The sequence below is a fragment of the Acidimicrobiia bacterium genome (genome assembly GCA_041676705.1).
GTDB lineage: Bacteria > Actinomycetota > Acidimicrobiia > Acidimicrobiales > SKKL01 > Actinomarinicola.
Genome location: JBAYRL010000005.1, coordinates 57392 through 115062 on the forward strand (window position 1 = coordinate 57392; position 57671 = coordinate 115062).

50 protein-coding genes, 4 tRNA genes, 1 pseudogene and 1 riboswitch (2 of these 56 running past the window's edge) are annotated in these 57671 nt (G+C 57.8%); of the genes and pseudogenes, 31 read left to right on the top strand and 24 right to left on the bottom strand.

Going from position 1 to position 57671, the window contains the following annotated elements; translation table 11 throughout:
• The 18 genes from WC184_09035 to WC184_09120 form a co-directional block, all read left to right on the top strand.
• On the top strand, window positions 1-31 hold the final stretch of the coding sequence (locus WC184_09035; protein MFA7478024.1) for a TadE/TadG family type IV pilus assembly protein. 422 nt of this gene lie to the left of the window's left edge; 31 of the gene's 453 nt are visible here — the last part of the coding sequence; its start codon lies off the left edge, out of view; its stop codon occupies window positions 29-31.
• Complete coding sequence (locus WC184_09040) at window positions 28-1677, top strand: pilus assembly protein TadG-related protein (GenBank protein MFA7478025.1); 1650 nt, start codon at window positions 28-30, stop codon at window positions 1675-1677. The genes WC184_09035 and WC184_09040 overlap by 4 nt, the downstream gene beginning before the upstream one ends.
• Window positions 1678-1832: 155 nt before the next feature.
• Window positions 1833-2522 (top strand): Flp pilus assembly protein CpaB, encoded by a 690-nt coding sequence (gene cpaB, locus WC184_09045; protein MFA7478026.1) that lies wholly within the window; start codon window positions 1833-1835, stop codon window positions 2520-2522.
• Complete coding sequence (locus WC184_09050; GenBank protein ID MFA7478027.1) at window positions 2523-3809, top strand: hypothetical protein; 1287 nt, start codon at window positions 2523-2525, stop codon at window positions 3807-3809.
• Window positions 3800-5125 (top strand): CpaF family protein, encoded by a 1326-nt coding sequence (locus WC184_09055; protein MFA7478028.1) that lies wholly within the window; start codon window positions 3800-3802, stop codon window positions 5123-5125. The genes WC184_09050 and WC184_09055 overlap by 10 nt, the downstream gene beginning before the upstream one ends.
• A gap of 8 nt (window positions 5126-5133) precedes the next feature.
• Window positions 5134-6045 (top strand): type II secretion system F family protein, encoded by a 912-nt coding sequence (locus tag WC184_09060; protein ID MFA7478029.1) that lies wholly within the window; start codon window positions 5134-5136, stop codon window positions 6043-6045.
• Complete coding sequence (locus WC184_09065) at window positions 6042-6944, top strand: type II secretion system F family protein (protein MFA7478030.1); 903 nt, start codon at window positions 6042-6044, stop codon at window positions 6942-6944. The genes WC184_09060 and WC184_09065 overlap by 4 nt, the downstream gene beginning before the upstream one ends.
• Complete coding sequence (locus WC184_09070; GenBank protein ID MFA7478031.1) at window positions 6941-7621, top strand: response regulator transcription factor; 681 nt, start codon at window positions 6941-6943, stop codon at window positions 7619-7621. The genes WC184_09065 and WC184_09070 overlap by 4 nt, the downstream gene beginning before the upstream one ends.
• Before the next feature lie 241 nt (window positions 7622-7862).
• A complete protein-coding gene (locus WC184_09075) occupies window positions 7863-9257 on the top strand; it encodes a cystathionine beta-synthase (GenBank protein MFA7478032.1) in 1395 nt (464 codons plus the stop codon).
• Window positions 9258-9344: 87 nt separating this feature from the next.
• Window positions 9345-10562: a cystathionine gamma-synthase gene (locus WC184_09080; protein ID MFA7478033.1), complete on the top strand. Its 1218-nt coding sequence runs from the start codon at window positions 9345-9347 to the stop codon at window positions 10560-10562.
• Window positions 10563-10690: 128 nt separating this feature from the next.
• Window positions 10691-11863, top strand: coding sequence for a phosphate ABC transporter substrate-binding protein PstS (gene pstS / locus WC184_09085; protein ID MFA7478034.1), 1173 nt, complete (start codon window positions 10691-10693; stop codon window positions 11861-11863).
• A gap of 5 nt (window positions 11864-11868) precedes the next feature.
• Complete coding sequence (gene pstC / locus WC184_09090; protein MFA7478035.1) at window positions 11869-12792, top strand: phosphate ABC transporter permease subunit PstC; 924 nt, start codon at window positions 11869-11871, stop codon at window positions 12790-12792.
• Window positions 12792-13802, top strand: coding sequence for a phosphate ABC transporter permease PstA (pstA, locus tag WC184_09095; GenBank protein ID MFA7478036.1), 1011 nt, complete (start codon window positions 12792-12794; stop codon window positions 13800-13802). The genes pstC and pstA overlap by 1 nt, the downstream gene beginning before the upstream one ends.
• Window positions 13803-13852: 50 nt before the next feature.
• Window positions 13853-14692 carry a phosphate ABC transporter ATP-binding protein PstB gene (gene pstB / locus WC184_09100; GenBank protein ID MFA7478037.1) on the top strand — a complete coding sequence of 280 codons (840 nt, stop codon included), beginning with the start codon at window positions 13853-13855 and terminating at the stop codon, window positions 14690-14692.
• A complete protein-coding gene (gene phoU / locus WC184_09105) occupies window positions 14689-16218 on the top strand; it encodes a phosphate signaling complex protein PhoU (protein ID MFA7478038.1) in 1530 nt (509 codons plus the stop codon). Before pstB ends, phoU begins: the two co-directional genes overlap by 4 nt.
• Window positions 16190-17002, top strand: coding sequence for a response regulator transcription factor (locus tag WC184_09110; protein MFA7478039.1), 813 nt, complete (start codon window positions 16190-16192; stop codon window positions 17000-17002). The genes phoU and WC184_09110 overlap by 29 nt, the downstream gene beginning before the upstream one ends.
• Before the next feature lie 229 nt (window positions 17003-17231).
• Entirely contained in the window at window positions 17232-17669 is a 438-nt protein-coding gene (dtd, locus tag WC184_09115) for a D-aminoacyl-tRNA deacylase (protein ID MFA7478040.1), read from the top strand.
• A 29-nt stretch (window positions 17670-17698) separates the two neighbouring features.
• Complete coding sequence (locus tag WC184_09120; protein ID MFA7478041.1) at window positions 17699-18352, top strand: class I SAM-dependent methyltransferase; 654 nt, start codon at window positions 17699-17701, stop codon at window positions 18350-18352.
• A 40-nt stretch (window positions 18353-18392) separates the two neighbouring features.
• Here WC184_09120 and WC184_09125 read toward each other — a convergent pair whose 3' ends face one another.
• The 3 genes from WC184_09125 to WC184_09135 all read right to left on the bottom strand — a co-directional run bounded on the left by WC184_09125 (window position 18393) and on the right by WC184_09135 (window position 19718).
• Window positions 18393-18758 (bottom strand): multidrug efflux SMR transporter, encoded by a 366-nt coding sequence (locus WC184_09125; GenBank protein ID MFA7478042.1) that lies wholly within the window; start codon window positions 18756-18758, stop codon window positions 18393-18395.
• 2 nt (window positions 18759-18760) lie between these two features.
• Window positions 18761-19075: an SMR family transporter gene (locus tag WC184_09130; protein MFA7478043.1), complete on the bottom strand. Its 315-nt coding sequence runs from the start codon at window positions 19073-19075 to the stop codon at window positions 18761-18763.
• 12 nt (window positions 19076-19087) lie between these two features.
• Window positions 19088-19154, bottom strand: a riboswitch (guanidine-III (ykkC-III) riboswitch).
• Between the two features lie 99 nt (window positions 19155-19253).
• A complete protein-coding gene (locus WC184_09135; GenBank protein ID MFA7478044.1) occupies window positions 19254-19718 on the bottom strand; it encodes a GNAT family N-acetyltransferase in 465 nt (154 codons plus the stop codon).
• 200 nt (window positions 19719-19918) lie between these two features.
• Between WC184_09135 and WC184_09140 the strand changes: the two genes are divergently transcribed.
• Together WC184_09140 and WC184_09145 are read left to right on the top strand one after the other, a co-directional pair.
• Window positions 19919-20164 carry a nucleotidyltransferase domain-containing protein gene (locus WC184_09140; protein ID MFA7478045.1) on the top strand — a complete coding sequence of 82 codons (246 nt, stop codon included), beginning with the start codon at window positions 19919-19921 and terminating at the stop codon, window positions 20162-20164.
• An 82-nt stretch (window positions 20165-20246) separates the two neighbouring features.
• The gene (locus tag WC184_09145) at window positions 20247-20750 is read left to right on the top strand and encodes an excisionase family DNA-binding protein (protein ID MFA7478046.1); all 504 of its coding nucleotides are present in this window, start codon (window positions 20247-20249) and stop codon (window positions 20748-20750) included.
• Window positions 20751-20929: 179 nt separating this feature from the next.
• Here WC184_09145 and WC184_09150 read toward each other — a convergent pair whose 3' ends face one another.
• The 8 genes from WC184_09150 to WC184_09185 form a co-directional block, all read right to left on the bottom strand.
• A complete protein-coding gene (locus WC184_09150) occupies window positions 20930-21925 on the bottom strand; it encodes a DUF4238 domain-containing protein (protein MFA7478047.1) in 996 nt (331 codons plus the stop codon).
• Window positions 21926-22629: 704 nt separating this feature from the next.
• Window positions 22630-25239, bottom strand: a complete 2610-nt coding sequence (locus tag WC184_09155; GenBank protein ID MFA7478048.1) for an AAA family ATPase — start codon at window positions 25237-25239, stop codon at window positions 22630-22632.
• Window positions 25240-25288: 49 nt separating this feature from the next.
• Window positions 25289-27346, bottom strand: coding sequence for a protease Lon-related BREX system protein BrxL (gene brxL / locus WC184_09160; protein MFA7478049.1), 2058 nt, complete (start codon window positions 27344-27346; stop codon window positions 25289-25291).
• Window positions 27343-29676 (bottom strand): BREX-1 system phosphatase PglZ type B, encoded by a 2334-nt coding sequence (gene pglZ, locus WC184_09165; protein MFA7478050.1) that lies wholly within the window; start codon window positions 29674-29676, stop codon window positions 27343-27345. The genes brxL and pglZ overlap by 4 nt, the downstream gene beginning before the upstream one ends.
• Window positions 29673-32861: an SAM-dependent DNA methyltransferase gene (locus WC184_09170; protein ID MFA7478051.1), complete on the bottom strand. Its 3189-nt coding sequence runs from the start codon at window positions 32859-32861 to the stop codon at window positions 29673-29675. The genes pglZ and WC184_09170 overlap by 4 nt, the downstream gene beginning before the upstream one ends.
• A gap of 1 nt (window position 32862) precedes the next feature.
• Complete coding sequence (gene brxC, locus WC184_09175) at window positions 32863-36321, bottom strand: BREX system P-loop protein BrxC (protein MFA7478052.1); 3459 nt, start codon at window positions 36319-36321, stop codon at window positions 32863-32865.
• A complete protein-coding gene (locus WC184_09180; protein MFA7478053.1) occupies window positions 36318-36875 on the bottom strand; it encodes a BREX protein BrxB domain-containing protein in 558 nt (185 codons plus the stop codon). Before WC184_09180 ends, brxC begins: the two co-directional genes overlap by 4 nt.
• Window positions 36872-37678 carry a hypothetical protein gene (locus WC184_09185; GenBank protein ID MFA7478054.1) on the bottom strand — a complete coding sequence of 269 codons (807 nt, stop codon included), beginning with the start codon at window positions 37676-37678 and terminating at the stop codon, window positions 36872-36874. Before WC184_09185 ends, WC184_09180 begins: the two co-directional genes overlap by 4 nt.
• A gap of 581 nt (window positions 37679-38259) precedes the next feature.
• Between WC184_09185 and WC184_09190 the strand changes: the two genes are divergently transcribed.
• A complete protein-coding gene (locus WC184_09190; GenBank protein ID MFA7478055.1) occupies window positions 38260-39030 on the top strand; it encodes an ATP-binding protein in 771 nt (256 codons plus the stop codon).
• A 107-nt stretch (window positions 39031-39137) separates the two neighbouring features.
• On the top strand, window positions 39138-40316 hold the full coding sequence (locus tag WC184_09195; GenBank protein MFA7478056.1) for a hypothetical protein: 1179 nt from the start codon (window positions 39138-39140) through the stop codon (window positions 40314-40316).
• 127 nt (window positions 40317-40443) lie between these two features.
• Here WC184_09195 and WC184_09200 read toward each other — a convergent pair whose 3' ends face one another.
• Window positions 40444-40707: a hypothetical protein gene (locus WC184_09200; GenBank protein ID MFA7478057.1), complete on the bottom strand. Its 264-nt coding sequence runs from the start codon at window positions 40705-40707 to the stop codon at window positions 40444-40446.
• Here WC184_09200 and WC184_09205 point away from each other — a divergent pair.
• A pseudogene (locus WC184_09205) lies at window positions 40703-41338 on the top strand (hypothetical protein). The gene WC184_09200 and the pseudogene WC184_09205 overlap by 5 nt on opposite strands.
• A gap of 31 nt (window positions 41339-41369) precedes the next feature.
• On the top strand, window positions 41370-42374 hold the full coding sequence (locus WC184_09210; protein MFA7478058.1) for a hypothetical protein: 1005 nt from the start codon (window positions 41370-41372) through the stop codon (window positions 42372-42374).
• A gap of 11 nt (window positions 42375-42385) precedes the next feature.
• On the opposite strand, the gene WC184_09215 is transcribed toward WC184_09210, so the two are convergent.
• The 3 genes from WC184_09215 to WC184_09225 form a co-directional block, all read right to left on the bottom strand.
• Complete coding sequence (locus WC184_09215) at window positions 42386-42835, bottom strand: hypothetical protein (protein ID MFA7478059.1); 450 nt, start codon at window positions 42833-42835, stop codon at window positions 42386-42388.
• A 24-nt stretch (window positions 42836-42859) separates the two neighbouring features.
• Window positions 42860-43024: a hypothetical protein gene (locus WC184_09220; GenBank protein ID MFA7478060.1), complete on the bottom strand. Its 165-nt coding sequence runs from the start codon at window positions 43022-43024 to the stop codon at window positions 42860-42862.
• A 34-nt stretch (window positions 43025-43058) separates the two neighbouring features.
• Window positions 43059-43134 (bottom strand) — tRNA-Ala (locus WC184_09225).
• A 118-nt stretch (window positions 43135-43252) separates the two neighbouring features.
• On the opposite strand from WC184_09225, the gene WC184_09230 reads away from it, so the two are divergent.
• Together WC184_09230 and WC184_09235 are read left to right on the top strand one after the other, a co-directional pair.
• Complete coding sequence (locus tag WC184_09230; GenBank protein MFA7478061.1) at window positions 43253-43741, top strand: universal stress protein; 489 nt, start codon at window positions 43253-43255, stop codon at window positions 43739-43741.
• A 10-nt stretch (window positions 43742-43751) separates the two neighbouring features.
• Window positions 43752-46022 (top strand): prolyl oligopeptidase family serine peptidase, encoded by a 2271-nt coding sequence (locus WC184_09235; GenBank protein ID MFA7478062.1) that lies wholly within the window; start codon window positions 43752-43754, stop codon window positions 46020-46022.
• Window positions 46023-46107: 85 nt separating this feature from the next.
• Here the strand turns inward: WC184_09235 and WC184_09240 are convergent, their stop codons facing one another.
• Window positions 46108-47334, bottom strand: a complete 1227-nt coding sequence (locus WC184_09240; protein MFA7478063.1) for a citrate synthase — start codon at window positions 47332-47334, stop codon at window positions 46108-46110.
• 112 nt (window positions 47335-47446) lie between these two features.
• On the opposite strand from WC184_09240, the gene WC184_09245 reads away from it, so the two are divergent.
• Window positions 47447-48718, top strand: coding sequence for a citrate synthase (locus WC184_09245; GenBank protein ID MFA7478064.1), 1272 nt, complete (start codon window positions 47447-47449; stop codon window positions 48716-48718).
• Window positions 48719-48813: 95 nt separating this feature from the next.
• On the opposite strand, the gene WC184_09250 is transcribed toward WC184_09245, so the two are convergent.
• Both WC184_09250 and mgtE read right to left on the bottom strand, forming a co-directional pair.
• A complete protein-coding gene (locus tag WC184_09250; GenBank protein MFA7478065.1) occupies window positions 48814-50409 on the bottom strand; it encodes a peptide chain release factor 3 in 1596 nt (531 codons plus the stop codon).
• Window positions 50410-50417: 8 nt separating this feature from the next.
• Complete coding sequence (gene mgtE / locus WC184_09255) at window positions 50418-51749, bottom strand: magnesium transporter (GenBank protein ID MFA7478066.1); 1332 nt, start codon at window positions 51747-51749, stop codon at window positions 50418-50420.
• 377 nt (window positions 51750-52126) lie between these two features.
• Between mgtE and WC184_09260 the strand changes: the two genes are divergently transcribed.
• Window positions 52127-52315, top strand: a complete 189-nt coding sequence (locus tag WC184_09260; GenBank protein ID MFA7478067.1) for a hypothetical protein — start codon at window positions 52127-52129, stop codon at window positions 52313-52315.
• Window positions 52316-52396: 81 nt separating this feature from the next.
• On the opposite strand, the gene WC184_09265 is transcribed toward WC184_09260, so the two are convergent.
• The 6 genes from WC184_09265 to WC184_09290 all read right to left on the bottom strand — a co-directional run bounded on the left by WC184_09265 (window position 52397) and on the right by WC184_09290 (window position 54639).
• Window positions 52397-52469: transfer RNA gene (locus WC184_09265), tRNA-Phe, on the bottom strand.
• Window positions 52470-52504: 35 nt separating this feature from the next.
• Window positions 52505-52582 (bottom strand) — tRNA-Asp (locus WC184_09270).
• A 38-nt stretch (window positions 52583-52620) separates the two neighbouring features.
• A tRNA-Glu gene (locus WC184_09275) sits at window positions 52621-52693 on the bottom strand.
• A gap of 130 nt (window positions 52694-52823) precedes the next feature.
• Window positions 52824-53315 carry a DUF2017 family protein gene (locus WC184_09280; GenBank protein ID MFA7478068.1) on the bottom strand — a complete coding sequence of 164 codons (492 nt, stop codon included), beginning with the start codon at window positions 53313-53315 and terminating at the stop codon, window positions 52824-52826.
• Between the two features lie 17 nt (window positions 53316-53332).
• Entirely contained in the window at window positions 53333-53620 is a 288-nt protein-coding gene (gene clpS / locus WC184_09285) for an ATP-dependent Clp protease adapter ClpS (GenBank protein MFA7478069.1), read from the bottom strand.
• A gap of 14 nt (window positions 53621-53634) precedes the next feature.
• The gene (locus WC184_09290) at window positions 53635-54639 is read right to left on the bottom strand and encodes a COX15/CtaA family protein (protein MFA7478070.1); all 1005 of its coding nucleotides are present in this window, start codon (window positions 54637-54639) and stop codon (window positions 53635-53637) included.
• A gap of 84 nt (window positions 54640-54723) precedes the next feature.
• Between WC184_09290 and WC184_09295 the strand changes: the two genes are divergently transcribed.
• From WC184_09295 to WC184_09305, 3 genes are all read left to right on the top strand, one after another.
• Window positions 54724-55620: a heme o synthase gene (locus WC184_09295; protein ID MFA7478071.1), complete on the top strand. Its 897-nt coding sequence runs from the start codon at window positions 54724-54726 to the stop codon at window positions 55618-55620.
• 174 nt (window positions 55621-55794) lie between these two features.
• On the top strand, window positions 55795-57393 hold the full coding sequence (locus WC184_09300) for a cbb3-type cytochrome c oxidase subunit I (GenBank protein ID MFA7478072.1): 1599 nt from the start codon (window positions 55795-55797) through the stop codon (window positions 57391-57393).
• 2 nt (window positions 57394-57395) lie between these two features.
• A protein-coding gene (locus tag WC184_09305) for a cytochrome c oxidase subunit 3 (GenBank protein MFA7478073.1) crosses the window boundary here: on the top strand, window positions 57396-57671 show its 5' end (the start). It continues 342 nt past the right edge of the window; the window shows 276 of its 618 coding nt (coding positions 1-276); the start codon lies at window positions 57396-57398; its stop codon lies beyond the right edge, outside the window.

Sequence of the window (57671 nt, forward strand, 5' to 3'; positions counted from 1 at the left end):
TGTTGTAACGGTAGGTGGGAGCTTCGAATGACCAAAGGGCGCGGGCTTAGGCGTTCTAAAAATTTGGATCGGGGTATAGCGGTTATCCTCACCGTGTTAAGCATTAATGCCTTGTTAGCGGCCACGGCACTAAGCGTTGATGTGGGCCGATTATGGGTAACTGAACGTGAACTGCAACGCGCCAGCGATATCGCTGCCCTCGACGCCGCCCGCTGGTTAAATGCCTTCACTGATTCAGCCGAAGAATATGAACAAGATGTAGTGGGTGCTGCGATACGTTCGGCGAAACGTAATGGTTACCCAATTAGCGCAGACGATGTTGAACTCGGGCACCTTGTTGGCGATGTTTGGTCCACGGCGCTAGCGGGTACCGATACCTGGCCGCCCACGGCGGTTGCCGTAACGGTGGGTGCTAATGAACGCTGGTTATTTATGCCCGGTGGTACCTACCGGCAGCGTTCCGCCGTCGCCGATCTACCAGTAAGCGCATCGGTCATGGTCGGTTCTGATCTGGTGCAGGTATCACTTCACAATTCTCAAATCTTCAGTTCCGTAGTTAGCGGTTTATTGGGAATAACCGCGCCAACCGCGGTTGCTGAGGTGGCTTTGATCAGTTGGGAAACGTTGCTCGGCACCAACGTTACGTTGAGCGAACTAGCGGCCAAGGCTTCTGCCTTTGGTATCAACGATTATGTCTCAACCGAGCTCGCCATAAGCGAGCATCTTCAAGTTCTCGCTGATGTTTTAGCTGACAAATCGTTAGTCGAAGCCTCGGCGGTAGTAGGCACACTGGCACGCTTATCGCCGGTGAACTTACCCCTCAACGAAGTCAAGATTTCTGACCTTTTCACCGCCGACGCCACCGTTGACTCCGCGGCACTTGAAACCGAGTTGGGTGTTCTCGAGCTTATTCACCATCTGGCCTTGATAGGGGCGGCCAACGGACATGCAATAAGCACCTCAAATAATATCGACATTGGACCGGTGGCCACGGTGACGGCAGAAGCCGTGGTTGTAGAGCCGCCTCAGCTTGGTATTGGTCCTGCGGGGACAGTGGCCCGAACGGCGCAGGTTTCAGTTGATTTAGCAATCACTGTTCCAATGGTTGATCAGATTCTGGGTGCCGTAGGCAGCATAATCCCACCACTTTTGCGGGGCCTGCTAGATCCCTTACTCGCCAGTATCGGCACACTTCAGATTTCCCTTTCGCTGCAAGGGGCAGAATCGAAGGCCGAAATTATGGATGTCGCATGTTCTCGTGCCGGTGTCGACTTTGTAGATATCGTCACCACCTCCAGTGTTACCTCTGCCACTGTGTCACTTGGCAGTCAACGGATCCCGCTACGGCTTGCACAGACACCTCAACCAACTCGTCACTATCCGCCTTTTGGGTGGGAGAACCGAACCCAGGTGTTAGGAAGTGAGCTAAATCTGACTGATTCGGTTGGTTCCTTGATTCCAGCCTTGGTCGCCTCGGAAGCCAACAACCTTCTGGGCGCTGTGGTGGGGCTGTTGGGCCCGGTGCTTGATGGCATCACCGCGGTGCTAGTAGGAGTTCTTGAGCCATTGCAGGAACAAGTAGTTGAACCAACCTTGGCCGCTTTGGGGGTAAATATTGGCAATGCGTCGGTGGCGGTGACTGGCGCAACCTGCACCGGTGTACGACTCGTACGGTGACAGCTCTTAAACACGAACCCGCCCAATTCTGGTGGGTGGCAATGCTTTGACGGGGGTCGAGACTCTTGAAACCTAGATCGCAATTATCAAAAGCACTCAAAACTGCTGCCAACTCATTAAGTCGGCCCGGTTTCCCGGTCGTAGTAGGGCTGGGTTTGCTTGTGGTAGGTGTAGCTCTTCTCTGGACCGAGTCGGAAGACACTTCGGCTGACTCGGCGAAACCCTCAACTCAAATGGTGTTGGTGGCCACCGAGACCATAGAACCTGGTCAGCGGGGTGAAGAAATAATGGCCGACGGGCTGGTTCGCCTCGAAGACTGGCCGGGGACTATCCCAAGCGGTGCCTTAGGTTCAGAAGCACAACTAGTGGGCAACGTTGTGACCGAACGCATAGATAGCGGTTCGGCAATCCGTAGCACACAACTCCGCGTAGCTACCGCCCGTGAGGCAGCGGCGGTAATTGTGCCTGAAGGAAGCGAAGGCGTCGCCATTACCTTGCCATTCACCGCCGGTGGTGCCGGTTATGTTGGAGCTGGTGACCTGGTCAATCTCTATGCCGTTGTAGAGCGTGATGGTGATACCCAGCTCGTAGTGGTCGACACCTCGGTCTTAGTGCTTGATGTGAGCCGCGAAGTGGCGCCGTATGTATCCGGCGGGCCAAGAAATGAAGGCTCGGCGTTAACTTTTCTACTTGCCCTCCGTCCAGCGATTGCTGAACAAGTAGTGCTGTTGGGGGCAGCCGGTTCGTTCCAGTTATCGCTGGCTGATTCCGATATGCCGAGGCCCCAACAGCTCCAGTCGATGGAGGCCTTGTTCCAGGCATATCGAATGAATGGAGCTGAGTAGATGTCGCTTTCTCTGCATGAATCTCGAGTGCTGTATTTCAATATTTGTGGCGAAGAGAATCTGATGCTCACCGAGATCCTCCTAGAACAAGGTGGTTTTGTAGCCAACGCTTTCGACGCCACTTCTTTGGCGCGTGAGCTCGAAAAACCCGAAGGTTGGGACTTGCTCTATGCCCATGTTCCACCGAAGGATGATCGAGCACTGAGAGCTTTAGCCGTGCTACACGAGTCGATTCCAGCGCTGCCTATTGTCATCGAAATGGACCTGGAGGGACCGCCCGAGTTCGACACGAAAGCCAACCTAGCTGCCCTTATTCGCTGTGGTGCCTCAGAGTTGGTGGTGAAGCCAGCGAATCGTGTGGATGTTGAAGGTGCCGTCAGCCGTGCCACTAAGCTGGCTCGACTTCGCCGAGAATGGGCGGCCAATGTACATCACGGTGGAATAAGCGCCCGAGGGGAACTGCACGTCGTGACCGCCACCGGAGGAGGTAGCGGCAGAACGCTAATGGCCACCAGCATTGCCGCCACCTTGGCTAGCCCCGAGCGTCGAGTATGCCTTATCGACTTGGATCAGCCGTTTGGTGGTGTCGCCTTAGCCTTACAAATCACCCCTCGTTTCACCATTCACGATACGTTTTCAACGAATCCTGATGAACTAGTGGGACATCTCGAAGCGTTATGCGAAGAATATGAGCCCGGCTTTTTCGTATTGTCAGCTGGGTCTGAATCCGACGCTTACCCGTCCACTATTGACGTCAAAAACCTGATTAGCGCGGCCAGAAGTGTATTTGACCATGTGGTGGTTGATGCGCCGCCGACCCCGAATCCGATTACCAGTTCCATAATTGGTGAGGTTTCGTCGTTGTGGTGCGTGGAGACGCCTGATCTTCGAAGTCTTCGGGCGTTGCGCTTATTGCTTGAAGGCGTTGATTCGGCTGGCGTTGACACGGATCGGGTGAAAATTGCTTTAAATAAATATTCCGCTGGACTTGGCATCACAGTTGAGGATCTGACCGCAACCGTGGGACGCGAACCAACTCTGGTTATTCCATACGATCGACACGTTGCCCAGGCTTTGAACGCTGGTGTTCCGGTGGTCAATGAAACAAATTCCGCTTCCGCTGGCCGTGTGCTGCGCGATCAAATCGCGCGAGTTCTGTTGGCTTCCAACAGTGATACCGCGCCGATTCCACCTGAGCAGCCAAAGGCACGGCTCATGTTGCTATGCAGTTCGGCCATGGTTTTGATAGCGATATTGGTGTTGTTCAGGGGTCTGGGATGGATCTAAAACGCCAGCTTGCTCAAGCGTTTTCAAACGAAGATGCGCCAGCAGCCGACCTAGTTCAACGCCCCAGGGATGAGGCCGCTTGGGAGAGCAGCAAACAGCGCATGCGAGAATTCGTGCTGAGCGAAGTCGCCCCAAATCTGAGTCACCTTAACGATGAGCAAAAACGGGTTGAGGTGACTCAAGCCGTTGCACTGGCCCTAGATCGTCAAGAAGTTGCTGTGTCCCCCAGACAGCAGGCGAGCTTCATGAACGAAGTGCTCTCTGACATCTTGGGTTACGGACCACTCGATGTTCTTTTGGCTGATGATGAGGTCACCGAGATCATGTGCAACGCGCATGACGAAATTTGGTTTGAGCGCAACGGCGTGCTTGAAGAGAGCCAGCTGCATTTTGCAAATGAAACCCACTTCCGCCGGGTCATCGACAGACTGGTGCGAGAGGTTGATCGCCGTATCGATGAAAGTTCGCCGATGGTTGATGCTCGAATGAAAGAAGGGGGTCGTCTGAACGCGGTGATTCCACCGGTAGCGGTTCATTCGGCGGCCTTGACCATCAGGAAAGCGCCGCGAAACCCGCTTGAAGTCAGCGATCTTTTAGGTTCGAGCAACTGGACCACCAACCTGGTGTTGTTCTTTGAAGCATGTGTTGCCAGCCGGGTAAGCATTCTTGTTTCTGGAGGTACTGGCTCGGGTAAAACCACGGTGTTGGGCCTGCTTACTAGGTTTATTCCTACCAATGAGCGTCTTATAACAATTGAAGATGCGGTTGAGCTGGTATGCCATCAACCGAACTGGGTGGCGCTAGAAGCAAGGCCGCCGAATGCTGAGAACGCCGGTTTAATCACGATTCGTGACTTAGTGCGAAATGCGCTTCGCATGCGCCCAAACCGGATCATCGTGGGTGAGGTCCGCGGTGGCGAAGCCCTAGACATGCTCCAAGCAATGAACACGGGCCATGAAGGTTCCATGACGACACTGCACGCCAACTCGGCGCGTGATGCGTTAAACCGCTTGGAAACGTTGTCGTTGTTGGCTGGGGTGGATTTACCCCTGAAAGCTGTGAAAGAACAGATCGGTTCCGCGATTGATTTAATTGTGCACTTGGAGCGCTTGCCCAATGGGCGTCGAGTGGTTCAGTCGGTGACCGAAGTGCAAGGCGTTGAGGGAGATTCCTATACCTTGGCCGATATTTTTGTAGCTGAGCGTGGACCAAACGCAAACGCGTTTTTGCGCGCCTCGGGTGTGCGTCCTTTATTGGCGCAACGACTTGAGGCCGAAGGCCACCCGGTTCCAACTAGCATTTTTCGCGAAAGCTGACCGCGACTATGGCATGGTTATTGGTTCTAGCTGGGGTGGCGACGTTGGTGAGTGGCTTTTTGCAGTTTCGCCGACATGCTGTTCGTTCCGTGGCTGAGCGTATCTCTATGCCTTATAGCGATGATGGGTACGCCAATGGCAGCGTCTCGCGGGGAACGTTTCATGGTGCCGTGGCTCAACTGTCGCCCCGTGGCCGTGGTGCTGAATCACACGAACCGAAATTGAACACTGGTCACGTTGCTTCGATTGCGGTAGTCGCCGGGGTGGTGGCGCTAACTGTTTTCGTGGTTGTCGGCCAGGTAATTTTGGCAATTGTGGCTGGCTTGGCAGTGGTACTACTGCAAAATGTTATGACGCAAGCGGCACGGCGGCGCGTGCTGAAAATGGCCCACGAACAGGCCCCGGCGGCGTTATCCACCTTGGCGTCATCGCTTGAAGCGGGCGCAAGTTTGGAACACAGTCTTGCTGTTCTTTCTCGTGAAATTGGTGGACCATTGGGTGCCGAGTTTGAACGTTTAGTGGTAGAGGTGGAGTTAGGGGCCGATGTGCAGACTGCCATTGTGCAGATGGCTGAACGTCTGGGCAGCGACGATCTGCGGTGGTGGGCCTATGCGGTTGGTTTGCAGCGTCGGGTCGGTGGGCGACTGGCGCCCATTACCAGGAATTTGGCGGACATCATTCGGGAACGGGCCGAACTGCGACAAGAGATTCAAGTGCTTACCGCTGAGGGACGACTTTCGGCTGGCATCCTGGGAGGCTTACCAGTCGCCATCTTCGTGGTGCTCCAGGTAATGAACCCGAGCTATCTGCAACCGTTCTACCAGGGGTGGGGCGTTGTTTGGCTGGCCTTAACGGCGGCGTCGGTGGTCTTAGGTGTGTTCATAGTGTTGCGTATGGTGCAAGGGACGGTAGAGGGATGACACTACATGCCGTAGTTGCGGTGCTTGTGATCTTCGCTGGTGTGTTCCTTGTTGCTACCGCAAAACACGGGCCTGGTCCCAGTGTGGCAACCCGGTTACAACTAAACGACGAGGTTGTGGATACTCAGGCCAATTGGTTCGGCAAACAAATTCGTCGCAGGTTCCGCACGGTCACTCTCCTGCTGCGACCGTGGCTGGCTCGACTGGCGTGGCATGGCTACAGCGAGAAAACATCGCGTCTGATTTCACAGGCGGGCTTGTCGAGGTTCTTGCTGGTGGAAGATATTTTGCTGGCTCAGCTTGTGGGTGCCGCAATCATGACCAGTTTTGGGTTATTGGTGATTTTGGTCGCACTCCCATCGAAGTTAGGCCTGGCGGCGCTGGTGGTTTGTGGTGTTTTTGGTTTTCTGGCACCCCGAGTTCTGCTTGAACGAGTCGCTACGCGTCGCGTTGAAAAAATTCGGGATCACTTTCCCGATTTCTTAGATTTGGTAACGCTCTCGGTTTCGGCCGGGTTGGGTTTTGACACCGCATTACTAGAAGTTTCGGCACAGATGTCTGGTCCTTTGGCTGAAGAAGGAAACCATTTACTGACCGCCATTTCGTTGGGTCAGCCTCGCGAAGAGGCCCTCGCTGAATTCGCAGAGCGATTGTTGGTGCCCGAAATTTCCGACTTTGTTTTGGCGGTCAACCACGCTTCGCAAATGGGAGCGGTCATGGCTCCGGTACTGTCGCAACAAACCAAGAGTGCCCGGTTAAAACATCGACAAATGGCAAGGGAAAGAATCAATCGTCTGCCAGTGAAAATCTTGTTACCAACAGTTCTCTTCATCCTTCCCGCTACTTTGGCCATAGTCTTAGGACCCGCGGTAAGCGACATTATGGGGATGTTTTCGTGACGGCGGGGTCGCGGTATGAAGTGTTAATCGTTGAAGATGACCAGTTCGCAGCGGATCTTGCGGCCCGATGGTTGGCACCAGCTGGTTTTGCTATCACCATTGAAAACTCGGGTCGCTCGGCCGAGTCGCGCCTTAGCGGAGATCACCATTTTGACCTGGTAATTCTCGATCTTGGGCTGCCCGATTTAGATGGTTCAGAGCTTCTTAGGCGGGTACGTGCCACTGGCTCAAGCATGGGGATCATTGTTGTAACTGGTCGTGGTGACGAACCAGATCGGATTCGGGGTTTGAGAGAAGGGGCAGATGACTACATTGTGAAACCTTTCTCGCCAGGCGAGCTGCTGGCACGGGCTGAAGCGGTTTTACGTCGTACCTCAGCCGAACGCCGCGGCATGTTGGTTCTTGGTGATTTGGTGGTTGATCTTGATGCCCGAGCTGTACGTGTGCAGGACAAGACCGTTGAGCTCACTCGAACCGAATTTGATCTCTTGGCCGAGTTGGCCCAAAACGTGGGCAAGGTCTGCACCAGGGCGGCCTTATTATCAGCGGTGTGGCGAGTAACCCCTTCCCCCACGGCTTACGCGTTGCTTAACGAGTATGTGAGCCGGCTTAGAAAGCTGTGCGGGCGTGAAAGAATTTCTACGGTGCGAGGCGTTGGTTATCGCCTTGATGCTTAACCGTTGTGTACGGCGTTAGGTCCCAACGGTTGGCCAGGGTCGAAAGTCCTAAAACTTGCTCGGGCTCTATCGTTACGGCGCGCCCCCAATTAGGATACCCGACTAACCTAGTCAGCTTTTCAGGCTAGTCTTTCATAAACGGCTAGCAGTCGGTCTAACGTTCAAGGTGGCAGCGTTAGGACCGGCTTCAACAGGCAGAACGCACCACTTTAGGTAAGTAAACTTTAGGCAAGGGAACCGCATGCAATACGCCAATACTGTCGTCGACTTGATTGGGAATACGCCGCTTGTGCGTTTACATCAGGTCGTAGGTGATGTGGTGCCCACCGTATTAGCCAAAGTTGAGTACCTGAACCCTGGTGGTTCCGTGAAAGACCGCATTGCGGTGCGAATGATAGACGCCGCCGAACGTGATGGCTTGTTGAAACCAGGCGGAACGATTGTTGAACCCACCAGCGGCAACACTGGAATTGGTTTGGCGATCGTGGCTCAACAACGTGGCTATCACTGTATTTTTGTGTGTCCTGACAAAGTTTCCCTCGACAAAATAGAGGTGCTGCGTGCCTACGGCGCTGAGGTGATTGTGTGCCCGACGGCTGTCGAGCCAGAGCACCCTAATTCCTATTATTCAGTCTCTGACCGTTTGGTTCGTGAGGTGCCAGGTGCTTGGAAACCGAACCAATATTCGAACCAGAACAATCCGGCTTCTCACTATGAAACCACTGGTCCCGAAATTTGGGAACAAACCGAAGGTCGGATCACTCATTTCGTGGCTGGCATGGGTACCGGTGGAACGATCAGCGGTACCGGTAAGTACTTGAAAGAAGTCAGCAAAGGCCGGGTGCAGATTATCGGAGCCGATCCGGTCGGCTCTGTTTATTCCGGCGGCACTGGCCGTCCGTATCTGGTGGAAGGTGTTGGCGAAGATTTCTGGCCAGAAACCTATGATGCCCAAATTCCCGATCAGATTATTGCGGTCAGCGACAAGGATTCGTTCAACACCACTCGCCGCTTAGCTCAAGAAGAAGGCCTCTTGGTGGGTGGTTCTTGTGGCATGGCGGTGTTCGCCGCGGCGCAAGTTGCCGCTACGGCACCGCCCGATGCGGTCATCGTGGTGCTACTCCCCGATGGTGGCCGTGGCTACATTTCAAAGATTTTCAACGACGCTTGGATGGCCGACTATGGCTTCTTAGATGTGAGCGCTGGTCAACCCAAAGTAGGTGAGGTTTTTAGAGCCAAGACCGGTGAGCGGCCACAATTAGTGCATGTTCATCCTGATGAAACGGTGGAATCGGCGATTGCAATTCTTCGTGAATATGGAGTGTCGCAGCTGCCGGTAGTGCGGGCCGAACCACCGGTGATGGCAGCTGAGATAGCTGGCACCATTGAGGAACGTGACTTGCTTGATCGGTTGGTTTCGGGTGAAGCATCGCTTAGCGATGAAATCGAAGAACACATGACCCCACCGTTGCCATTGGTCGGTGCTGGTGCGCCAATTACCGACTTGCTAGCCGAGCTTAAGGTGGCTGATGCCGCCCTAATCCTGGTAGATGGTATGCCCCAAGGGGTCCTTTCTCGCCAAGACGTGCTGGGTTATTTAGCCACTGCCCGCAATTTCGACTCGCGTAATTTATAGCCCGAATAGTCGGGCGGTTTTGGCACAACTTCGACACCTCATCTGTAGTGCCGCCTACCCATCGATCTGAATTTCTAAGGAATCTAAATGAACCCCACCTGGGACTTTGAAACTCTCGCTATTCACGCTGGTCAAGAACCTAATCCGGTTACCGGGGATGTCACGGTGCCCATTCACCAAACCTCTACTTACATCCAAGACGGGGTAGGTGGAATGCGGTCAGGATACGAGTATTCACGCTCGGGTAACCCCACCAGAACCGCACTTGAAGAGTGTTTGGCGGCCCTCGAATCAAGCCCCATCACTCGGCCGGACGGTACCGGTGATGGTTCCGATGACGGTGCTCACAGTGAGAGTAGGCAAGCAACGGTGGCGTTAGCATTTGCCTCGGGTTTAGCAGCTGAAGACACACTTATTCGGGCCGTTGCTAAGCCCGGCGACCACGTGATTTTGGGCAACGATGCTTACGGCGGCACCTACCGGCTGGTGGCCCAAGTGCTTAACCGCTGGGGAATCACTCACAGTGTGGTCTCGCTGCAAGACTTGGCCGCGGTGGAGGCGGCTATCACCCGTGAAACCACGTTGATCTGGTGCGAAACGCCGTCTAACCCGTTGTTGAACATTACCGACATCCAAAAAGTGGCGGCGCTCGCCCACAGTCACAACGTGCGCTTGGTGGTAGACAACACCTTTGCCTCGCCTTATTTGCAACAGCCGCTTGGCCTTGGTGCCGATTTAGTGGTTCATTCCACTACCAAATATTTGGGTGGACATTCCGACGTGGTGGGCGGAGCGCTAATTACTCGCCATGCTGAGCTGGCTGAGAAGCTTCGCTATCACCAAAACGCGATGGGTGCGATTTCAGGGCCATTCGACTCGTGGCTAGTTCTACGCGGTGCGAAAACCTTGGGTGTTCGCATGGACCGCCACTGTGATAACGCCGCAGCGGTAGCCAACATGCTGTCCGAACATAAGGCGGTTGAACAGGTATTTTACCCCGGCTTGGTTGACCACGAGGGATATGAATTAGCTCAGAGCCAAATGCGTAGAGCCGGTGGCATGGTTAGCTTTCGGGTGAAAGGTGGGGAATCTGCGGCCCTCAAGGTGTGCGAATCTACCAAGTTGTTCACCCTCGCTGAGTCGCTGGGAGGTGTGGAAAGCCTGATTGAACATCCGGCAAAGATGACCCACGCTTCGGCGGCCGGTTCCGACCTCGAAGTACCCAACGATTTGGTGCGGCTCTCGGTGGGAATCGAGCACGTGAACGACCTGCTTGACGACTTAGAACAAGCGCTCAACGCATAGTTGACCAAAGCTTAACTAGAAGTTAACCGAGAGTTACGCCTGGTGTTCACCTTCGGCTCTTAAGTTTCTGCATAACGATCTAGCGGAGTGGCCGCTGATCATGAGGCCTAGGAGGGCTTCATAACTTTATGCAAGAAATTCGTGCGCGACATCGTTCGCAAACTGTAAGAGTTGGCCTTGGTGCAGTACTCGCGCTGCTTCTAGTTGTCTCGGTGGCTTGTGGAAACAGTACTTCGCCGCAAGGAAAGCAGCCCACAACAACCTCGCTTGGCAATGGCACAACCGCTGATTCCAATACCGGTGAAGTTCAAAGTACCGGGTTCAATCTCGCCGATTTCGCTGGGCTAAATGCCAACATCAAAGGCTCTGGTTCGTCGTTTCAACAAAACTACAATCTCGCCACCATCGATCTTCTACACACGGTTTTGCCGGAGTTGAAAATTACTTATGCCGGTGGTGGCTCGGGGCAAGGTAAGTCCGATTTAGCGGACGGCGTTGTAGATTTCGCCGGAACCGACTCGCTGGTTAAGCCCGAAGATGCGGCCAAATACAACGGCCAGGTGCTCTATTTTCCAACGGTTGTGGCCCCCATAACGGTTTCCTACGAGCTTGATGGAGTGCACGAACTTCGGCTCGACGGGCCTGCTTTGGCACAGATTTTTAGCGCCAAGATTACTAGCTGGAATGACGAAGCTATCGCCGTTCTGAACCCGCAAACGGAACTGCCAGCCATACCAATTACGGTATGTCGCCGCGCTGATGCGTCGGGAACGACTACAAACTTCACCAAGTTCCTAGACGCAGCGGGTGGCGCTGATTGGCCCTACGGTTCCAGTGACACCGTGGACTGGCCAAGTGGCACGCAAGGCGCACAAGGCAACGGTGGTGTGGCCGCTTGCATTGCCAAGAAATCTGGGTCCATTGGTTATGTTGATTTCTCTGATGCGAAGGCGCAGGGGCTCGCCGGAGCGCTAATTCAAAACTCAGCTGGTGAATATGTGGAAGCTTCGCTCTCAGGTGCATCGGCCGCGGTGGAGGGCGCCGTTATCGGCGATGACCTCACTTTCGATCCGATCAACGCTCCGGGCAGCGACGCCTATCCCATAACTTCCCCCACCTGGATTATCGTGCTTGACACGCAGCGCGACTCGACCAAAGCCGAGGCATTACGGGCCTTGCTCAGCTTCATTCTCACCGATGGTCAAGACGTCACCTTCACCCAAAGCCTGAACTATGCGCCGCTGCCCGCGGAACTAGCGACCAGAGCATTGGCCCAGATTGACCAGATCAAGGTTGGTTGACCTTGATGAAGGTTGTTTCGCCGAATTCCCTTACCGGAACTCGGCTGGGTCGCGCCCGTGAACTGGCTTTCTCCGCTGTGACCCTGGTGGCTGGGCTTAGCATTCTCGCCTTATTGGCGGGTGTAGTGGCAGCCACGGTCTCGTATGCGTGGCCCGCCATCGAGTCACAAGGTCTAGGGTTTCTCACCAGTACAACTTGGTCATCACAGCAAGAAACCTACGGTGCCTTAGCACTAATTTACGGAACCGTGGTCACCTCGCTTATAGCGCTAGTGGCTGCGGTGCCGGTGGCCCTTGGAGTGTCGCTCTTTGTTACCGAGGTGTGCTCGGCACGTTTTCGGGCACCAATTGTTGCGATCATCGACCTCTTAGCCGCAATTCCTTCGGTGGTGTTCGGTTTGGTTGGAGCGTTGGTATTTGGTGAAGCGTTCCAGGTGGTGTTTCGAGTCTTTGCCGGGCCCACTGCTAACGGCTCTAGCTTGCTCACCGCTGGCATCATCCTTTCTTTCATGATCATGCCAATCATTGCTTCTATCACAAGAGAAGTAATCGCCACGGTGCCAGGTCAATACCGCGAGGCTGCTTACGCTCTTGGAGCCACCCGTTGGGAAGTGATTACCTCAGCCATATTGCCTGTCGGCATCAATGGTATAACCGGAGCGGTAATGCTTGGTTTGGGACGGGCTTTGGGCGAAACGATAGCGGTGGCCTTGGTGGTGGGTAGCGCCATCCAAATAACTGCTGACGTCACTCAACCAGGCTCGACCATGGCATCGATTATTGCTAACCGATTTAACGGTGAAGGCATTGGAATTGAACGAAATGCCCTAATGGGTCTCGGTGTACTGCTTTTTATAATCACTTTGATTGTGAATATGGCGGCGCGGGTAATTGTGGCCCGAACCAAGCGCGGAATGATTCCCGCATAATGGCCGGGCGAATCGAAATAGAGTCGGCACCGGCGAAGTTTCCTCCCGTGATTGATGCAGCCAAGCGCAGCGATGTTCGCCTGGTAACACTGTCACTTCGCCGTAGGGCCAAAGACCACCTCGGAACGGTGGCTTTGTGGCTGGCACTTTTGGCCGCGCTCGTGCCTCTAGGTGCGACCATCGGCGTGCTAATCGTAAAAGGGGCTTCGTTGGTGAACTGGGGTTTTATCACCGGCGACATTCCAAGTGTCACCGGCCAAACGGTGACCTCGTGTTCTGAAATCACACCAGAGTTTCGAGCCAAATACGGTCTCAGCTGTGTGTCCCCTAGCCCCGGTATGGGGCCCGCCATTGTGGGTACGTTGCTTTCCACGGGAATCGCTGCGCTACTTGCAATTCCCATTGGCATTCTTGGGGCGGTCTATCTCAACGAGATCGGCGGACGAGGGCGCATAGCCGTTGTCATCAGATTTTTTGCCGATGTCATGATTGGGGTGCCCTCGATTGTGATGGGCATGTTTGTCTTCACCGTTTGGGTCGTGCGATTTGGCACCGAAGGGCGATCGGCTTTCGCTGCTTCTTTGGCCTTAGCGTGTCTGATGCTGCCGATTGTGTTGCGTAGTTCGGAAGAGATGCTTCGTCTCGTCCCCAATGAGCTTCGCCATGCCAACTTGGCTCTTGGCGGGCGACGTTCACAAGGCGTCTTTGGGGTAGTACTACCGGCTGCGTTGCCAGGTTTAGTTTCGGCGTCACTTTTGGCTATTGCTCGTGCTGCTGGCGAAACCGCCCCAGTCATTTTTACGATCGGGGTCACCCAGTCGCTCAATGCGAGTGCCTTTGGCGAGAACACCACCTTGGCACAACAAATATTCAGCGGTGCGAAATCGGGGCTGCCGTTGGCGAACGAACTGGCTTGGGGCGCGGCCTTCACGTTAGTGGCGTTGGTATTTGGCCTCAGCTTGTCGGCGCGCGTTGTAACGGCACGTTTTAATCGAAATCTGAAAGGTTGACCTTTTTGCAAACCACATATTCGGCTCTCGCCAACAAAACATCTCTGGCCATGTCGTCTGTTTCTGCTCCGACTTCGGCCCTCAACCAGACACCTGCTTCACCAACACTTCCGGTTGCACCGGTTATCAGCATGAAGAATTTGGCTATCAGCTACGGTGACAAGCTGGCGGTTAGCGATGTGAACCTAAACATTGCCTCTAACCGGATTACCGCCATGATCGGACCATCAGGGTGCGGTAAAAGTAGTGTTCTACGTAGCATCAACCGTATGAACGACCTCATTGAAGGCAGCCGAGTCAGCGGAACTGTCGCATATCGCGGGGTTGATATCTATGATCCTGTGGTGGAGCCAGTTGAGGTTCGTCGACGAATTGGCATGGTGTTTCAGCGCCCCACCCCATTTCCGAAATCTATTTATCAAAACGTAGCTTACGGCCTAAAAATCGCTGGAATACGAGACGCCCGTGACGAGCGGGTAGAGCATGCCTTACGTCAGGCGGCGTTGTGGGATGAGGTGTCGAACCGGCTAAACGAATCTGCTCTGGGGCTCTCAGGTGGACAGCAGCAGCGGCTCTGCATTGCACGAGCGCTTGCGGTTGAACCCGACGTCTTGTTGATGGATGAACCGTGTTCGGCGTTGGACCCCATTGCAACAGCCAAAATTGAAGACTTGATGGCCGAGCTTTCAGCGCGACTTACGATTGTGATCGTTACACATAATCTTGCTCAAGCTGCCCGTGCCAGCCACGACACCGCGTTTTTAACAACCGAGGTTGATGAACAAGGAAACCGGAGTGGAACGCTGGTCGAAGCGGGAGCCACCGAACGGCTCTTTGCGCATCCACTTGATGAACGAACCGAGCAATACATTACGGGGAGGTTCGGATGAGCGACACACATTTAAGGCATGCATTTGACGAGGAACTAGGCGCCATACATCAGGCAATTGTTGGCTTAGGCAGCGGAGTCGTTGTGGCCATACAGACTGCGACTACGGCGCTTTTGGCCAACGACTTAGCTGCGGCGCGGCGCCTTATTGAAGGTGACGATGTATTCGACGAAGCCACGGCCGATATTGAAGCGCAATGTTATCGTTTGCTGTCATTGCGAGGCCCGATGGCGGGTGATCTGCGGGCGGTCATAGTGGCATTAGCGCTGGCCACCGAACTCGAGCGGTGTGGCGATCTGGCTTCGAACATTGCCAAAACAGCGCGACGTTTGTTTGATGCCCAGATTCCGCCCAAGCTGCGCGGCATGATTGACCGCATTAGCCAGCTGGCGACCTCACAGTTGCGCTTTGCTCTGGATGCCTATATTTCCCAGAACGAGTCAAAGGCGGCGGCGCTCGATGACCTTGACGATGAGATTGATGCCCTGCACCGAGACTTCTTGGAAACAATTTTCGATCTGCAGGCAAACGACGAGGTGGATCACCGTGTCGGGGTGCAATTGGCGCTTTTGGGTCGATTTTATGAACGTATTGGTGACCATGCCGTAAACGTCGGTAACCGAGTGTTGTTTCAGGTGAATGGGTGGACACCAGGTTCAACAATGCCTCGTAGCGATGGACATATACCGGTGCGGTGGCCAGAGGGGGCCGATGCGGCGGTGACGGTGGAGCGTGGTGTGGTGATGTCAGAAGCGGCCGAGCGGCGCCGGGTAGAGTCATTGCGACGCGATTTTGTAGCCAACATTGGCCATGAATTAAGGACGCCAGTCGGGGCGTTGATTGTGCTAGCCGAAACGCTACAGATAGAGGTTGAGCAGCTAGCACTTGGTGCCACCGCGGCGACGATCGATCGTTTGGCAGAGCGGGTCACCCATGAAGCTACAAGGTTGGGGCACACCGTGGATGACCTATTGGAGTTGAGCCGGATAGAGGCAGGTGAACCTTTGGTGTCGCTACCAGTGGCAGCGGCCCGGCTGGTTGATGATGCGGTAGCGCGATCTTGGTCGGCGGCCGAGTTGGCGCGAGTGAAAATTGTGGTGAACGTTCCGGCGGTGGAGCTGGTGGTTGGCGGTGATCGGCGTCAATTGGTATCGGCGCTTACTAACTTGATCGACAACGCTATTAAATATTCAGAAGCAGGTGGAACGGTAGAAATTCGGGTGCAGGCTAATGGGCCGAACATCGATTTTGTGGTGTGTGACCATGGCATTGGTATCCCAAAGGCTGATCAGGTACGTATTTTCGAGCGCTTCCACCGGGTTGATCGGGCACGGCGACGTGATACGGGCGGCACAGGGCTGGGGTTAGCGATTGTGCGGCATGTGGCGCTAAACCATTCGGGCACCATTGAGGTTGACTCGAGGGAGGGTGAAGGAGCTACGTTCACTTTGTCGATTCCCAGACGAGCTAAAGAGATAATGGCCAGCATGGGTGTGGATGACAACGACGGTGCAAACCGTGGGTGAGAAAGCCACCGTGTTTGTTGTCGAAGATGAAGAGTCGTTTGTCGATGCCTTGACGATTGGCTTGGAACACGAAGGTTTTCGGGTGGAAGTAGCCCGCGATGGGGGTGAGGCGTTACGCCGATTTGAGCAAGTGGCGCCCGATATTGTGCTGTTGGATCTGATGCTGCCCACATTGTCGGGCGTAGATGTGTGCCGCGAGATCAGGGCTGTGTCATCAGTGCCGATCATCATGGTGACGGCGAAATCCGATGAAATTGACACGGTGGTTGGTCTCGAAGTCGGCGCTGATGATTATGTGACCAAGCCTTATCGGATGCGTGAATTGGTGGCGAGAATACGGGCGGTATTGCGACGGCGTGAAGGGCTTGGCGGGGTGGAAGTGCCGGGTGGTGCTTTAGCGGAGGTGGCCAACGGAAGCGGTTTGGGTGCCGATGCTGACAATTTTGCTGGGGATGATGCTGACGCCCAAGCGTTGGCGTTTGAGGTTGGGGAGATTCGTCTTGATGTGAGTCGGCATCAGGTGGTGGTGCGCGGCGAAGAGGTCGATTTTCCGCTGAAGGAATTTGAGCTGTTGGCAGCACTTATGGAGCGAACCGGCCGGGTGGTCCCACGCGATCGTCTAATTCGGTTGGTGTGGGGATACGACTATGTGGGAAACACCAAAACTCTAGATGTTCATATCAAAAGGTTGCGGGCGAAAATTGAACGTGAGCCATCGAAACCCGAATATGTAGTGACGGTGCGAGGCGTTGGATATCGCTTCGAAAACCCTATTCACAAATAGGTTCGCGGTCGCGACCGCTCCAAGCGGAGTAGCTTGATTTGGTCGATGCTGTGGTCGTCGATTTCTGTGGCGGTTCACGACCCTAGTTACAGTTGTATATCGTCAAGGCCTTGGTTGATATCAAGCGGCCGTCACTGTGAGATCGTCTAACAACCACCTAAGGCTGATGAGCAAAGCTGTTCATTGCATGTTCATGTAGTAACCCCAACGCTGTTCTAGGGTTGGGTAAATGCGTGCGTTAGTACAACGAGTGGAGCAGGCCTCGGTTTCCGTCGACGGCGACATTGTGGGTGAAATTGGCCCCGGCATGTGTGTACTGGTTGGCGTCACCCACGACGATGACACCGCCAAAGCCGCGAAGCTGGCATCAAAGTTGTGGGGTCTACGTATTTTTGATGACGCCGATGGGGTAATGAACCGCTCGGTGGAATCGGTTGGGGGCCAAGTGCTGGTGGTGAGCCAATTCACCCTCTACGGTGACACCTCACGTGGGCGGCGACCCACCTGGATTGCAGCGGCTAAACCTGAAGTGGCCGAGCCGTTGGTGGAAGAGGTTGTGGCGCAGCTGCGAACGCTTGGCGCCAAGGTAGAAACCGGGCGTTTCCGTACCGAGATGAAGGTTGCGCTGGTAAATGACGGCCCGGTAACGGTGCTGGTAGAGGTGTGAATTAGCCCGGCCAAGATAGGTTGAGCGCTATGGATGTCCAACAATATGAACGAGCTCTGCGCGACTATCTGGTGACGCACAGCACTCCAGCCGATGAGTTGTTTGAAAGCCTACGGGTAGAAACCAAAGAGCGTTTCCCCGACCGTGCTGGAATGCAAATCAGCCCTGCTCAAGGTGCATTTATGGGACTGATGACACGGCTATTGCAGCCGAAACTAGCCGTTGAGGTTGGAACGTTCACGGGGTATTCGTCGTTGAGCGTGGCGCGGGCGTTACCTGAGGGTTCACGGTTGATTTGTTGTGATGTGAGTGACGAGTTCACCGCGGTAGCCAGGGACTATTGGAAACGAGCTGGCGTGGACGACAAGGTCGAGTTAATTCTTGGTCCTGCGCTTGAAACGTTGCGGGCACTGCCTGTCGAGCAGCCGATTGATATGGCCTTTATCGACGCCGACAAGACCAGCTATTTGGCCTACTACGAAGAGCTTTTGGGGCGGATGCGTTCGGGTGGTTTGATCATGGTGGACAACGTGTTGTGGAGCGGCCGGGTGTTTGACGATTCTGACACCGAAACTTCCACGGTGGCACTACGAGAATTCAACGAATTTGTGGTGGCTGACAGCCGGGTTGAGGTGGCCATGTTGCCCTTGGGCGATGGTGTCTCCATGATCCGCAAGCTCTAGAACACCTGCTGGGGCTTCCCTATGAGGGGTTTTCCAGGGTTTAGCTGCGTCGTCGCGTTTCCGTGTGGGGCTGAGTGGTTTGTGGGGTTTGTTCGGGGAGAAGTTTCAGCCCGGCTACGGCGGCGATAATGCCGCTAAGGAAGATGATTTTGGCTAGTGAAACGGTTTCATCACCGGTGGCCATGGTGTAGATCACGGCCAGTGCGGCGCCGATTCCAGTCCATACGACATAGGCGGTACCAATCGGAATGTTTTTCACCGCCCAACCCAGGCCGCCCATACTTATTAGCAGCGCCACAGCAAAAATGACGGTGGGAAGGGGCTTACTAAAACCGTTGGAATGGCCAAGTGCCACCGCCCAAACCGCCTCGAAGATGGCACTTGAAACAAGGATCAACCAGGGCATGGTTAGCTCACCACCTTTAGACCGATTACCGAACCCACTAGCAGAACGAGCAGGGAAATTCGGGCCAAGGTGGCGGGTTCTTCACCCTGGTAAATTCCCCACAGGGCGGTGAGTGTGGCACCGACCCCTACCCACACCGAGTAGGCGGTACCGGTAGAAATTTCGGTCATAGCAAAAGCCAAACCCGACATGCTGATGGTGAGGGCCACCACAAAAACGCCAACCGCCCGCCAGTTTCTAAAGCCGTTTGAAGCCGACAGCGCAAGCGCCCAAACTGCTTCAAAGATTCCCGAGAGAATCAGTACGCTCCAATACACGATCAAGGCCCTTTCGAGTCAGTCTTGTCGTGGTGCGGGTACTGCTCCCTCGTCCGCGAACCCAATAGCCAGGTTCCACTTGAGATGCTAGGCATCTTGGCTGGCGGTGTCACAACCCATGAACGGCTCGTGCCGCTCTTGTGCTTACCGTGTGTTGTTTAGCGTGGGTTGGGCGGGGTCAATTTAGTGCCAGGGTCATTCGATAGTTGGTCATTGCAACGCCGCGGACGGTGGGAGTGCATTCTTGTTCCGTCACGAATTCGTGGGCTTTGAAAAACTGTCGCGCCGTAATGCTCGCGTGAGTACTTAATCGATCTGCGCCGGAGGCCATAGCGGTTTCTTTTGCCCAGTTCAGTAGTGCCGAGGCGATGCCCGTTCGTCCGTGGGCGGGGTCGACGTAGAGCATGTCGATGTATCCGTTGGTGGCTACATCGATAAACCCGATGACGTGGCCGTCAATCTCGGCCACCTGGGTGTTGGCTTGCTCCCGGGTTTGGTGCCACTCGAGCAGGTCACGATCGTCGTGGGCCCAGGCGTCGATTTGTTCGGCTGAGTAGTCGTGGCTGGCCTGTTCGCGTATGGCGCGGAGGAAGAGGTGGAGGGTGGCTAAAGCATCTGATTCTGTATAGGAGCGCAGGTGCATGGTCCTCGGGGTTCTCGGGCAAGTAATGGAGGTTGTGCCCACGTTAGAGAACACAGCGCATTAAACGATGTTGTCATTGACAAGAGAATTCAAGGGAAATGACCCCGTTATTCCGACTTAACAGGTCTAACCCGGAATAAGGAAGGTGGTATTCCAGGTTAACCATCGATTGGTGCTGGTCTCCGTAGGAAGAACCAGGGGTGAAATACGAGGCCCGCAACCCACTTTTGTTTGGTTCGGTTGCTCGCGGCAGCGCCACCGCGTCTAGCGACATCGATATTCTGGTGGATATAGACCCAGCCGACGGCAACCTTCTCATGCGTGCGTCCGGCTTGCTGGAAGAGACCCGAGACCTCTTCGGGCGCGATGACATCGATATCTTTCCTCCGCAACTCTTGAAACGCCCAGTCTCAGAGGCGGCGCTGGCGGAAGCGATTCCGCTTTGAGCCACCCTCCAAGCTAATTGCGATTTTTTCGAATTTGGTGCACGCTGCCTAGCCTTGAACGTAACAAACCAAGGAGAGCCAGATGAGTGCAAAAGTTCTCCCATCACATGTATTTACCCCAACGGACGACTTGGAAGAGCGCCAAGAGCTGAAAGCGCTTGAATCACTGGTTGATAGAATTAAACGCGCACCTATTGAGCCGGAAACCCACGGCCGTGCATATTTGGTGGGGCCAGATGGCAGCAAGCTAGTGCTTCCTAACCAAGTTTTTGAGGTTATCCGAAATGTGGTTGAGGTAATGACTGAAGGTCAGTCGGTTATTATTGCCCCGGTACACCAGCGGTTAACTACTCAAGAAGCAGCAGAGTTGTTGGGCATCAGCTGGCCAACCCTTGTAAAACTGCTGGATGAGGGGGAAATTCCATTTGAGCCGCTAGACAGACACCGCCGTATTCTTCTCACTGATGTGTTGGCATACCAGCAACAGCTAATGACGAATCGTCGTGAGGCGCTTGATTGCTTGGTTGAAATAAGTGAAGAAGTAGGCCTTTATGAAAAGACAGCTACACCGCTGAAGACCCGTTAAGCACAATGGCGTTTCGGGTGTTTTTCGATACTTGCGTGCTTCACCCGGCCCATCTCAGGGACACGTTGTTACGTGGTTGGGCAGCACTTTAATCGGGTAGAAGGCGAACATTTCCGTGGACGCGCTGAATGAATATCACCGATTAGAAGAAGTGTGGGAGCTTTAAACATTGGTGCTTATTAGAAATGCCGATCTGAGAAAATATCAGCGTTCATGTTGGTGAGTTTAGGTGCTGGAAGATCGACTGGTATGAAGGCCTTGTCCTCCGGATGACAATATAAGTACTCACGGGCGTTATAGACCGTGTTGTAGTTGAAGAATCGCTCAAGTTTGGTGGATCCAGCCAGGATATGGTCTATTTCGCCTTCGACGATGCCTTGTAATTGATCATGAATGAGGTTCTCGTCGAAGCCCTCGATCATCGGTATGGGGTCTGACATCAGGAGGCCGTAACGGCGCGAGAGCGGGAAGGTAATTCCCCATGCGGTCTGGAACCCTACGCCCAACCAACGTTCCTGGTCTTTATGCGGTACTAGAGTTACGGGAGAATCACTAGTGAGGAGAGCTCTTCGCTTGAACTGCACAATCGACCATGGTCGTAAGAATATGAACGGAGTGATCTCCTGCGCGGCGTTCACCATAAACTCGAGTTGTTCCCTGTTTGAGAGTTCTATCGGTGGGCCACCCGGCTGGGTGGCTTCCTCCCAGATACGTTCTGCTTGCTCATCGGTCGGTTCAAACCCCAGCTGTTTCTCCACCCATTTGGACACGTTCTCCCGTCCGCCCATACCGACTTCAGCGCGCACAATCTGAGCGTGCAACTGGTCGATAGATCGTCTAGTCTCAGGGCCGCGAACCGACTGTAGTGCAATAAAGAACGATAAAACGTGCCGATCTTCTTTAGGGATCGGAAGCTTACCATCAGTCAGACGTCTGATGATGCGGATGGACTGCCCTTCAAGTTCGCTCAGATTCTTCTCGAATCCGTCTGGCTCAAACACGTCGTATAAGGTATGAAAATGTGATTGAGCCGCTACGTTCCGGGTATTTGAGACGAAAGACTTGCGGCTCTGATCGAGTGGACGCACGTGGACCCTGTTCTGATCCGTTGCAAAGCCACGAAGATACCCCTGCGGAACATAGTGATGCAACGTCGACGTGTTGTTATTGGCCATACTGTTTATTATCGCAATTAGTGCCACCACGGAGTCAGAGAAAGGTACGGCGTTCTTACTCCATCGAGACGATGGGACCCCGTGTCGATCTGGAACACTCCATCGTCAATCTTTAGAACAGGGCTGTAAAAAAGTTGTACCGAATACCTTCGTCTCACACGGCTAAAAGCTTTTGCCCAAGGCAATAATCGCCTGCGCGACCACAAGGTCCCTGAGAATGTACGGGAGAACGGTGGTGACTAGCGGAAGAATCTGCTTTTCGTCCTTTCCATAGTAAACGTCTCTTCGTTGACAGACTGAAACGCATAGAGTGAAGCTACCGAATTACGGGGCAGATAGAACGGACAAGTAGCGCTGCTGCCTAGAACAGCATGGGTCGGGCTCGAACTATCCGTCATGCTTGTCCGCTACACGCGGCTCCGATAACCATACTTCGCTGGCCATCGAAATGGTGGCCTTGGCCTTGCAAGGCAAGTAGAATTAGCCCGCCGAGGCCCACAATCGCGTCAACCTATAAATGTACGTAAGAGTGATTTGAGTGCACTTTCGGTTTTTTACGGGGCACCCCATACCGAGCCTTATACGTCGTCGTACATACCCGGTGCTTGCGTTTCAAGACAGGCGAGGGGTTAGCGCACACGTAGGGTGCCTTATACGGGTAAAGCAGGCATCCGGGGTGATCCTCGTGTACGCCCTAATAATTATTAGAACCCGTATAGATGATACCTCGCATTGAACGCCGCAGGCCCACCTTCAAGGATCGACTCAGCGAGAGCACGGATGAGCGCATCGTCAAGCGAACCGACGCCGCCATCCGTCGGCTTGCCGTTACGACCGCTGCTTTCCAATGCGATGATCAGTTCAGCATCGCCGAGCACAGGCACGTTGGCATTGTGAGTGCTTGCGATGATCTGACGCTTACCCTTGAGCTCGCGGAGATGCTTGACAACGCCGTCGTAGACGAAGCGGTTGTCTAGGTCATCCTCCGGTTGGTCGATGACGAGTGGTGCTCGCGACGCTCCGAGGAGAAGCAACAACAGCGCAGTGGCCCGTTGCCCCTTCGAGAGGTCGTCCATTTTCTTGAACTCGCGGGTCCCTGTTCCTGCCCCGATGTCGAGCTGAACCTCTACAGCGTTTCCGACCGAAAGCTCTTCGAGCTGGCGCAAGAGGGCCTCGCCGGCGTCGACCACTCCGCGAGCTTGTGCGCCCCGGACGGAGAACTTCTCCGCGAGCTCGGCCTGACCCTTGCGAGCAGCCTCAACGAACGCCCGTGTCGAGAAGCCATCGCTGTCGATGGCAGCCATGATCTGCGTTCGCTGCCCGCTGATCGCGCTTTCGATGAGCGTCTTGATGTGTCGGCGGTCCCGAGCCGCGATCGGCTTCACGATGACGACACCGCCTGTTGCCGCGTTCGCAGTTCGGATCGCATCGTGCAGGGCTTCCACCCGCTTGTTCTCGTGCTCGGTGAGTTCCTGGAGGAGGGTCTTGCGGGAAGCGACCAGTTCCTTGATGTTGGCATCGATGCTGGTCAGCCGCGGCTCCTTGGCCTTGAGGTCTTCAAGCGCCTTCGTTGTCGTCAGATACTTGTCGGGCTCAAGGCCATCCTCGACGAGCTGGCGCAGGACCTGTGCGTGGTCTTCGCGCTGCTCACGGACAGCGTTCGTCCAACCAGTTTCGGCCGAGGCTATTGCGGTCTCCGCAGCCGTGATCGCCGCCTGCGCCTGTGTAGCGAGGGACTTCAGCGTGTCCACAAGCGTCGTCGTCGCAGTGCGAACGAGGCCGAGAGTGTCGGCTTGTGGCGACTCATCGAGCCCGTCGTAGGTCGCACCGAGCTTCGCCGCCAGCTGTGTGTCGGTCAGACCCGTCAGGGTCGATTTGGCATCCGCAACGCGGGATCGCCCTTCAGCGAACACCGCCTCGTCCTGGTTCAGCCGTGTGACCTCACTGAGCCGAGTGGGTACGTCAGTCTCCTTAAAGTGGCGAACCTGCTCTTCCAAGCGCGGGATGTCGGTCAGCTCGTCTTCGAGCTCGACCTTGTCCTTCTCAGCGCGCGTGAGCTTGTCGCGGTTCTCCTTCAGCCTTGCCAGCGTCGCCTTGTGATCGGCCGTCAGGTCTCCATTGCCCTGAAATCGGTGGAGCATGCTGGCGACTTTCTCGCTGTCGCTCGCCAACTCCGCCAGCTCATGCTGGCCGAAAACCTCAACGTCTCCGATCACGTCAGCCGACTGAAGGCTCGTGACAGTACCGCTGGCATCCTTAACGACCGGAGTGTTGTTGACAGAACGTTCGACGGTGAACGTCTGAACCCTCGGCGAGGTGGCCTCGACAGTGAGTTTCACGACGGTGCCCGCGCGAAGCACACTGCTGACGATCGCCTCGTGGTCGGCCTTGGCTGAGGCTCCGATTGGCGTCAGACCCAGGACGTAGCGAAGGCTCTCGATGGCGGTGGACTTCCCCGTTCCTCGTCCACCGATCAGTGTGGTCAGATCCGGCGAGAGCGGGATCGTGACGCCGTCCAAGAAGCCGCCAACCCACGAAATCTCCTTCAGAAGAGGACGCGTCTCCTCCTTGGGATCATCGAGAGAGATCCGAGTCTCGGGGGTGCGGACCGCAATCTTGAGGCTCTCGACGGTCAACGTGCTCACCTTGAACCACGTTGAGCCACCCTCCGAATCCAAGGCGTCCGGGTGGGAGATGTCGTCGGCATGGATGACTGCGAGCGGGTGCTTTCGGTCGAACGGCTTACGACGTTCGAGAATGGCTTCCTGCTCCTGCGCAGCAGCCACGCTTGGAGTGATCCCCAGAGCATGGAGCCTTGGATGGTTGATCAGTTTGGCGAGCGGATTGCCCTGGCGACCCGTCAGCATCCCACTGTTCGCCACGTTAGCGTGCGCCGGAATGACCAGAGCACCGCGATCCGACATCTTCTCCAGGATGTCCTCGAAAGGTTGCCCGACGGTGCCGTTGTTGCACCCTGGGGTGACCCCGCACGCACCAACGGCCGCGTTCACATCGGCAGCAGTGGTTCCGGCCTCGAAGATGACGAGAACGTGAAACCCTTCAGCTGTGTTGGCCTCGAACCCAGGCAAAGCAACGACGCCTCGCGCTGTCGCGTCTTGAATGAGTCCACTCGCCGTGTCGATGGTCCAGTGATCGGTGATTGCGATGAGCTCGACGCCAAGCTCGCCGCACTTGTCGAGAAGCGCCTTGTTGTAGTCCGCCTCCGAGTCAAACCTCGTTGAGGGCGAGTTGCGTCCTTGGTACGCATACGGGTTGACCTGCAGAGCGGCTCTCACCCAATGAGCGCCGGCCATCAGATCACCCACTCGTTCGGCCGCATGGAAACTCCGACTGTCTGCTTATTCATTCGTCGAGTGCTTTCACGAGGGCGTCCTGCGCGTCACTGTAGAAAATGAACGAGACTTTCGTAGCGACCTCGTCGCTGACGTCGAGGAGTTGGCGGCGGGCTGATACCGGGAGCAAGAGGGCCGTCGCTCCCTTCTCCATCGCGTGCTCGGCGAGCTGCGCTGCGTTGAGGATCGTCTCGACGCCACCGCCGAGCGACAGGTTGCCGACGGCGATCAGGCCACCACGGATAGACCGCTGGAGCATCGCCGAGGCCAGGGCGAGGAGGATGGGCAGGCCGAGGCCGGCGCCGGTCTTGGCCGCGTCGAGCGCGCGTATCTGAGCGGTGAGGTTGTGCTCGCGCGGGTCGCGGTCGCCCACGAGTTGTCTCGCCTGGGCAATGAGGTTCTGCTCTGCGACCTTGAAGCTTTCCCGGAGCGCGGCGGGTGCGGCCTGGTTGAGTAGACCGCGTGCGCCAGAGCCGGGCGTGTCCGCCGCCTCGATTCGGTAGAGTCCCGGGCCGACGTCGCCGCCGCCCTCGGAGATCGCCCACACCTGGCCGGGAGGCAGCGGATCAAGGCCGATCGAGTCGGGGCTCGCGAGTTCGGGAGTCGAGACGAACTGCTCGACTCCCTCGCCGAGGCGGTAGCCGAACTGGGTGTTACGGAACTCTGCTGCGCCGATGCGGCGCTGTTGTTCCTTGACGCGACGGCGGCACTCCAGGGCGATGCGCACCGCCCATTCGAGGTCCTCGTCGGAGATCGTGGCTTCGGCGTCGGGATACAAGAGCTTGAGCAAGCCATCAACCGTCTTGTTGACGGCCGACAGGTCTCTGCCCGACAGTGCATCGGAGTAGTTGACCCGCCCCTGGATCGAGGTGAGGCGCGATTGGTCACGAAGGCGCGACCAGCACTCGGAGAGGAAGTCGCTCACGAGCCCGAAGTGTTGGGTGAAGTAGGTCGGGTTGAGCTTTGGAACGTCCCAGCCGGGCAGGTATGCGTGGATGCGGTCCATGAAGGCCGTATCGTCGCGCATCTCCGGTGGCAGCGGAGAGAGCAGGTGGCCGATCCGCTGCTGGTGGGCGACATCCACGTCGAAGTTCCCGACCAACATGATCGAACCGTCAGCACGGATGGACTCACGGCCGCGGGAGAACTCGCCAGACTCCATGTAGCCCTTCATGATGTTGACGCCATCCTTCTGATCGAAGGAGACGCCGGAGACTTCGTCGAAACACACAACGTCGTATTGCGCGACAAGGCCGCGCTGTCCAGTGGCGTTGTTGACGAACATCCGGGCTACGGTGGCCTTGCCGCCGGAGATCAAGTGCGCGTAGGGAGAGACCTGCTGGAACAGGTGGGACTTGCCGGTGCCACGAGGCCCCAGTTCGACCATGTTGAAGTTCCGCTGCACGAACGGGACCATGCGCAGCAACAGCACGTCTTGTTCGCGCTCGGTGAGTTGCGCAGGTTCGAAACCCACTGACCGCAGCAGGAGGTGCTTCCACTGCGCCGTAGTGAACCGTGAGCGACCTTCGGCTAGACGCGATAGTGAATCGCGGGTCGAGAGTTGGATAGGGCGGAGCGACCCGATAGCGAAGGGCTTGCCGTTGTTCTCATCAGCGATCGCGGCGTCGTAGAACAGATCAACCTCGGCATAGAAGCCACCGGTCAGCATGCGCTCGTTGTCACGGACAACGTCATCGTCGATACGCACGTCTCGGAGCCCAAGGCTCGGCAGCTCGGCAACGTAGGCGTTCGACTTCGCATCGAGTCGGGCCTTCACGAGATCAATGAGCTTGACAGTCATGCGCTCACGCGCGCGCGACTTGAAGAGCTCCTCTTCGCCTGCCCGTACAGTGCGGTCAGCGAGCAGTCGTCGTACGACCTGGAGCCCTTCTTCGATCTCCTCCGGGTCGGTCGTGGCGCAGTAGCGTCCGATCAGGAACTCTCCGACATAGGTCGGGACGGGATACGCGCCCTTGAACTGCTGGGCAAGGTCCTTGCGAACGACGTACCCCTCGAAGGCGGATGCTGCGATCGTGTCAATCTCGTCGAGCGCGATTACCTCGGTCATTCGACGCCTCCTACCGTGGTTTGTGCTTGTGCTAGAACTCCACCACTCGGGTCAAGAAGGACGACCCAGGCGCTCGCCCCAGCAGGAGCCTGTTCCTCATCGACGAGCACCTTGACCTCGCCCGGCTCGGTGGGCGCCTTCGGGCCGCCGACGGCGCTCGATGCGTCGGCGGGGTGAAGCCGAACTTCGGCGGCCACTTCGGCTTCGGCAGGGCCGTAGTCGATGCGGCAGCGCTGTCCTGTCCATCGAACAGCCGCAATCTGGACGGGCGCAGCGGCCGAATCGCCGCGAGTCACGGTGACGACGGGAATCACGCATTCCTGGAGACTCAATCCGCCGTGCTCGTACAGGCAGCCCGCTTCAAATGCGGCAGCTCCGGGTGCGCTGACCATGTCGACAGATGAGTCCCAAGTCCAGGGCAGGATCGGGAAATCCGGGCGCGCCGCGGCGGCTTTCAACCGCGCCACACGCGGTTTGCGGGCAGCATCACCTTCCGTCACCTGTATCGGGAGGGTGACCTTCTGCGCTGCTCGGCCGGGCAAGAGGAACCCGTGATCGGTGACCACGACAACCTTCCGCCACCCTGCGTCAAGCAGCGTACGAACGCGCTCGGCGACGAGGTCGAGGTGGTGGTCGATGAGGTCCGCCATCTGATGCCCGTGCGAGTGACCCAGCGAGTCGATCATGTTCGTCTGCGTCCACGCCGTTCCGGCCGGGTCGCCGACCTGAGCGGTGTCCCAGTCGAGGAACTGCACCTCCGCCCCAGTGAGGGCCGAGCGCAGCACTGCGCCTTTCACAGCTCGCCCCTGATCGTCGGACGCGTCGAAGGCAGCGCCGCCACCCATGCTGATCGTGATTGGTGCGACTGCCGGCTGGCCGGTTGGCGTGACGCTGGGGAAAGCCGCCTGGCGCGGCTCCACAACTACGGCGAGACCCGACAGTCGGCGAGCAACTCGAGTAGCCAGGTCATAGCGCAAGGCGTCCACGTAGACCACGCATGTTCCGGCGGCTACGTCGAGGCCCGTCTGGCCGCGGTAGGTGCCAACTGCGGCCTTCTGGAATGCTCGTGCCGACTGATCGACCCACGGGTCGTAGATCGCGCCGAGAGCGTGGGTGACAGCGGCCCTGTCTTGTGCGGTGTTGGCCGTCGCGATCGTCCGCAGTGCGAGGTCGTCAATCACGTGGCCCTCGTGGCTGTACCAGGCAACTTGACTCTGGAGATCTGTTGCTGTCGGAGCGGTCGCTACACGGTTTGCCAGTTCCGCGAGGTGACCGGCGGCCCTCGCAAGAGGTGCCTGACCGAGAGCAGCCCAGACGTTGTCTTCGCGCAGCGTGTGCGCGGCAGCGAGCTCTTCAACGCGACCACGCGGGTCGGGATGAGTTCCCAATGCATCGAGCGCCGACCTGAGCGCGTCCTCCTGGTCGCGGTTCCACGAAGGCCACGAGTCAGGGTGTGGGTCGGTGTCTCCAAAGAGCGGCACCACAGAGGGCCGCGCCTGGTCGAGCAAGGCAGGAAGATTCGGATAGCGGCTTGGGTTCTCCGCAAACCGTTGCCAGACAGCTCCCCACTCGCCCGTTCGGCCGCCGAGCTTACTGGCTGCAGTGAGCGAGCCGTCCTTGTCGGGGCTGATGCCGTAAACGGACTTGCAGGAGGCGACAAGGGCCTGCCACTGCGCACCTTCGAGCGAAGCCCGTACCTCGTCCGGCTCGTTCATCCATTCGAGGAGGGTGCGAACCGTGTCATCGAGCACGAGGTGGTGCAGGCGAGACGAATCGAGGCGCCCCATACGTTTGAGATCGTCGATGTCCTCGAAGAGGAACTTGTCCAGCACCTGAGCGAGGGCCGCCTTCGTCGCACTGTCACTCGCGATGTCGAGCCCCGCACCCTGCTTCGACGCAAGGAAAGAGTGCGGCGTCCAGGGCGTCTGACCGTGGGCAGAGGGCCACCAGTTCGAGCGGATCGCAACCTCGGCCAACGGCGCGAGCGAGTCATCGAGCGCCGCTGCCTCTACCACGGAGCCTCGACTGACACCCGGCAGGTATATCACCCACGGATTGCGCTCGCCTCGTTCGGCAAGATGAGCTGGCAGCTCCGCGGACTCGGGCGAGGCGAGAACGGCCCGAAGCCAAAGCGCTGGACCCCGTGCAGCCGCGGGGTCGTACTCTCCGAGCACCAAGATGGGCACGGCCTCCTGGAGGATGCGAATCACCGGCTCCCAGGCGCGCTCAGGGTCGGCCCACAGAACAGCAGCTGGGGCCGAACTCACCCTCGCGTTGAAGGCCGCAGCGTCACGGAGAGCTTTGGCGACGACGGCACGGACGAGCGTCATTCGGCAGCCTCCGCTCCGCGCCGGGCAGCACGGCGCTCCTCAAGCGTCGGGTGCAGGTCATTCAGCTTGCCCCTGTCTGGGCCCCACTTGATCCTGGAGTTCAGCTTCATCCGCAGAACCCCAGCAGTTACGAACGGCCTGATGTTGAGTCGTACGCCATCATCAAGGTCGGGTTGCCATCCGATAGGCTGCTCGGCCAAGGGCTTCCAGCGGACATAGATATCGTAGGGCGGTGCCCCCTCGAGGATAAGCCGGAGCCTGCGCTGGAGGTCCTCAGCCGCAACCAGTCGCGCATCAGCCCCCGCCCGCTCGGCGCTGGCCTCATGCTTCTGTCGCTCAATCCATGCGCCAAGGGAGGTATACGTCAGCTTCTCCAGCTTCTGGCGATCCAGCTCGTGATAGTTAACAATCGCCGAAAAGCCGTCCTTACGACCGTCCCAGATGTGCCATAGGAACGGTCGGTTGCGGAAGATCTTCGTATGCTCAGCAAAGAATGAGTCACGGAGCCAGTCTTCGAGCCGTCCGTTCTTTCCACCGGCGTCAACCACCAGCATCCGCTCAAGTGTGCTCGACCACTCATTGCCATACGCAGCCGCGAGCAACTCTCGGAGGCGTGTCGCCAGGTCAGGTTCGCCGGGCAACGATACCAGCGCCGCTATGCCATCTCCGTCGGCAAAGCGATCCAACTCATCTGGTATCTGATCAGGCCAGACGTACCCCAGTGCACGGGCCACTGCAACCTGCAGCGGCGCGCTCGACCCTGGGATAACTCCCTGAAAGAGCCATTGACTCGGATCATTCGAACCCGGCCTGAAGGGGGCTCTATTCTCCGCGGCAACTTCTCGCCATCGATCCCTGTCGAAGCGAACTCGCCCGACTGTCCTGATAGAGACATCGAGTTTCTGGTTCATTCCGCGGCATTGCTCAGCAAACTCGCCTGACGCCATGAAGGCATACAAAGGTCGGATGTCTGAATCGTCGTGCGGGATAAACACAAAGGTGTTATTGTCGAACACCTCGCCGACGTAAAGTGCGGGATGCAATGCGCCGGCCTTCTGAAGTAAGAGGCCGGAGCGGCCACGCGCCGCAAGTCCGCTGTTGTTTGACTCGGGGATCTGCGCGTCTAGAAAACTCTGCTTGAAGATCACCTCTGAGTTTCCGCGATATGGCCCAGTGCCGTCTGGAGACGAGGACAGCTTCGTCCACCTGCTCTCCCCGTCGCCACGCGCGATGGAACCAGGAACTTCCCAATGAAACCTGGTGGCCCGGACTGTCTGACCCGGCTTTGTTCCCTCATACCACTGGCCGATGGCGTCCAGCTCAACTCCGTCCGCGGCAACCGCAGGGATCCACCCTTGAGATTGATCCGCGATCTTCACCCAGGACCGCTCACTGGCTCTCAATGACTGGTCCGACAAATCGGGAGTTCCTGCAATGGCAGAGACAAACGGTACATCCTGGCAGGAAGGCAAGGCTTCTCGCATCATCACGTACAAGCCGATCGGAAAGTCCCACATCGGAGTACTGAATGCCTTCGACCCCATACTCGCGATGAGCCGCGGAGTGAAGACTGAGGAAACGCGCTTCCGAAGTCCGCGGTAAGTCGCGAGGAATCGCCAGTTGTCTGGAGTCACGAACGCGGCTGCGCCGCCTGGGAAACACATCCGACCTGCACGCAGAAGGAACGCGGTTGCGAGGTTCCGGCTGCCTTCGTCGTACTGAGCGAGGGTGAATTCTGCCAACCGGTCACTCATTTTGTCGTATCCGAGGAATGGCGGGTTGGTTGCGACGAGCCAATAGCGGCGTGAGAGCAACGTCGTCGCCTGGGCGACGTCGTTGACGACGTTCCCCAGCACAAGACTTCCGCTAGGCTCAGCCGAGACAGCGCCAGCGAGCACCTCCCTCACTGCTCCCGGGGCGACCCCAACAACGAGATCTACTCCGAACAGTTCGCCATCCGAGCCGTCCGCAGGTCGCGGGTCAATGAGAGAACCAAAGGTGTCCGCATGGCGGAACTGCCCGTGCAGTCTCCTGAGATACTTCCGCACTTCAGAGTCGCTGCCCGCGAGCGACTCCCATTCTGAGAGTTCCACGCGCACTGGGACACCAGAGCATGCAATCTGCGGAGCAGGGAGTTCACGGAACCCACCCTGCTTCCATGCCTCCAGCGCCACGTTGAAAGTCGCGATCTGGGTGCAGCGCGGATCGAGTTCGAGCCCGTGGAGGTTGTCGCGGAGGACCGCATCTTGCGCCTCGGCCGGCGTGAGGCCCTCCTCCTCGGCGCGCATACGCCAGAGCATGCCGAACATCGCGACGAGGAAGTGACCGGAGCCGCAGCAGGGGTCCATCACCGTCACGTCGGCAGCATGCTCGGGCCAGTCGCTGAACGAGCCCGCGGCAGGGGTGCCGTCCTCGTTGCGGCGCAGGTACTCCCAGCCGTCAAGCAGAGCAGATTCGGGGTGACGTGCGGCCCACCATGCTCCGAGCGAGTTCTCGAGCAGGAATCGAACCATGTAGTTCTCGGTGAAGAGCTGTGTGACGGGAGAGAGGTCGGCCCCGCCGATCTTGACGCCTGACTCGTTGACGCGCTTCTTCTCGGCCGTCTGCCAGAACTGATAGACCCAGCCAAGCGCGTCCTCCGTCGTGAAAACCTCGGACGGAATGTCAAGAAGGAGGCGCTCCAGCGCACTACGGTGCTCGGCGGCGAACCGGACTCTTACCGCGGGGTCGGTGAGGCCGAACACGCCGGGCAGAATTTCTGCGGCGAACCGTGCGGCGACGGCCCATGCGTCCGGCTCGCGAAGGCTAGACGCAAGATCGCCGCAGTCCTCCAACGACAAGGGGATGTCACGATAGTCCGGATGCCGGAGTAGGCCGTTGACTTCCAGGAAGCGCGCGAACAGCAAGCGATGCCACTGCTCGTAGGCAACGTCGTGCACCAGGTTGGTGAGCGGTGCACCTGCGCGTGCGGTGTCATCGCCGAGCTGCCGTGCTTTGTCGCGGAGCACGAGCCGGAGCTTGTTCTGCTCGTCACTCAGGTAGCCCGGACGGCTTGGCTCGGCGACCGCGAGAGCGCGCAGAGCATCCTCGGCTGCGCGTTGTGCAGCCTCGCGGGCGCGCTGCGTCTGGGCGTCTAGAAAGCGTCGTTGGTCGGAGTTGAGGACTTTCGTCATTTCTGCCGTCATGTCAGCCCTTCACCACCACGGTGTCGTTGCCGCTGTTCAGGGCGTCGAGAAGCTGCATCCGCAGGGCCGCGATGTAGCGCTCGACCTCGTCGGCGCTGCTCAGGCTCGCCGTCGAAACCCGCACTGTGGCCGTCTTGGCCGCAGGTGTCGTGATCTGAATGGCCGCTTCCAGCGCCCGCGAAGCCCGTTGCGGGATGGCGTCGAGTTCAGCGGTCCACCCCTGGAGCGGCCGAGTCTGCGCCGCACTCAGGACGGCAGCAGCATCTGCAAGGTTGGGCTCCGCCTCGATGCCGAGATGATGTTCCGTGAGGAGAGCCTCGCGCTGCGCTTCGTCGAGAGCCGTCCATGCTGGCTGCTGTTCGAGGCCGGCGACAGCCGTCGCGCGGGCGTCGCGCAACGCAACTGCCGCTTCGTGGATGGCATCGCGGAGCGCCTCGGCGAGTTCTTTCACGATCGGGGCGACTGGATCGGCCTCGGTGAGGAGATCACGGCTCGCGGCCAGTGCGTCGAGCCGCTCACGGGCCGCCGCCGCGGACTCCAGCTCCGTGGCCGAGGATGCAAGCGAACGCGCCAGTTCGAGCGAGGGTGTGCGACTCTTGAGCCTAAGTTCCAGGTCTCCGAGTTGGTCGCTGAAGCTCGTGAGGTCACTCTTCGCTGCCAGCAGGGCGTGCACACGGTCGTTTCCCGACGAGCTCACGATCACCTGAATGCTGCCTGGCACTGTGATGTCAGGCAGCGGAGCAGGCCCGCTCACGCCTTTCGCGCGGTCGACGAGCGACTTGACGGCCTGTTCGGCGGCCGAGACGAGTCCGTCGTTGTCGGTCGGGAAGCCGAGGTTGCTCAGCACCTGGCGGGCCTGGATCTTCTCGGCGGGCTTGAGCACCGTGACCTCGCGGCGGAGTTGCACGTTGCCGAGGCGGGTCTGCTTGAGTACATCGGCCGTGGTCGCATCGCTCCCGTTGAGCGTCGCACGGATCACTCCTGTGTCTAGGAGCACGCCGAGGGAGGCCATGAGTGCGTCGCGCGGCCAGCCGAGCGGCTTCGATATCACGGCCTTCTCGACCTCACTCGCGGACGTGCCCGCCGGGCCGACGTGGCCGAGAATCTCTTTGACCACGGGATGCTGCTCTGGGTCGGCATCGAACTGGAGCACCTTCAGCGCGTCAGCTGCCGACCCGTTCTTCACTCGGTCCCTAACCATCGACCACCGGTTGTCGTCGGCTTCGGAGAATCGTGGGAACAGGCGGGTCGCGGCGGACTGCGCGCCTGCCTCGATGCGTTCGCGCAGTGAGATTCCGTTCGGTGCCGTGCCACCCCCGAGGAGTACGTTCGACTTGGAGATCACGTCACGAACATGGGCGTTTACCTGATCCGTCGCCCGGTTGAGGCGGGTTTGCATCGCGCTTCGTGCCTGCTTACCCTCGTCGTCCTGCGGGATTCCCTGCTGGTCGATCACGCGCTGCGCGGCGAGCTTGTTACGGACTGCCGCGGCGAACGCTGGAGCCTGGAGTCGGGGAAGGTGTACGAGAACGATTGGCGACTCGATGCCGAGGCTGCGCGCGGCCTCGTCGAACTGCTTCGCAGTTATGCCCTCGTCCCACTCCGAGCGGAGCCACACCGGGATCGCATCAGACTCCGGCGGAAGCGAGGCGTCGGTGTGCAGCGCGAGCTTGCGGGATTCCTTGGCACGCCCCTGCTGGATCGAAGCGGGCAGCGCCCGGTTGACCTCTGCGAGTAGCAGCGAGTCGCGCTCCGTGCTCACCTCGCTGTCGGTGACTTGCGCGTGGTGCCTGCGGAATGCCTCGTCCCACTCACGGCCCGCCTTAGTTTGAAGGCGGAACTCCTCGCCGTCCTGCTGGAGCACACCCTCGTCGGCGAGGGCTCCAAGCGCGACGGGCACCTGCTGCCGGAGCTGGTCACCATCGTGGGCGAGGTCCTCGACGAGGAGGTCGACGAGATGGTCTGTCGTCGCGCGGACGCCGATGTCGCCGTGGCCCGACGTAGGGAGCAGGCCGATGAGGTGGATGAGGCCGAGGATGCGGCCGCGCAGTGGGTCCTTCTGCCCCTGCTCATGGATCAGCGTCTGCGTCTCCTTGAGGAGCCGGCCCGCGCCGTTGAGGTCTTCGTTCTTCTGCGAGTACAGGAAGTCGGCGCCGACCACGGTGCCCACCGGTTCGGGGGCGACCTTGCGGTTCGCCTCATGCACGATGCGGAGCTGGGAGCGCAGCTGACCGGCGCGGCCGGCGTCCGCTTGGCGGAGCACGCTCTCCCAGAAACGGCGACGCACCGGGAGCAACGGGTAGTCCTCGGCGAGGTCTTTGTCGTCCGCCGCGGTGTGCTGAATCTTGCTGCCGATGAGTTGGCGGGAAATCTGCCCGGCAACTGACGCCAACGTGGCGTCAAGAGCAGGCTTCCTGGCGGGCTCCTTGCTGAGGAGCACACGGCGGACAACGGCGTCGACGTCCTGGTTCTTGAGCACTACTTTGACGGTGAAGCGGTCCTGAATCTTCTGGAGTGTCGAATCAGCCGTCAGTTCCTGCTGGCCGGTGGCGACGAGCAGCACTCGACCGTTCAGTTCGCGTGACACGGACTCGACGAGGTTCTGCACTTCCATCGCTCGGCCGCCGTCGCCGCTGATGTACTGCTGCACCTCGTCGAGGACGACCAGCGACGGCGGAATTTGGCCACCGCCGACGTACTCAAGAATCTTCTTGAGCAGCGCGATCGTCTCGTCCGTGGAGAACGAGCGGGTGTCCGGCGGGAACTGGCTGCGCAGCGCGGCGCGCACGTCCTTGGCCGTCGCGGCAAACTGCGGGTCGGCAACGAGGATCGCATTCGCGAGCAGCGTGCTGAGGTTGTACTCACCCAGCTCCTCGATGAGGTCGCCGCCGTTGGCCGCAACGTGGTCACGAACGGCGTCGAGGTGCCCGTTCCCCGCAAGCCACAGCGCAACCTGCGCGGGGGCGACACGCGTTGGCAGTCCTGCCGCGCCGAGGACGATCGAGAGGAACACCGAGTTGAGGGTCTCGCCGCTGCGGTCGAGTGCACCTGCTGCGGCCCAGGGTGCGGCGCCGTCGCGTCGGCCCAGAGTTGTCAGCTCCGTCAACTGGTCCTGGATGCCCTGGGGGATGTTCGTCAGACCGCGCGCGGTCGCGCCGTTCGGAAACTTCGTATCGGCCCACAGGTGCTGGAGGACGCGGACGAGGTGGGACTTGCCGCTGCCGTAGAAGCCCGACACCCACACGGCAGGCTGCGTCGTCCGATTCCGATGCCCGGTGTAGGAGTCAAGGATGCGCTGGAGTCCGTGCTCGTACTCACCCTCGCAGACGAAGCTCTCCAACTCGTACTTGAGGACATCCCACTGGTTGGAGTCCTCGGGACGGTCCACATTGGTTACGCCGTCGTTCGGAATCTCGAAGCTGAGTGGGGGCCGGACGAAGAGGTTGTTGTTGGTCGTCACGCGATGTCCTTCTGTGGATCGATGACACGAGCGCGGTAGTTAAACCCATCGCGCGCGTCGACCAAGCGGAATGAATGAGTCTCCGGGTCGTGAAGCCCGGGGAAGAGAACGAGAAAGCGTCCGGTGACCGCGGACTCGACGGACTTGATCACGCTCGATGCTCGCAGGAACGGGAAGATCGAGCCGATGCCAACGAGTGCCACGACAGCGTTCTTAGGTGCCGTTTCGAGAGTCTGGCGGATGCGCGCGACAAGTGTTGTCTCAAACTGATCCAGGATCGACTGAGTGAGGTCGCTCGGGTCCTCGTAGAAGGCTTCCGCATGCCGATGAGCGGACAGCCAGCGCCCGAAGTCGTCGGTGACGTCAAGTACAGCCCAGACGCGGCCGGCCTGGGTAGTCGCCAACTCGATGCTCGGCAGAGCGTGCCGCATTTGGCGTTCCAAGTCGGGCGGGTAGACGAGCATCCAGACGCGCTCACCACCCGAGACATTGTCCTTCCACGCCAAGGGCAACTCGGCCTTGTAGGCATCGACGAGATCGGAGACGCGGCTCATGCGACGCCCCCGAAAGTCGGGAAGGACACATCGACCATGTTGCCCGCAACGAGCAGGTCAAGGAGACCTTGGGTGTGCGCGTCACGCAGCGCTTCCAACGTGCGGCCGGGGGCCAGCCCCAGAATTTGCGACCAAGGGTTGTCGAGCACGCCGAGGCCTCGTCCGCCGGCGAGATACCCCAGGTACGCCGCATACGCGATGGCCGCTGGGCGGGCTTCCACGTCGGTGCGCACCTTCTTGGCACGACCCGCGAGATGACCGGTCTGGGTCCAGCAGGCTCCGGTGTTGCGCCCAGTCTTGCCTAGCGTTGCCTCAGACATTTCGTTACCGAACTGGGTGCGTACCGCTTCCGTAAGATCGGCTGAGGTCACCAGGGAGCCAATTTGAGTGCTTGCAACCGCGCTGAAAGAGGCTCGGAGGATCTCATCGCGGGTGAAGGCCAGAATGCCAGCCAGCAATGGTTGCGCTTTCGGGTCAAGGTCCCACAGATAGCGTAATGCCCGGAATGCACTACTGTTTGGGTTCAGGATATATAGCTCACGGAGATGACGGAATGATCGCCTCCGACCAGATTGCGTTGAGCGGCCTAGGATATTAGCTTCAACGACAGCATCTTTGTAGGCATAGGTCGGACTGTCCGGGGGTACAGCACGTAGCAACTCAACGAGATGTGGGACACCAATTGTGTGGCTAGCGGTGGTCCGGAACGTACCGAGGGCAAAGTTTGGCTCGGTTTGGGAACCGCTAATCATATCTTGGTGTTCTCCCGCATTAGACGGAAATGCACTCGTAGTCTGTGCCATCCGCAATAATCCCTACTAACGATGCCCGCAACAATAGTTGATGGGAGGGGTGCGACCAGACTCTTTGTCTACTGGCAGTGCTAACCGAGGTCCGTTGCGGTGTCGTGACCTGCCGGGATTGTCTTGCTCTCAAACTCAGTAGCGGTTTGCGAACATAATGGGTACTACCTAGCAACGGTGCTACCAAAACTCTGGTTGACCGTGCCAAGATTCTGGTGTCCGTAATGGCAGATTGTCATTACGAGGGCGTGGGAGTGCCTCAATCGGGTTTATGGTCGGCGCTACGATGGCGGTGTGAGTGTCTGTGCACGAGCTGACAGACCGGATCCGCTCTAGAGGTTCGATCACTACTGGGGTGGTGTGCCCGGCAAGTGTGCGGGCCCGGACTCTGGAGCTCTTCTGGATTATCCAACCTGAAACGGACGAGGGTTGTACAGGTAATCGCTGACGTTGGGCTGCCTCAAGGGTTGAAGTGGTCCTGCTGGTGCTGGTATCCCCGCATGTGAGGGTACAGGGTCTGACAGCGTGGTTATCAACGAACACGATGATCTGGGTCCCATATACTTTGTATCCGCGAGGGCATGGACTTTACTGCACTTCACCGCGCTGTCGAGGCTGAGCCCGGGCCCCTGACCAACGAGCTACTGGACGCCGCCGTGGCTGTCGGTGCAGCGGAGACGACCGACCTGGACTGGAAATCTGAACTTCCTCCTGCCAAGGGTCTGTCACAAACGGACTTCCCCAAGGATGTCGCAGCTAGGGCCAACAGCCGTGGTGGGTTGATAGTTCTTGGCGTACGTGAGTCTCAGAAGATAGCAACCGATCGTATTGATGCAGGCGAGTGTGATGAGACCTACGAGCGGACTTTGCGCAGAGCGGCGATCTCTGGCATTTCACCGCCCATCTTCGGACTGAATACCTATCGTCTTGGAGACGGTCACAAACGTGCAGTCGTGGTTCAGATCCCACCAAGTGTCGACGGCCCTCACCTGATCTACCGCAACGACTACTTCGGTGCGCCTATCCGCAACAATTCAGACACCGTGTGGATGAAAGAACGGCAGATCGAGGCGATGTACCGGGCGCGATTCGATGAAAGGCGGCATGCTACTGAGGCGCTGAACAGTCTGTTCTCTGAGATAGCCAGCGGCCGAGATACCGATAAGCGAGCTTGGTTGATTGCTACTGCTCATCCGCATGGGCCACGTATCCGGGAACGGCTGTGTCGCGATCAGGCACGGGAGGTGCTGTCCCAGGTACAACAGCTTGCTCTGACCTACGCCGGTGGAGGAGGGATTCACCCACTGAAGAGCGTGGATTGGCACAACCCTCGCACGGGCTTGAGGCGCTAGGTAGCGGTCAACACCGTGACTGGTGAACGCTCGAGGTGGAAGGAGGTGTGGCTGAGCATCCATCACGACGGTTCGGTCACACGGCAGCCGCTGTCGGCGGGCATCGTATGAGTAGCGAAGGTTACTTCGAGGGCTCGCAGGTTCAGTCGGCCGCAGTCGAGTGCACTATCGCCGACTTCATGGGACTGATCCGAGCCACTGCCGAAGCCACCGGGAACGACGAGTACTGCCTGCATGTAGGCATCGACTGGAGCGGCGATGAGCCGCTGATGATCCTCACGACCGACATCACGGTTTCACGTATGACGGCGTATCAACCCCGCTGCATTGCCGCTGTGCCGGAAGGTGTGACGTGCTCGCTGCTGGCGCGATTATCCGCGCCGACTTGCTGCGGCTTTCAGGTGAGGTGCGCGAAACTTGGGGGTATGAGTGAGATCAACTTTGCGCGGTACCGGGCGTATGTCGACGCGCGGGTAGAGGCGAACAACGCCATGATCGCTCTTCTTGCAGGCTCTCGGCTGGCCGCGCACAACCTCCAGCTGCACAGCGGCTCTCCACATCAGCTCCCTGGACTCTTTCCAGCCGTGAACGAAATCGACCGTTTCAACCTGCTGCCGGACAGGGCATCCCAGCTCCTACTCGACGCCGATGCGCACCTCGCGGCAGTGGCAATTCCGTACGCACTGGCGGTCTATGAGGCCTTCGTCAAAGACGCGATCGCCATGCTGAGCGATGCAGGCTATGCAGTGTCACAGTCTTGGGGTGCCTTGAACGCCGGACGCATGCACAAGACCTTCTTCGACGCCGCCGGCGTCGCGGAACCAGCTGATGTGATCCCTCTCTTCCACGTACTTCGTTGTGTTCGGAACGCCCAGATTCATCACGCAGGCCATGTGACAGCGGAAGTGACTGAGGTACTGGACTCGTTGACGGATGCGCAGCGCGAGCGATGGGAACAACTGACAATGGCGCCGCTCAGTTCGATGATGAAGGAGGGGAAGCTGCACTTCACAATCGGCCATTTGATCGCTGCGTTCGCCGTCACGAAGGAGGGGGCGCGGCGCCTAAACGAAATTCTGGGGCAGAAGTTGAGCAGAGAGACTTGGGCCGGGATTGCCGTTGCCGATTTCGCCGAATCTGCCGAGCACCCACGCAATAGCAGGCAATGGAAACGCGGGCTCTTGGGGTTTGCACGATTCCACTACCTTGGCGGGCTAAATCTGAGCGGGGAAGAACTCGAACTAGCGGCAAGACAGTCAGGGTACTGGACCGCGACATCGTGGTGAAAAGAACACGGGGGCTCTGTACCCATTGAGCTACATCCGGCTTCGCCGGAGCCAGGAGTCGAACCTGGGTCTCCACTGTTTTTGTGCGAATCGAGGTTATGATCCTCCAGCCCATCCATGGCATCCGCTACGTAGACGAGACTCTACCACAGGCTCGGGTGCGCACCTTCGAGTAACACGACTCAGGAGGTCCGCCATGCCCACGTTCTTCGATTCGACCGCCGACGCCGCTGAGGCGTCCGAGGCGCTGCGGGGATTGGCTCACGCCAGCCGAGGTTTCGATCAACCCGCGGAGATGTACGGGGTTATCGGTGACCTGTGCTCGGGGATGCGCTCGCTCCGGCAGGTGCTCGACCAAATCGCTGGTGCCCATGAGCGCAAGACCGCGCACGCCGGGACGGTTCCGGCTCCAGCGTCACCAGGACACCAGCACCGTGTTGTCGGCCCAGTATCCGTTCCTCGCCGAAGGCGGCTTCGGCAGCCGGGGAGCGTTCGTAGGGCAGGGCATGTACTCCGGTGGGAGCTGTACCGGCAGGGTATCATCACGGCACCGAACATGATCCTCGCCGGTATCGTGGGCTCGGGGAAGTCGCTCTGATGGACCCCGATGGGGGGAAACGACGGATGATCCACGAGGAAGCCTGGCGACTCATTGCCCACCCCGCCTTGCTGCGCCGGATGGATGCCCACTGGCGGCTCGGCTGCCACTACGGCCTGGCGAACGTGCTCGTCTTCCACAGACTGAGCGATCTCGACAACGTGGGCGATCACGCCTTGGCCATATGCTCGTTGGCGAACAGCTTGCTCGCCAGCGCCGAAATGAGAGTGAGCTACCGGCAGGAGTCCAATCAACTCACCCTCCCGGCCAAGACTCTTGGGTTGACCGGCACCGAATAGCATCTACTCCCCAGCCTGGGCACCGGCCAAGGCTTGTGGCAGATCAAGGAACGCTTCTTCGCCGTCCATCACCAGATGCACCCGACTAGCTGGTCCTGTTCGACACCACGACCCGCATAATCTAGGAATGTCATACGCTCGTGTGATACTGGAACGGTGATCGAGCGAGCAATCAACTTCGAGCGGCCCCGCCGCATGCGCTGTGGATCATGTCGCCATGAATGGCATGTGACTGCTGAGTGGCTGGACCGCTTCAACCAGGCTCTTGAAGGCTGCCCTGCCTGCGACACTGATTGCCAAGGCGAGGACCGCCCAGACTTCTGCGCGGACCCCGAAGACCCCTCGCTAGACGACGCGGCCACGCGGAAGTTCTCCTGGTATCATTCATCGACCCATCAGAGCTGGCCAAACAGGAACTTCGACCCGGCTGCACTATTGACTGATGTCACCAAGCGCCGCATGGAAGCGATGTGCTCTGGGGTTGAAGCTTGGGCGAGTCGGCAGAAGACCAAGGCGCTGCACGTCGGCACGTATGAGGCAGCGATCGAGAACATGTTCCGGCGCATGGATGACCAAGACAGCTTTGACGACCAGTTCTACCTCTACCGCGTACAGCTTGATCCCAACTGCGTGATTGAGCCGGGTGTACACCAGGAGCCCACGAACTTCGTAGGTGACGCCTATCTGGCCGAAGTGTGCGCTCCCGGAACCAACGTGCTCAGGTACGTGAACGTTCATGAGGACCCGTCAAGCGTCTCTCTGGCTATCGAACCGAGTGCAATACGAGCCGTTCAAGGGATTCCGATACCTCTAGCCGTGGATGCGACCGACTCGTGGGTGCTGGACGCGACCGCACGGTTGTGGGAGGCCACGTCCAAGCCTGCGCCACAGCCGACGGGGAAACTCGAGCGATTTCAATTCAGGGAGGTCACGGTACTGGCAACCGAGGCGCGCAGGCTCGAAACAGAGATTGCCGCTGGATTGCCTCTGGCACTAAGAGAAAGATTCACCACCAGATTCGATGAGGCAGGCTTCGATACGGCCCCCACCGCGTTCCCCACCAAACTGGTCGGTCTGGCGACACTCGCTACAGCGCCGCGAGCCGTACTCGACGCGCTCGATGCTCAGCCGTGGCGCGTTCTTCCGGCCATTGAGGGTTAAGCCTCCTTCTCTCAGTAGCTCTCTGGCCGGCAGGCGTGCACCTGCCGGCCAGAGAGCGAAGCGAACCCGACCAGCCGCCCGTCAATATTCCGACCGTCGTTCTCACGGTGCACAAGGACGGCGTTCTGACCGCCACCCTCGACGGCGCACCATTGGTGTTCGCCGACCTCATGACCGCACGACCCGGAACCCGTTATTGAGGCGAAGCCACCACCTGCGAACGCAAGTCGATGTTCGTGCCCGACATCGAAGCCGCCGTCGAGGACGTCGACCGCCGGGTGCATATACCCGAGAACATCGTCACCGCGCTCCGCGAGCTGGTCACCTCTGAGTTCGAAAGGCTCCACGCGAGCGCCCGTCGCGTCGCGTTCCTCGACGCCCAGATCAACGCCGGAGACATTCAGTGCGACCAGGCCAAGGCCCATCTTGAAGGCTGCCTCGCCCTTGCCGGAGACAGCCACGCGATCTACATGAGCATGGACGACTCACTGCGCCGCCTGGCCAACCAAGCCTTCTTCGACAAGCTCATCGTCATGCCCGACAACACCGTGACCGGACAGCCCGGCGAACCGTTCAACAGCCTGATCAACCCTGACGTCCAAAGCGCCGCGCTCGCCCGACAGCGAGCCACGACGGAATCTGGACGTCAAACCGGTAATGTCGCCGGTTTGAACAACGACCCTTTGGTGGAGGCGATGGGAATCGAACCCACGACCTACGGCTTGCAAAGCCGCCGCTCTGCCAACTGAGCTACGCCCCCGGCGGAGTACATGCTAGGCGAAACGCCTAAGTTAAGTCGACTACGGCCATGAGTGGCATTAGTCACCGCAAGCATGCAACCATTTCAGTAAATCCAAGACCCGGTTAGGACACTTTGCATGGAAGTAATTTTGATTGCCGATGATGGTTCCCAGGCGTCACGACGGGCAGTGAGGTGGGCTGCTAACAACCTTCCGGTAGCGGACAAGCGGGTGGTGCTTTTGCATGTGGCCGCCCCACCGGCAACGCCCATGAGCGGGAGTGGCCTTGTCGCCCCCGATGTTTTGGCCATGAACACTGGTGACACCGGCGATGCGGGCCAAGAGCTGGTAGCGGAAATCAAAGAAAACCTTGCCCAAACCCGCAAGCAGGCCAATCTTCCCCAGGACACTGAGCTCAGGGTTGTTTGGGGTGATCCAGCCACAGAAATTGTGGTGGTAGCCAAAGAACTGAATGCCGACCTGGTGGTAATGGGTAGCCGGGGACGGGGTTTCCTGGGCCGAGTAATTCTGGGTTCGGTAAGCAGCCATGTTGTGCACCACGCCGGACTTCCAGTGCTGGTAATTCCACCTCAAAGCGAAGACGCCGACACCAAGACGGCCAGCTAACCACGTGTAAATGTCATTTCCTCGCCAAAACGCCCGCACTCGTCGCTTCACCCTTGGCGCCCCCCGCACCCCAACTCTCAACAAAACCGGCGACCGCCTCTTCTTCCTACGTAGCGAAACCGGCATCGACCCCGTGCATTCTCTGTGGCTGTACCACACTGCTTCGGGGGAAGAAACCTGTTTACTCGACCCGAAACACCTAGAGGTTGACGAAAACCTGCCCGCTGCGGAGCAAGCTCGGCGAGAACGTGCCCGTGAAACCGGTGAAGGTGTGGTGGCCTATTCGATTTCCAACCAAGGCGATCGGGCGGTGGCGGCACTCGGTGGACGCTTGTTTTTGGTGGATGTTGACCATCGCTCCACCCACGAACTACCCGCATCGCCAGGAGCATACGACCCTCAGCTAAACCCCACCGGCACCCACGTCGCCTACGTAGTAGACGGCACCCTTCGCAAACTCGACATTGAAGCCGCAATAGCGTCTACCTCGGTTACTGCCGTCGACCCCAACAGCCCGCCAACCACGCTCACCAACAACCCAACCCCAAACACCACCGCTATGCCCGGTGAGACAATTGTGGCTAGTGAACCCGACATCAGCTGGGGCGCTGCCGATTTTATTGCCGCCGAAGAACTTTCCCGTACCCGAGGGTTCTGGTGGGCCCCTGATGGAAACGCCTTGATTGCCGAACGGGTCGACGAGACACCGGTTGCAACCTGGTATATCGCTTCGCCAGCAGAACCCGAACAACCGCCTCGGCCAATCCGCTACCCGGCCGCCGGAACCAACAACGCGGCCTGCTCGCTCGCTATCTTCACCAACACCAATAGCCGAATCGACATAGCGTGGGATAACGAAACCTATCCCTACCTGGCTCGGGTCACCTGGGCGAAAGATCACCCGCCAGTGCTAGCAGTGCTGAATCGAGCCCAGACCACCATGGTGTTCTTGGCTGTCGATGTGGAAACTGGTGAAACCTCGGAATTGTTGCGCCACGAAAACGGCTATTGGGTGGAAGTGGTGCCTGGCAGCCCGCAATGGCACGAAAACCAACTAGTCACGGTGGCCGATGAAGGCAACGCCCGGCGGGTGATGGTCGATGGCCAGCCCTTAAGCAGCGACGATCTTCAAGTACGAGCCCTAATCGACACCGACGATAACGGTGTTTTGGTAACCGCTTCTGCAGACGACCCCACCATGGCCCTACTGGTAGAGGTTGCCTGGGATGGTACCCACACGGTGTTAACCCCAGAACCCGGGGTTTATAGCGCTATTCGCAGTGGCGAAACTCTGGCCTTAACCGCCCAGAACCTCGCGACCGCCGGCGCCTCACTGACCGTGGGCCCAGCAGCACAAGTCCTCGCCGCGACCAACCAGCCGAACAATGAAATAGAACGCACCCAACCGGCTACCAGCCATCTCGGCACCCAAACAGGTTCCCCCCACAACACCACCAGCGGAAACGAAACCTCGCTACACACCATTGCTTCATACGCTGAAGTTCCGGAGGAAAACCTCAACATCCAACTCTTAGAGCTTGGCGAGCGCCGACTCCGCGCCGCCCTTCTCCTCCCCGAAGAACGCCTGGGCATCAAAGAAAAGCTGCCCGTGTTGCTCGATCCCTACGGCGGGCCTCACGCCCAGCGGGTGCTACAAGCCCAAAGCGCTTTTTGGGCATCGCAATGGTTAGCGAACCAAGGGTTCGCGGTGCTAGTAATCGACGGCCGCGGCACACCCGCTCGCGGCCCGGCCTGGGAAAGAGAAGTCCACGGTGACCTGGCGGCCCCCGTCTTAGAAGACCAAATCGACGGTCTGATGGCCGCCGCCCAAGCACAATCGAGGCTCGACCTCACCAGGGTTGCCATCCGAGGCTGGTCTTTTGGTGGCTACCTAGCGGCCTTAGCAGTGCTGAAACGCCCCGATATTTTTCATGCCGCGGTGGCCGGGGCACCGGTGACGGATTGGCGTTTGTACGACACGGCCTACACCGAACGTTACCTGGGCCATCCCGACGAAGAACCCGAAAATTATGCTCGCACCAACCTGATACCGCTTGCCCCACAACTTGAACGCCCATTGATGCTCATCCATGGTTTGGCCGACGACAACGTGGTTATGGCCCATACGCTGACACTTTCCCGGGCGCTATTAGAAGCAGGCCGAATGCATACCGTATTGCCTCTTTCAGGCGTAACCCATATGACTCCTCAAGAAGAAGTGGCCGAAAACCTGCTACTTCTTCAAGTCGAGTTTCTAAAGAACGCCCTGGCGCATCCCTAAAATATTGAAGAAGCGCCGCGGCACCCGAGGCAAACCCTGCGGCACCAGATGGAAACGCTAAGGAACCGAAGGGAAACGTGTGAGATTAAAGGGGGAGCGGTGCCGGTGCCGCTGGCCCCACGTATAAGGCGCTTGGCCGGATAATTTTATTGGCTTCCACTTGTTCCAAAATGTGTGCGCTCCAACCAATGGCACGACTAGTGGCAAAAGTCGGTGTGAACATTTCTCGTGGCACCCCAGCCAGCTCCATTACCACGCCAGCATAAAACTCGACGTTGGCGTACAGCTCACGCCCAGGTTTGAGCTCTGCCAAAATTTCAACGACTCGGCGCTCTACCACCTCGGCAAATTCCACTAGCTCTCCGCCCAGTTCATGGGCGCATTCATGCAAAAGCTCTGACCTTGGATCTTGGGTTCGATATACCGCATGGCCGAACCCCATCATCTTTTCGCCCGCTTCCACCCGTGGTCGCACCCATTCGTCGATATGTTCAACGGAGCCAATTTCATCAAGGGTGTCGAGCGCTCGCGATGGGGCACCACCATGCAGCGGGCCCGACAATGCCCCAATAGCACCCACCATCGCGGCGCCAACATCGGCCCCCGTGGAGGCGATTACTCGAGCGGTAAAGGTTGAAGCGTTGAAACCGTGGTCAATGGTCGCAATCAAGTAACGCTCAACAGCTCGAGCATGTTTAGCCGAAGGTACCTCGCCGGTGATCATACGTATGTAGTCGCTCACCCAGTCGAGGTTCGGGTCAGCCGACAGAACCGGCAGGCCATGCGAAGCGCGATACAGGCCAGCTGCTAAAGCGGGCATAGTGGCCACCACGCGCAAACCTTGTTGGGCAATGGTGGCACGATCCAAATCGAGCACCGGAGCAAAACCTTCTGCCGCGGCCAACAACGACACGGCACTACGCAACATATCAAGGGGCCCAACCGCACCAGCCGCCGCAATGTTGGGCAAGGCTTCCAGAACCGTTGCGGGCAACGGCGCTCCACGTAATTCATCGGTACGGGCTTTGAAGGCTTGGCGTTCAGCGGCCGTAGGCAACGATCCCTCTACAAACAAGTGCCACACTTCATCGAGCCGCTTATGTTTGGCCAGTTCAACAGCGGAATATTGGCGATAATGATAGAAACCCTCGCGACCGCGTACATCCCCAATAGCGGTTTCTGCGGCCACCACACCTTTTAGCCCAGCGGGCACTTTGATGAGCGGATCTTCGGTGTGCTTTCTAGCTTCGACACCATTATCAAGACCATCGGAATGGCTAGGTGCTGGCTGATGGCTTTCCATAGTGGACACAGGTGAAGACTCCTTGTAATTGCTACTTCCAGCATGGCTACTAGATCAAGCATTGTCAACGTTGATTCAATCAATCATGATAGAGTCAATACGGCGGCAAGAAGGACGGCAAATGGCAGATAAAACCCACTCGGATTTAAGCGAACCGACCCTCACTGCCCGTGAAGCGGCTGCGCGTTTAGGGGTCAAGGTCGAAACGCTGTATGCCTATGTGAGCAGAGGCATGCTGCCCAGCCATCGGGCTCTAGACGGGCGAACCAGCCTCTTCGCCCTTAGCGACATTGAGCAGCTTGTTAAACGGAATCGTAGGCCCAGCGAACGCGACCGCCTGGAAGTAATAATCGATACCAGCATCACTGCTATCTATGACGATTCGTTCTTTTACCGTGGTCGCAACGTTGCCGAGCTATGCATTGAAAAACCGTTCGAATGGGTGGCGGAATGGCTTTGGCTGGGCGAAACCAATGACTTCAACGATGGGGCTGCTATCCCTTGGCAGGCCAGCATTAAATCAGCCGAGCTGATCGCAAGCGAAGTGGCTCGCCTGCCGGTTTCTTCCACCTCTGGCGACCAGCTGCGAGTCGCGGTCGCCGTAGCTGGGGCCACCCACTCGCTTCGCCACGACCTCCGTCCTCGAGGCGTGGCTCACACTGCTCGGCGTCTAATTGCGACCATGGTTGATTCCCTGCCACTTCGCCAAAACCTAACAGCACCAGCAACACAAATAGCGCCACTTGCTGAACGCCTATGGCCCAGATTGTGCCCCTACCCGGCCGAACCCGAGTGGATTCAGGCCTTAAATGCAGCTTTGGTTCTGCTCGCCGATCACGAATTGGCAGCCTCTACGATCGCCGCTCGCGTGGCGGCCTCAACCCGAGCCGACCCATATGCGGTGGTCTCTTCTGGTCTCGGTGTGCTTAGCGGAAGTTTGCACGGAACGGTGAGCGCCGCGGTACAACAACTCTTAGCTGCGGTCCAAGCCAACAATCTGGGCCGGGTAGATCTTGACCGGGTGGGGCGCATAATTTCTGACCATCTTCGTCACGGTCAGGCCGTACCTGGTTTTGGGCATCCTTTGTATCCCAACGGCGATCCTCGAGGCGCAGTGCTACTGGCTATGGTGCGCAATCTGGCCCGTGAGAAAGAGCGATTGTCTGAAGTGGACGCCGTAATTGAAGTCATGTCCGAAGGGGCACCAGCGCAACCCAATGTTGATTTCGCATTGGCGGCTTTGGCGCACGTGGCTGGCATGGACCAAGGTGCTGGTGAGGCGATATTTTCTGTCGCTAGATCAGCAGGCTGGATAGCTCACGCTATAGAGGAGTACAACGAACCGCCCAATCGGTTTCGTGCTCGGGCACGTTATATCGGCAGCAACCATTAGGCGAACCTGGCCACTAACCGGTCTTGGTCACTCGGCTAGAGCATTTCAACCTTGCCAAGCGATGTCAAGAGTAGGGCAGCGTGGGCGAAGCGGGGTTAATGAACCCCGTCGGCAATAAGGCGTTCTAAGGTCAACTCAGGATGGTCGGCTTCCACCCGGGCCAACCAATAACTCGATTCGAAAAGCGCCAATCGGGTGCCATCGGCACGTTGCAGCACGTCAACGCCGCGCATGGCCCGCAAGGCCGATTCGCTCTGGGCGTCGGTGCGTCGGGCAATGGTGTACGAGGTCGGGCTTAGCTCTACCGGCGCACCGAACTCGTTTTCCAAACGATGAATTGCCACCTCAAATTGCATCTGGCCCACCGCCGCCAGAGTGGGGGCCTGATCTCCAATGTCGGGGTCGCGCAGCACCTGCACTACGCCTTCTTCATCTAATTGGTGAATGCCCGAACGGAACTGTTTGAAGCGACCCACATCTCGTACCCGGATGATAGAAAACAGCTCGGGCGCAAAGCTGGGAATGCCGGGGAAAGTGACTGGCTTATCAGCCCAAATCGTGTCGCCAATGCGCAAATCGGTGGCGTTGACTAACCCGACCACATCCCCTGGCCATGCATCTTCCAAGGTTTCGCGGTCTTGGCCGAAAACCTGTTGAGCATATTTTGTTGCAAAAGTTCTACCGGTACGGTCGTGGGTAACCATCATGCCGCGTTGGAAATGCCCAGAGCAGACTCGGAAATATGCCAAACGATCGCGATGGGCGCGGTCCATGTTGGCCTGAACCTTGAAAACGAAGCCCGAGAATGGAGCATCAAGGGGCCGCAGGTTGCCAGCAACATCAGGCCACGAAGTGGGGCTAGGTGCCATATCAACCACACCGTCAAGCATCAGTCGCACCCCAAAGTTGGTAAGGGCGGAACCGAAATAGACGGGGGTGATCATGCCAGCTTGAAACAGCTCGTCATCAAGGCCAGCGCCAACCTCATCTAAGAGGGCCAGCTCGTCGATAGCGGCCTGCCACGCTGGGCCTTCCGACGCTGCCGCCTCGGCGGCGCTCATTCGTTCTTCGCCTGCTTCGGTAGCACCATGAGCGGTGCGGGTGAAACGGATAAAGGTGTTGTCGCGTCGGTCGATAACCCCACGAAAATCACCGGCAATGCCGACTGGCCAAGTTACAGGCACGGGTTGAATGCCTAAAGTGCTTTCAATCTCATCGAGCAGTTCAAGGGGGTCGAGTCCGGGGCGGTCCCACTTGTTGATGAAAGTGAGAGTCGGCATCTCACGCTCTCGACATACCTCAAAAAGCTTCAAAGTCTGAGGCTCAATGCCTTTACCGGCGTCGAGGACCATCACGGCGGCGTCGGCAGCGGCTAGAACACGGTAGGTGTCTTCTGAAAAGTCGCGGTGTCCGGGGGTGTCTAGCAGGTTGACTATGCACTCTCGGTAGGGAAACTGGAGCACGGTCGAGGTGATCGAGATTCCCCGCTTCTGTTCTAGTTCCATCCAGTCAGAGGTGGCCGCTTTACGGCTACCACGGGCCTTAACGGCTCCGGCACCCGAGGTGAGGGCACCGCCATACAACAAAAACTTCTCGGTTAGCGTCGTTTTACCGGCGTCAGGGTGAGAAATAATGGCGAAGGTGCGTCTTCGGGCGGCTTCGATGGAGGCGGTTGTGTCTAACACAGACATGGCGGTGCCTAGATTCCTAGAACAAGTTTGGCGATCATGAAATAGATGATCAGGGCGGTGGCATCCACCAAAGTGGTAATAAATGGTGCCGAAATCACCGCCGGATCTACTCCTACTCTACGGGCAATTAGGGGCAACATGGCACCAACTGAGGTGGCCCAGGTGCAGATAACCAACAAGGTCGACCAAATCACCAGCGCCAACTTGGCATCGTAAATCAGCGAAACTGGAATCGCAGCCGCGGTTGCCAGCACTAGGCCGGTCATCACCCCAGCGGCGGCTTCACGCCACACGATTCGAGGCAAGTCGCCAGGTCGTACTTCTCCCACTGCCATAGCACGAATAACAGCTGTCGATGATTGTGCGCCAGAATTGCCACCGGTGTCGGTGAGGAGCGGAATAAAAAGTACCAGGCTGGCAGCTTTGGCCAAGGTGTCTTCAAAGGCCTGTAATACGTTCACTGTCAAAACCGCCGTGGCAATAAGCACCAACAGCCAACCAGCGCGAGACCGGGCCAAACGGTAAGCACTGACCGAAAGGTAGGGGGAACCTAGTGGGCTTGAACCACCTGACAGGGCGAAGTCTTCGGTTTCTTCTTGCTCTAACACTCGCAAAGCATCGTCAACGGTAATTACCCCAACCAAACGATCTTCTGAATCCACCACCGGAAGAGCAATCAGCCCGGCTTCACTCACCAAGCGGGCCGCTTGTTCTTGGTCACTGTCGGTCGAGATGTGGTGAACTTCGGTGGTCATTAAATCGCCCACCAAGGTGTCAGGTGAAGCTAAGACCAACGACTTTAAGCCGGTGATGCCAATGAGCCGGCGGTGATCATCGAGTACCGGTAACGCGTAAACAGTTTCGGCGTCTAAACCTTCGCGACGGATTTTTTCCATGGCTTCGGTTACGGTCATCGACTCACGAAGAGATACGAACTCGGGCGTCATCAAACGACCAGCAGATTCTTCGGGATAACCCAACAAGAGTGTGGTTAGTGCTCGTTCGTCAGCACTTAGGGCACCTAAGAGGCGTTTGGCCACCATGGCTGGCATCTCACCCATCAGACGCGCCCGGTCGTCAGGGTCTAGATCTTCAAGAATGGTGATAACGCGGTCGTCGCGCAGGCCATCCAGCACACGTTGTTGATAGAACGGGTCGAGTGCTTCAAAAACCTCTAAGGCTCGTTCTCGATCGAGTAATCGAAATGCTACGGCGGTTTCAGTGAGGTCTAATCGGGTCAGTTCATCAGCGATTTCAAGCGGATGCGTGTCATCGAGCCACGCGAGAAGGGGGGCGGTATCACCGTCCCGTACTAGTGCATCAATGCGAACGTCACTCACGGTTCGCTACCTTCCAAATCGAAAACTGGCTGACTTTCCCGCCGCGCACACGATGGCGTTACCTGGGTCGCCTCCGAGTCCTATCGGGGACATTGTAGTTTAAAAGCGTACTTAGGCCCGATTCAACGCTTTCGCTGGCGGAACGGCTGCTTTTGTGGCCATGACAACCCTCAGACCGGTAACAACCCTGCGACAGGGCGGCGTCCCGGCGGTGGTTGACTAATAGCAGATACCCACTAGGGTATAGGGTGGCTATTGGCATATGCGGGCTGTGGTCGACCACAAAGGCTGTGGTCAACCACAACAAATGCACCTGCTATGAAGTCAGAAGTAGCACCGTTATGAAATCGGGAGAAACCGTGCAGCCTCAAATCAAATTGAGTTCTGAGGATCAAAACATCGAAGAAGGTTGCGCCACTGGCAATTGTGCCAGGCCGGCCCTATCCGCCGATGCCGGGGTCAAAGAGCGTTTAGCTTGGTGGTTCCGTGGCCTTCTCACCCCTTGTTCGTTAGTCAGAATTTTCGCCGTGGTAATTTTGGCCATGGCCGTACTGTCAAGCGTCTAGCCAAAGCGCGTCTCGGCGCGGCGTTTTAGGTTCCAAAACGAAGTCGGACCAGACCGTTAGGGCCTGGTCCGATTCAAAAGGTGGTCGAGACCGGCGTCGATCCGGTGACCTTCCGCTTTTCAGGCGGACGCTCTGCCAACTGAGCTACTCGACCATGCGCTCGTAGCTTGGGCTTGAGCGCTAGAACAATGGCGGTCCCGACGGGATTTGAACCCGCGACCTCCGGCTTGACAGGCCGGCGTGAACTCCAGACTTCACCACGGGACCAGATTGTTCACAACATTCCGAAAAATGTTGCTATGTAGCACCCCCAACGGGATTCGAACCCGTGTTTCCTCCTTGAAAGGGAGACGTCCTAGGCCTCTGGACGATGGGGGCTCGCTCTCGAAGGAGGGCTGTAGCACTTTAGCAGCTAAGGCCACGTGGAGCGCTAATTCCCACCTTCTAGAACTGAACAGCTCATATGTTTAGCCGGTTTCGAACCACTAAGCATAACTGAAGCTTCAAACTAGCCAACCTCACGTAACGCCGTCACAATTTGATCGACCAAATGTCCTAGTACTTCATAGGCTGAAACCATGGCCGCTAGGGGATCGGCAGGCTCAACCACAAGCGGTTCCTCTTCCGATACGTCCAAAATCGTGCCAAGCACTAAGCGCAGCGAATTGGTGCTTCGCATCCAGGCTGAAACTTCATCTTCAGTCAGGGTTTCGTGCTGCAGCGTTGAGATCACGAGCTTTGCAGCGTCGCGTTGCTGTTGCACCAGATCATCACGAACCAGGTCTTGGAACTCTTGTTCAGCTTGCGCATTGTCGGGGTAGGCCGTGGGAAACAAACGCCAGGTTACCGAGGCGTCGGTAGCCAGAAGCTCTTCCAGCTGGCCTAGCAAATTCACAAGAAGAGCCTCAACACCTTCCGGTAGGGCTAGCTCGAACTCGCCAGCTTTGCCACGGCGAACCCAACGCCGGTCGAAAAAGCCGAATCCGCCATTTGTCGCCATGTGATCTCCGTTGACTTTTAATCTTGTTGCATAGTCGCCCAGAGTCCGTGCTCATGTAGGCGAAATACGTCGAGCTCAGCTTTTTCCCGGCTCCCGTTCGAGACCACGGCCTTACCTTCATGATGTACGGCCAACATCAACTGAGTGGCCTTTTCTACGCTGTAACCAAACAATTTTTGGAAAATATAGGTTACGTAGCTCATGAGATTAATGGGGTCATTCCAAACGATGACGACCCACGGACGGTCAGGGTCGATATTGGTTTCGCTAACCGGTGGGGCCAGCTCAACGGGCGAGGCACTCATCACGACCATGTTATTCAGGTTGCAACCGCTTCTTGGCGCGCTGGCGTGGAAGTGGTGTGATTGTACTCAAGCCATAGCCAGATGCTGGCAACCCAAACGCTGATGGCACCCACGATATGTAGGAAAACCAGCCCGGCGGGCACTCCATTCCAATATTGGAGGTAACCAACCGCCCCTTGGGCTAGCGCCAAAATCAGAATTACTGAAACCTGGGTTAACAACCGCTGAGGGGCGTTTTCTTTACGTAAATAAATCGCCGTGATCACCAACACGGCCAGGAAGACCCAGGCTGTCACACTGTGCCACCTAGTGATTGAAGGCAGAAACAGTCCTAACCGAGCCGCATTTTCATCTCCGCCGTGGGGCCCAGAACCCGTGACTAAAGTACCCACCACCATTACGGCTAACGAGGTAATGGCCAACATAGATACCCAGTAACGCGAAGCAGAGCTCTGCTGGTTAGTCGAAGCAAGTGACGGTAAGTGTTGGGAACGCGGGCTCTGCGTAGCACCTGGTGCCGCCACCGGTTCGGAAGCGTCGGTGAAAAGTTCGGTGCTCATTCGGGCCTGGTGGTAAAGCACGACCGCGAAAAACAGCAGTATTACCGAGATCAAGAAGTGAACTATGACCGTTGAAGGCAAGAGGTCAAAGCGGATAACAAGTGCCCCCACCAGAATTTGGGCAATGACCCCAGCCAAGATGGCGTATGAAAGCGTGAGCAGCTCGCCACGATAGGGAAGTCGTTTGCGGGCCGCCCAAATGGCTAACAACACCGCCACCAGAACTGGCAAAGAAACCATCCGGTTAATGAACTCAATAATGGCGTGATAATGCGTCGGCGGTACGAAACTATCGCTTTCGCATCGCGGCCAATCCGAGCAACCAAGGCCCGATCCGGTTAACCGTACCGCGGCGCCCGTCAGCACAATCAGCACCTGAGTCACAAGAACACCAAGTGCAATTCGTTCGAAACCCTTGGGGGTGAAGTGCTGTCGCTGCGACGATTTAGAAAGAGCCACGTTCATTCATGCTAGAGGGGTAGGCCCGCCGAAGCGGAATGCTCGTCTTTGCCTTATCTGAGGCCCAGCCCTACCCTAGCTAGCGTGCTAAAGACCGGTTCATCGTCGTTCCTGGCGCGCTGCGCGGGATACGTGGCGTTGACCAAGCCCAGGATTATCGAACTATTGTTGGTTTCAACGGTGCCGACAATGGTGGTAGCTAAGGGCGGAATGCCATCAATTTGGCTAATTGTTGCCACGGTAATTGGCGGAACTTTGTCGGCGGGCGGTGCCAACGCCATTAACATGTACGTTGATCGCGACATCGATGCCATAATGACGCGCACCCAAAACCGCCCCCTGGTGACCGGCATCATCACACCACGAAATGCCATCATCTTTGCGGTCACTATTGAAGTCATCGCCTTCTTTTGGCTCTGGTACTTCGTGAACCTTCTTAGTGCCGTCCTAGCCGTCGCCGCCTGTCTGTTCTATGTCTTTGTCTACACGCTCTGGCTAAAGCGCACCTCGAAGCGCAACGTTGAAATTGGCGGCGCTGCTGGTGCCGTGCCGGTATTGATCGGCTGGACATCGATTACGAACGGTTTGGAATGGGCACCCGTCGTGCTCTTCCTGGTTGTTTTCTTCTGGACACCGCCCCACACCTGGGCCTTAGCCACTAAATACAAAGAAGATTACTCGTCGGTACACGTTCCCATGCTGCCCGCCGTGGCCAGCATGGAATATACGGCCGTAATGTCCATCGTTTATAGCTTGGCCATGTGGGCGGCTAGTTTACTCTTTTGGCCTCTGGCCGATATGGGCCTACTGTATGGCGTCGCAGCCATCGTTCTAGGCGCCATCTTCACCTGGTATTCATGGATTTTGTATCGAGAAAAAACTCCGAAAGCAGCCATGCGGCTATTCGGATGGTCAATTACCTATCTGACGCTCTTATTTGTCGTGATGGCAGTGGACCAATTCATAGATATAAGGCTGTGAGCTTGAAAAAAACGTTCACGGCGACCGATGTCACAACACCTGCAATAATTTCTTTAGCCATTCCAGTTCGAAGTACACCCTCCAAACTGTGTAATCTCGCCCCAAGTAGTAAGACTTACTCAGCAGCGGGACTTTCACACCGTTGACCCCGTCGAGGCATCTAAACCAATGACCATGACTGATACAGCGCCGGCGACCGGCACCAATAGCGAAGTGGTTGAAGCTCCCAACTATAACTACGGGAAGCTCGCCGAACTTGTCGCTACCGGAGAACACGCCCGAATTGGCCGGTTCTTCCTTGGCGGAGGGATGCTCGGCCTAATCGGCACCTTAACCGTTGGCCTATTGCTCGACCTTGAGCGTACGTCACCCACGAAGGTCGAAATCCTCGACTCAGACGTACTGGGTCAGCTGATCAGCTCTCATCGCCTCGGCTTGTTGCTAATCGGAATAATTCCGGCCCTGATAGGTCTGGCCATAAGCGTGGTACCCCTTCAAGTTGGGGCACGAACCATTGCTTTCCCCCGTGCAGCAGCGCTCGGATTTTGGACTTGGCTTATGGGTACTGTGCTTTGGCTGGCCGGATACCTAATGGGCGGTGGTCCTGGCGGTGGCGATCTGCAGGGCACCGATCTTTGGATCCTGGGCAACATAATGGTGGTAGGCGGTCTATTGGTTGCCACCGCCAGCGTGGTAACCACAGTGCTCGGTATGCGAACCACCGGCATGAATCTTGCGCGTACCCCATTGTTCTCATTCTCGATGCTCGTTGCTGGCTCGGTGTGGTTCATCACCTTGCCAGTTTTGGTAGCCAACCTGGTCTTGGTCTACATCGACCACCGATACGGTCAAGTACTCTTCGGCGCTAGCGAAGCAATTTACGCTCAGCTCGCCTGGTTGGCTGGCCAACCCCAAATCTACGCGGTGGCCATTCCCGTCTTGGGCATTCTGGGCGAAACGGTTCCGGTCTTCGCTAAGGCCCGCTCGGCTTCAAACACTCTGTTCCAGGTCGCGATCAGTGCCTTTGGACTCTTTGCCATCGGTGTATGGGCACAATTCTCCATGTCGAACGTGGCTAACCCCGATGCCACTTCACTGCTCAAGAACCCTATCTACATCGCATTTGGCACTCTGGTCGTGATCCCGGTGCTCCTAGCTCTGGCCTTGTCGGCTGCCACAATTCGCGCTGGCAAGTTAAACGCCAAGGCCCCCTTCATAAGTGCCCTCTTAGCCGGGCTAGTACTATTAGCCGCCACCGTGGCTGGCCTGCTCAATGTCATTGAGCCCCTAGATTTGGCTGGCACCACCGCTGCGCTTGGCCACTTCAACCTGGTAGCCGGGGCCGCCATCTTAGGTCTCGTTGCCGGTTTGTGGTTCTGGGCGCCGAAGATTTACGGCAACATGTTGGCAGAAGGTCCCGGTCGACTGCTGGGCTTGGTGCTCGCCCTTGGCGCTTTGCTGGCTGGCGTTGGATTCGTGGCCGGTGGCTTCTTAGAACAGCCTGATTCCCCCAACCCCGGTGCCCTCAAAGACGGTGTCGACATGCTCAACTTGGTGGGCGTGGTCGGTTCGGCCTTGTTGTTGCTAGGTGTGGTGGGTGCCGCTGGTGCGGTGCTTGGCTCTCGTCGTAGCAAAACCAGCCCGGGCGAAAACCCCTGGGATGGGCACACCCTTGAATGGTCAACCGCGTCGCCGCCGGTTCGGGGAAACTTTACCGAAACACCCGAAGTCTCTAACGAGTCTCCTTTGTTTAGCGATCGAGAGGAAGCATGAGCATGAGCACCCTTGATCTTGGCGTCGCCGATCAGATCCCAGCTGAAGTACCTGAAGCTGCACCGGCCCGCCCCCGGCTAGTGCTTATTGCCACAGCTTTTGCGGTACTCGCCTTTGGCATGTTCCTGGCCGGTCTATTTGCCGTCTATGTGAGCCAGCGAGCAGCTTTCGGCGAAGGTTGGATTCCCGATGGTGCCGGTACCATTCCACTCGCACCGGCTTCGGTCATGTTGGCCACCATGGCCATGTCATCAATCACGGTGCAATGGGCGGTCTAC

What these genes read in the sequence shown, in the direction of transcription:
- pstC (MFA7478035.1), top strand. Translation starts at nt 11,869, where the DNA reads ATGAAGGTTGTTTCGCCGAATTCCCTTACCGGAACTCGGCTGGGTCGC.
- WC184_09125 (MFA7478042.1), bottom strand. Translation starts at nt 18,758, where the DNA reads ATGCCCTGGTTGATCCTTGTTTCAAGTGCCATCTTCGAGGCGGTTTGG.
- WC184_09075 (MFA7478032.1), top strand. Translation starts at nt 7,863, where the DNA reads ATGCAATACGCCAATACTGTCGTCGACTTGATTGGGAATACGCCGCTT.
- brxL (MFA7478049.1), bottom strand. Translation starts at nt 27,346, where the DNA reads ATGACCGAGGTAATCGCGCTCGACGAGATTGACACGATCGCAGCATCC.
- phoU (MFA7478038.1), top strand. Translation starts at nt 14,689, where the DNA reads ATGAGCGACACACATTTAAGGCATGCATTTGACGAGGAACTAGGCGCC.
- WC184_09235 (MFA7478062.1), top strand. Translation starts at nt 43,752, where the DNA reads ATGTCATTTCCTCGCCAAAACGCCCGCACTCGTCGCTTCACCCTTGGC.
- WC184_09190 (MFA7478055.1), top strand. Translation starts at nt 38,260, where the DNA reads ATGGACTTTACTGCACTTCACCGCGCTGTCGAGGCTGAGCCCGGGCCC.
- WC184_09055 (MFA7478028.1), top strand. Translation starts at nt 3,800, where the DNA reads ATGGATCTAAAACGCCAGCTTGCTCAAGCGTTTTCAAACGAAGATGCG.
- WC184_09170 (MFA7478051.1), bottom strand. Translation starts at nt 32,861, where the DNA reads ATGACGGCAGAAATGACGAAAGTCCTCAACTCCGACCAACGACGCTTT.
- WC184_09135 (MFA7478044.1), bottom strand. Translation starts at nt 19,718, where the DNA reads ATGCACCTGCGCTCCTATACAGAATCAGATGCTTTAGCCACCCTCCAC.
- WC184_09080 (MFA7478033.1), top strand. Translation starts at nt 9,345, where the DNA reads ATGAACCCCACCTGGGACTTTGAAACTCTCGCTATTCACGCTGGTCAA.
- WC184_09185 (MFA7478054.1), bottom strand. Translation starts at nt 37,678, where the DNA reads ATGGCACAGACTACGAGTGCATTTCCGTCTAATGCGGGAGAACACCAA.
- pglZ (MFA7478050.1), bottom strand. Translation starts at nt 29,676, where the DNA reads ATGACGCTCGTCCGTGCCGTCGTCGCCAAAGCTCTCCGTGACGCTGCG.
- dtd (MFA7478040.1), top strand. Translation starts at nt 17,232, where the DNA reads ATGCGTGCGTTAGTACAACGAGTGGAGCAGGCCTCGGTTTCCGTCGAC.
- WC184_09145 (MFA7478046.1), top strand. Translation starts at nt 20,247, where the DNA reads ATGAGTGCAAAAGTTCTCCCATCACATGTATTTACCCCAACGGACGAC.
- pstA (MFA7478036.1), top strand. Translation starts at nt 12,792, where the DNA reads ATGGCCGGGCGAATCGAAATAGAGTCGGCACCGGCGAAGTTTCCTCCC.
- WC184_09110 (MFA7478039.1), top strand. Translation starts at nt 16,190, where the DNA reads ATGACAACGACGGTGCAAACCGTGGGTGAGAAAGCCACCGTGTTTGTT.
- WC184_09300 (MFA7478072.1), top strand. Translation starts at nt 55,795, where the DNA reads ATGACTGATACAGCGCCGGCGACCGGCACCAATAGCGAAGTGGTTGAA.
- WC184_09120 (MFA7478041.1), top strand. Translation starts at nt 17,699, where the DNA reads ATGGATGTCCAACAATATGAACGAGCTCTGCGCGACTATCTGGTGACG.
- pstB (MFA7478037.1), top strand. Translation starts at nt 13,853, where the DNA reads ATGTCGTCTGTTTCTGCTCCGACTTCGGCCCTCAACCAGACACCTGCT.
- pstS (MFA7478034.1), top strand. Translation starts at nt 10,691, where the DNA reads ATGCAAGAAATTCGTGCGCGACATCGTTCGCAAACTGTAAGAGTTGGC.
- WC184_09280 (MFA7478068.1), bottom strand. Translation starts at nt 53,315, where the DNA reads ATGGCGACAAATGGCGGATTCGGCTTTTTCGACCGGCGTTGGGTTCGC.
- WC184_09150 (MFA7478047.1), bottom strand. Translation starts at nt 21,925, where the DNA reads ATGGCCAATAACAACACGTCGACGTTGCATCACTATGTTCCGCAGGGG.
- WC184_09245 (MFA7478064.1), top strand. Translation starts at nt 47,447, where the DNA reads ATGGCAGATAAAACCCACTCGGATTTAAGCGAACCGACCCTCACTGCC.
- clpS (MFA7478069.1), bottom strand. Translation starts at nt 53,620, where the DNA reads ATGAGTGCCTCGCCCGTTGAGCTGGCCCCACCGGTTAGCGAAACCAAT.
- WC184_09250 (MFA7478065.1), bottom strand. Translation starts at nt 50,409, where the DNA reads ATGTCTGTGTTAGACACAACCGCCTCCATCGAAGCCGCCCGAAGACGC.
- WC184_09065 (MFA7478030.1), top strand. Translation starts at nt 6,042, where the DNA reads ATGACACTACATGCCGTAGTTGCGGTGCTTGTGATCTTCGCTGGTGTG.
- WC184_09060 (MFA7478029.1), top strand. Translation starts at nt 5,134, where the DNA reads ATGGCATGGTTATTGGTTCTAGCTGGGGTGGCGACGTTGGTGAGTGGC.
- WC184_09230 (MFA7478061.1), top strand. Translation starts at nt 43,253, where the DNA reads ATGGAAGTAATTTTGATTGCCGATGATGGTTCCCAGGCGTCACGACGG.
- WC184_09155 (MFA7478048.1), bottom strand. Translation starts at nt 25,239, where the DNA reads ATGGCCGGCGCTCATTGGGTGAGAGCCGCTCTGCAGGTCAACCCGTAT.
- WC184_09050 (MFA7478027.1), top strand. Translation starts at nt 2,523, where the DNA reads ATGTCGCTTTCTCTGCATGAATCTCGAGTGCTGTATTTCAATATTTGT.
- WC184_09180 (MFA7478053.1), bottom strand. Translation starts at nt 36,875, where the DNA reads ATGAGCCGCGTCTCCGATCTCGTCGATGCCTACAAGGCCGAGTTGCCC.
- WC184_09195 (MFA7478056.1), top strand. Translation starts at nt 39,138, where the DNA reads ATGAGTAGCGAAGGTTACTTCGAGGGCTCGCAGGTTCAGTCGGCCGCA.
- WC184_09040 (MFA7478025.1), top strand. Translation starts at nt 28, where the DNA reads ATGACCAAAGGGCGCGGGCTTAGGCGTTCTAAAAATTTGGATCGGGGT.